A 57,040-nucleotide genomic window follows, 5' to 3' on the forward strand; every position below is an offset into this window, starting at 1 on the left:
TCCATTATAGAGTAGTTGATTGCTCAAATACTTGCTGGCGTACCGCCGTCCGAAGACGCACGGTTCGCTTTGATCTGTTTGCACTGATCAGTAAGTTTTGCGCGGGCCGTTTTGCGCGGCCGTTGCTGTATGTTGACGTTTTGCTGTTCAGTTTTCAAGGTTCAAGTTGTTCGCCCTGTAAAAGCGACTTCTATAATTTAACATTGTTCTCCGCAAGAGTCAAGCTTTTTTATTATTGTAAAAAACTTAATTTCCCTTAGCGACGTGTATTATCATAATACATTTCACTCGAAGATGTCAACGGTTAAAGCGAAAAAAGTTTAAAAAACTTAAATCTTCTTTTTAGAACGCCTTTAAATCATTATCCTTCCGCCATCCTCAATATGCAAACTCAATAAGAAAAGCTGCCTCCGAAAGACTAGACACCGCCTTTCAGCTGCAGCTCCTATTGGATTTTGCCCCTGCCCGCTCACCAGCCAAAACAATGAACTGCACAACCGCTCTTCTTCCACTTACAACTTCATATAGAAAAGCCCATTGGAAAAGCGCATTGACCTCCGCCGCTTCAGAAAGAAACTTCTGGGTTTTAAAAGCCACAACTACAACCGATTAGTTTTTAACGTAATAATATCTATGGAAGATCCCTTCACTCTTGGTCGTCACTCCATTAATAAAAATCAGCTCTTTGTCTACAAGATATTCGATGAATACCTCGAGATTGGATGAGTAGTTTTTCAATTCTTCCTGCTCATGCAATTCCTGGATTGTCCAGCTGCTTTGTTTTTCCATGACTTCTCTTATATGAAGGGCTCCGTCCTGTGTCCGCGAATGAATGTAAAATTCACTGGCCAGAAATAATAGTTCAAGCCGCTTATCGATTGGCTCATCACTCGATATCAATTCTTCATATAGTTTATAGATGGCTGGCTCCATTTGTTTCACTTGCGACCAGACCGTCACTTCTGGAGGCAAACCGTTTTCCAAAACCGCCAAACGCGCCAGATGGTGAAGCGACTCTACCATGTGGTGATAAGCATCCATGTAATTTTTTTCTTCGAAGAACGTCTTTCCTTCCATATAACGGCGAATCAGTTTGGCAAATTCTATTCCCATTTTAATTTTGCGCCCGTAGAATGGATAATCCTTCAGTTCGGTTTTCAATTTTTCCATATACTCATTGCGGTCATATACTACACGGCCATAAAAAAGCCAGTCAACGATTTTCCTGTTTGTGCCAAGCAGCAGCCATTTATGTAATTGCTTCTCGGTAACGATGTGCATTGCAGCTTTCTTATCCAAATACGTGTAATGCTTTGTGAAGACAGGGGTATCATTTTCTTTGGTGATGATCAGCAGAATCGAATCAAATGTATCCGTAATCTGGCTGTCTTTCTCTCTTTTTTCGACTAAGATCACACCCAGCGTACTTTCCTGACTGGCGCGTTCCTGATAAATAGGTCGTAGTATTTGTTCCATCAATTTTCACTCCTTGCTGTCTCTATCACATTCCGCCATCAAGTTGAACGGAGTGGCCCATAATGAACTGCAACTTGTTTCATTCCCTTAAATGTCTGCCGGGGTCTCCCAGCTCTCTTTATCTCAAACTTTGAAACCGGGTGCTCTGGTTTCTGTTATTCTCTATTTCGACATATTTATTGTCAATTCCTTCATTTCAAAATCGATATCACTTTTTAAGGGCAATTATGATATAGTATGATGGATGCAAGGAGGAAATAAACCATGAAACCTTATAAAAATAAAATCAACCGCATTCGGACGTTTGCGTTGGCTCTGATCTTTATCGGAATCGTTATTATGTACGTCGGTATTTATTTTAGAAATCACCCTGTTGTAATGGTGATCTTTATGCTGCTTGGTGTCATTGCGATTATCGGAAGTACCGGTGTCTATGCTTGGATCGGTTTGCTTTCCATGAAAACCATTCCTGTTGAATGCCCAAATTGCGGTAGACATACAAAAATGCTCGGCCGTGTAGATATCTGCATGCATTGCAACGAACCTTTAACAATGGATCGTTCACTTGAAGGCAAGGAGTTTGACCAGGATTACAACAAGAAAAGCTCACAACAATAAAAAAGAAGCATGACGCGCAACAGCGGCATGCTTCTTTTTTTACTATAAAATTCTTTATTGGGCTTTTGCTGTTTTGCTTAAACAGCCCTGACAAGTACCGTAGATTTCAAGACGGTGATAATCCACTTGGAATCCTGTAACGTGAGAAGCCAAATGCTCGACTTCATCCAGCCCTGGATAATGGAAATCAACGATTTTGCCACAATCATTACAGATAATATGATAATGATCATGCGTTACAAAATCAAATCGGCTTGAAGAATCTCCGTAAGTCAACTCTTTTACCAATCCTGCTTTTCTGAACACACGTAAATTATTATAAACAGTTGCAACACTCATATTAGGAAACGTTTTTTCAAGAGCGCGATAAATGTCATCCGCTGTTGGGTGTGTTGTTGAGTGAATCATATACTCCAAAATCGCGTGGCGTTGGGGTGTGATTCTTACACCTGTAGACTTCAAAGCATCAAGCGCGTCTTTTAATTGTACTTCAGACATCGCCGTGCACCTCACTTCATAGATATTCTTACATTGTAATCGTTATAAACAGTGTACCTAATAAGAGTGAGGGATGTCAAGAAATCACTATACTGCCGCCGTTTGCCACGCGTTTTCCCTATTGTTTTTCGTGAAGGCCCTTCTCTTTTCTTCCGAGGCGCTGATTGACCAGACGCGCTGCGACGAATAAAAAGTCTGATAGGCGATTCAAATAAGCCAGGACATTCGGCGAAACATCTTCCCCGATTGATAACGTTGAGCGTTCGGCCCGTCTGACGACAGTGCGCGCTACATGAAGGGCAGCTCCCGCTGGATGGCCACCCGGCAAAATGAAATTGCTGAGCGGCGGAACTTCAGCATCGTATAGATCGATCCACTGCTCGAGTTTAAAAACATCCTCTTCAGCCAATTTCCACTTTACTTCTTTGCCTTTCGGCGTCGCCAATTCCGCTCCCACGTGAAATAAAGTTGTTTGAATCTCATGAAAAACCTCTAAAAGCGCTTCTTTCTCGTCAAAGAATTCGGTATTCATGTGACCGACTGCAAAGCCGATCAATGAATTTGCTTCATCGCATGTTCCGTAGGCTTCTACTACCGCATCATTTTTGGCGACACGTGTTCCGTAAACCAAAGAAGTTGTGCCTTTATCACCGGTTTTCGTGTATATTTTCATTTTCAATACCCCTTTTCCATATTCACCAGATTTGCCGGGACGGTTTGGCCAGCCAACCACTCTTTGAGATTTGGAATAAAAACATCCAGGGCACGTTCCACATATTTACCTGAATGACTCGAGACATGAGGTGACACAATTACATTCTCCATTGACCAATAGGGATGGCCTTTTGGAAGAGGTTCCTGTTCAAAAACATCCAGCACTGCAAAAGCAACTTCTTCGTTTCGCAACGCATTCAGCAAAACTTCATCTGAAACCAAGTCGCCTCTTCCCAAATTCATGAACAAAGCCGTTTTTTTCATCGCTCGGAAATGCTCTTCCTTCAATAGATACTTGGTTTCTTGTGTACTGGGTAAAATTGAAATGATGTAATCCGCTTGCGGCAACTTTTCCAGGATGGCTTCAAAGGAAACCATTTCATCCATGTTGTCCGCTTGCGCTCCAGAGCGGTTACAGCCAATGGTGATGACGCCGAACGCCTGCAGCAGACGTCCGATTTCTGATCCGATCGCACCCGGTCCGAGAATCAGCGCCGTGGTACCATGCATTTCAGAAGAATGCGTTCTTCTGTTCCATTCCTTGTTACGCTGGTTCTCATAAATCGTCGGCAAGGAACGCTTCAATGCCAATAGATGGGCCAACGCAGATTCGGCCATCGGTATTTTGTGGATCCCTTTGACATTGGACACCGTAATGCCCCGCTCCGCAATGGCTTGATGCGGAAGCTTTTCAATTCCGGCACTGGCCACCATGATCCATTGCACCTTTTTGGCAGTTGCGATGTCTGCTGCCGTCAAATCTTCTCCGTACGTGACAATGATATCGGCGGAAGGCAAATGTTCTTTGTCTTTATAGAGGAAACGAAAATTAACTTGCGGAAATTCGCTTATCAGCCTTTGTTGTTGATCTTCTTTTGGAATGAACGTGAACAGGATTTCCATGAATATCTCCCTTCTTACTGCTTACTGATTTCTTTCAAGGTTTCCAGGACATCCTGGATGTGATTCGGCACTTTGACTTTGCGCCATTCTTTTACGATCATTCCTGTCGGATCGATCAAGTAAGTCGTACGTTCAATACCCATGAATTTCTTGCCGTACATATTCTTTTCGACCCAAACCCCGTAGTCTTCAGAAACCTTATGATCTTCATCGACCAACAGCGAGAAGGGCAGTCCGTGTTTTTCGATGAACTTATTGTGGCGGTCTTCCGAATCTGCACTGACGCCAAGGATCACTGCATTGAGTGCAGAAAAATCAGCCTGGGCATCGCGGAAATCACAGGCTTGTGTCGTACAGCCGGGTGTCATGTCTTTCGGATAGAAATACAGCACGACGTATTTATTGCCGGCAAAATCCTGTAAAGAAACCATTTCCCCCGCTTCGTTCTTCAATGAAAAATCCGGTGCTTGTCTTCCTTCCAATACAGTCATTTTCAACACTCCTTTTCTTCTCTCTATCGTACCGAACCCCAGGTCCAGTTTCAATTTCTTTGGCGTTTAGGACTAAATTTGTCTACAATAAGGAATAGATTAATCATAGGAGGCAATTATTCAATGAATCATTCAGCATCAGAAAAGCTTCATGAAGAAGCATTAAAACACATTGTAGGTGGCGTCAACAGCCCATCCCGATCTTTTAAAGCCGTGGGCGGCGGTTCGCCAGTCGCTATGGAACGTGGAAAAGGCGCGTATTTTTGGGATGTCGATGGCAATAAATACATAGATTATTTAGCTGCTTACGGTCCAATCATCACCGGCCATGCACATCCGCATATCACGCAAGCCATCACACACGCTGCAGAAACCGGACTGCTGTACGGCACGCCAACACGGCATGAAGTCACTTTCGCTGAAATGCTGAAAGAAGCTATGCCTAATATGGACAAAGTACGTTTCGTCAATAGCGGAACAGAGGCGGTCATGACGACGATCCGCGTATCCCGTGCTTACACTGGACGGACAAAAATCATGAAATTCGCTGGCTGCTACCATGGCCACTCCGATCTGGTTCTTGTAGCTGCCGGATCTGGTCCTGCTACACTTGGAACTCCTGATTCAGCAGGTGTCCCAAAATCCATCGCTGAAGAAGTCATCACCATTCCATTCAATGATCCGCAAGCATTTGCTGAAGCCATGGAGCGTTGGGGCGAAGAAATTGCCTGCATCCTGGTTGAACCGATTGTCGGTAACTTCGGAATCGTCGAGCCGAAAAAAGGCTATTTAGAAGAAGTGCACCGTATCGCCCACGAAAAAGGCGCGTTGATTGTTTATGACGAAGTCATTACGGCTTTCCGTTTCCATTACGGCGGTGCACAGGATATGCTTGGCTTAACACCAGATTTAACGGCTCTCGGAAAAATCATCGGCGGCGGATTGCCGATAGGCGCATACGGCGGTAAAAAAGAAATCATGGATACAGTCGCTCCTTTGGGACCCGCTTATCAAGCCGGAACGATGGCTGGAAATCCTGCTTCAATTCAAGCCGGGATCGCCTGCTTGGAAGTGCTTCGCGAAGATGGCGTGTACGAGAAAATGGATAAACTCGGCGCACAACTCGAAAAAGGCATTTTGGCAGCAGCTGAAGAATTCGGTGTGACGATTACCCTTAATCGCCTAAAAGGCGCATTGACCATTTACTTTACGGATGTGAAGGTCGAAAACTACGAACAAGCAGAAGCTACTGATGGCGAAATTTTTGGCCGTTTCTTCAAATTGATGTTGCAGCAAGGCATCAACTTGGCTCCTTCAAAATACGAAGCCTGGTTCTTAACCACCGAGCATACCGAAGAGGATGTAGAAGTTTCCATTCAAGCGGTACGCGAGGCATTTAAACAGTTATAATTAGAATAAAACACATTGTGGGGAAGGAGTCCTTAAGTAAATGAAATTAGGTGCACGTATTTTAAAAACCGGCGTGGCCATTTCTATGGCCCTGTTCCTGGCCAGCTTACTGGAATTGCCCTCCCCTGTTTTCGCTGGAGTCGCAGCCATTTTCGCCATTCAGCCATCGATCTATCGGTCTTATCTGACTTTACTTGATCAGATTTACGGGAATTTGATTGGTGCCGCCATAGCCATTACTTTTGTGCTGACAATGGGCAGCAATTATCTAACCATCGGAGCAGCAGCCATTTTAGCCATCGTCCTGTTGCTGAAATTGAAACTGGAAAATACGGTATCTTTGACGTTGGTGACCATCATCATCATTATGGATTCCCACTCCGCCGACTTCATGACCTTCGCTTCATTGAGATTCGGTACTGTTCTGCTCGGGATTTTGTCAGCATTCTTCGTGAACCTTATTTTCTTGCCTCCTAAGTATGAAACACGGCTATTTACATCCATCCATGAAGTGAGCGAAGAAGTGATTCGGTGGATTCGCGTTTCCATCCGCCATGCGTCCGATCATGTTTCAGTGAAAGAAGACATTGATAAATTGACGGAAAAGCTCGTAAAAGTGGATCAATGGTATTCGTTTTACAAAGAAGAACGCAGTTATACAAAAAAACAGCAATACGTAAAAGCACGCAAATTAGTGTTGTACCGCCAGATGATTGCCACATCCAAGAAAAGCCTAGAAGTATTAAAGCGATTAAATCGTTTTGAGAACGAAATGATGGAGCTTCCTGAGCATTTCCATATGATGGTACAAGAACGTTTAGAGAGCCTGGCCAGCTACCATGAGCAACTTTATATGAAATATGTAGGCAAAATGCGCCCCGAACACAGTGAGGGCTCAGGCGCAGATGCCATCATGAAACGCAATGAAGTGATGACGATTTTTGTAAAAGAAATAAACTTGGCACATGAAGAAAATGAAGATGAATTTTCGGTCTACCATTTAATGCATGTACTATCAGCCATATTGGATTATGAAGAACAATTAGAGCATTTGGATTTGCTGATTATCGCTTACTTGAATTACCATTCCGAAGAAGTGGACAGCGACCTTGAAAATGCCATTTAAAAAAACGTGCGGGGCAAATTGCCCTGCACGTTTTTTTAAGATTTCATCCGCGGATCCAATGCATCGCGCAAACCGTCACCCATCAAGTTAAAGCCTAAAACTGTCAACATGATGGCTACACCTGGAAAAATCATGGTCCATGGGGCATTCGTCAAATACGAACGTGAATCAGCAAGCATCTTTCCCCATTCCGGTGATGGAGCCTGCGCTCCCAAACCGAGGAATCCAAGAGCTGCTGCTTCGATGATAGCAGTCGCAATCGCGAGTGTACCTTGAACGATTACCGGTGCCATGGAATTCGGCAAAATATGTGACACAAGAATCCGATTATCTTTCATGCCGATCGCTTTCGCGGACATGATGTATTCATCTTCTTTGATGCTCAATACCTTCGAGCGGATCAAGCGGCCAAAGTTCGGCACGTTGATGATAGCGATGGCAATGAGTGCATTGCGCAGTGAAGGCCCTAGAACCGACACAACAGCAATCGCCAATAAAATGCTTGGAAATGCCAACATGATATCAAAGATACGTGAAATGATGGTATCCACCCAACGTCCGTAATATCCTGCTAAAATCCCCAAAATACTGCCGACGACAACCGAGCCGATAACCGCTAAAAATCCGACCCACAAGGAAATGCGTGCGCCGTATACCACACGTGATAAGATGTCCCGGCCAAAATCATCCGTCCCCATCCAATTCGAGGAAGAAGGAGGCATAAGCCGTTGAGACAGATCTTGCTCATTGATGCCTTGCGGTGTCAGCAGCGGTCCGAAAATTGCCAGCAGGATGAAGAAAATGACAATCCCCATTCCCACAACCGCGACTTTACTTTTACGGAAACCACGCCAGGCCTCTTTCCAGGGACCGGCGACTTTCTGCATTTCCGCTTGTTCTTGTTTGATTGCTGTTTCAGCCAATGTACGTCTCCTCCTTCCTAGTCATATTTGATGCGTGGATCGACCAAACCGTAAAGCAAATCGACAAACAGGTTGATCATGACAAAAATAAACGCGACAATCAGAATTCCAGACTGGATGACCGGATAATCACGGAAACCAATCGCTTCATAGATATAGCGGCCGATTCCTGGCCAGCCAAAAATGGTTTCGGTCAAAATGGCGCCGCCGAGAAGAAGGCCCATCTGAAGCCCGATAATCGTCAATACTGGAATAATCGCGTTTTTAAGCGCGTGTTTGTAAACGACCCAAAACATCGACAAGCCTTTTGAGCGTGCTGTCCGAACATAATCCGAACGCATGACTTCAAGCATACTCGAGCGCGTCATTCTGGCAATGATGGCCATCGGGATCGTCGCTAATGCCGTACCCGGCAAGACCAGATGCTTCAATACTGTAGATAATTGATTAAAATCACCCGCAATCAAAGTATCGATCACATAAAATCCGGTTATGACATCCACAGGATCTCGGACATTTTCACGGCCTGTGGTTGGGAGGATCCCCAATTCAATCGAGAAAATCCATTGGTTCATCAGCCCCAACCAGAAGATCGGCATTGATACCCCAATCAATGCGATGATCATAGCCAAGTAATCAAACCAAGAATTCTGGAACCATGCAGAAATGATGCCCGCATTGATTCCAATAATAACGGCAATAATGATGGCGAATAAAGAAAGTTCAATGGTTGCAGCCAAATACGGCCATACTTCATCCACTACTGGAGTTCTCGTACGAAGTGACTCTCCCAGATCGCCTGTGACCAGTCCTTTCAAATAATCAAAGTACTGGATATACCAGGGATTGTCCAACCCCAAATTTGTTCGTAATGCTTTTATCGCTTCTTCGGATGCTTGTTGACCCAGGATGACTTGTGCAGGATCACCAGGAATTGCGCGGATGATCATAAATACGATAAATGTCATGCCGAGTAAAACCGGGATTAACTGTAGAAGCCGCCTTCCGATATAGTGAAGCATCTTCTTCACCTCTCCATCTCTTGCAATATGTATAACAGGAAGAAAAAAAGGGAGGAAATCATCTGACTTCCTCCCTTGAATAACCTACTCTAAATCTACTGAAGCCAATTTATCAGAACCAGTTGGATGCGCTTTGAAATTGATGACGTTTTTCCCACCAGCTAATAGCGGTGTAGAGTGTGCAAGCGGTACCCAAGGTGCATCTTCATGGATGATTTCCTGGGCTTGCATGTACAAGTCGTTTCTTACGTCTTCATCAACTTCTGATTGCGCCTGGATCAGAACATCGTGCAATTCCTGGCTTTCGTAATACGTGTAGTTATTTGTCCCAACATTGTCTTGGTCAAGCAAGGCATATAGGAAGTTATCTGCATCGCCGTTATCGCCAGTCCATCCCAAAAGGAATGCATCAGCTTCTCCGTTTGCAGCTTTTTCAAGATACGTAGCCCATTCAAATGACACGATTTCAGCAGTTACGCCGACATCAGCCAAGTTCTTTTGAATCGCTTCTGCTACTTTTTGGCCATCCGGCATATATGGACGTGGAACCGGCATTGCATACAGTTCCATTTCAAAACCATCTGCCAATCCTGCTTCAGCCAATAATTCTTTTGCACGTTCAGGATTATAATCATATCCTTCAATACTGTCGTTATATCCGCTGATTACCGGCGGAATCGGGTTTTTCGCTACTTCTGCACGCCCTTCAAAAAACGCATCTACAATCGCTTGTTTGTCAATCGCGTGGTTGACTGCCTGGCGTACTTTTGGATCGTCAAATGGCTCACGTGTTACTGTCATTCCCAGGTAACCAACGTTCATGGATGGACGTTCAAACAATTGAAGATTTTCGTCTCCTTCGATTGTTGCGCCATCAGAAGGCGTGATGCCGTCTGCCAAGTCAATTTCACCTGACAATAAAGCATTTAAACGAGCAGAGTTATCTGGAATCGCGCGGAATACTACTTGATCCAATTTCGGCTCGCCATCTACCCAATAATCATCGAATTTCTCGATTGTGATGGTGTCATTGCGTTTCCATTCAACAAATTTGAATGGTCCTGTTCCGACTGGGTTATCCCCGAATGCATCTCCTGCTTCTTCAAACGCAGTTGGTGAGGCAATACCGAACGGGCTCATCGCCAAGTTTTTAAGGAATGGTGCCTGCGGGCGTTTCAGTGTGAAGACCACTTCATAATCACCCGTTGCTTCAACAGATTCAATTACATTGCCTTCTTCATCACCGTATCCACCAAACATAGAACCATAGTAAGGGAATTTTTCTCCATCACCGGCTGCCCAGCGTTCGAAGTTCTTAACTACTGCTTCTGCGTTGAAATCAGTGCCATCGTGGAACTTAACCCCTTCTTCCAATGTGAAAGTATACGTTAATCCGTCTTCAGAAGGTGTCCATTCAGAAGCCAAAGCTGGTTCGATTTCTGTATCCTGTTCACCAAAATTCACTAATGTATCAAAAACGTTTTTTGTTACTTTAAAAGATTCACCGTCTGTGACAGTAATCGGATCAAGAGAAACCGAGTCGCCTCCGCGCCCAAAGATCAATGTTTTCTCTTCAGTGGATCCGCCTTCGCTTCCACCTTCGCCTTCGCCGCCTTCTGACCCGTTATCAGAACTACAGCCATAAAGAGCTGTGGATACTAATAAAAGCAGCAGAAATGCCCACGATAAGAACTTTTTCTTTCCCAAATTAACCCCTCCGTTTTTTCTATTTATTATCATTGCGGCCTGCATTCTTCGTAAAGATGACAGGCAACAGAATGACCTTTTTCAACCTCTGCAAATATTGGTACAGCCTGGGAGCAGATATCCATTTTAAAAGGACAGCGTGTATGGAACCTGCAGCCGCTCGGTGGATTTGCAGGGCTTGGCACATCTCCAGAAATGACAACTTCTTCACGGACAAACTCCGGATCAGGCACCGGCACCGCAGCCAATAAGGCTTGTGTATAAGGATGCAGCGGTTTTTCGTAAAGATCCTCTGTATCGGCGAGCTCCGCCATCTGCCCGAGATACATAACGCCTACGCGGTCACTTATATGGCGAACCACCCCTAGATCATGGGCAATGAATATATAAGTCAGTTTCAGCTCTTTCTGAAGATCCTGCATCAAGTTCAATACCTGTGCCTGAATCGATACATCAAGTGCTGATACGGGTTCATCTGCAATGATCAACTTCGGATTCGTCATCAACGCACGCGCAATTCCGATGCGCTGGCGTTGACCTCCGCTGAATTGGTGCGGATAACGTTTGGCATGGTAGCTGCTCAAACCGACAATCTCCAGAAATTCATGGACTTTCTTTTTGCGTTCTTTCGGATCGCCTATATTATGGACGTTAAGCGGTTCCATTAAAATCTTTTCGATGGTGTGGCGCGGATTCAATGATGCATAAGGGTCTTGGAAAACCATCTGGATATCACGGCGCGCTTTACGCATATCGTTGTTCGACAAACTGGTCAATTCCTGCCCGTCAAATGTCACGGTGCCTTCTGTCGGTTCCAAAAGGCGCATCAGCATCCGGCCAGTCGTCGATTTTCCACAGCCCGATTCACCCACAATCCCCAGCGTTTCACCTTCCTGGACAGTAAATGACACATCATCCACCGCTTTTACATGGTTGCTGACTCTGCCTAAAACCCCTGATTTAATGGGGAAATATTTTTTCAGCCCTTCAACTTTTAACAACGGTTCTGTCATGAGACTGTACCTCCTTCGGATCAAATAGGAAACAACGGGTTTGATGATTATCCGCTGTTTGGTACAGTTCCGGTGTTTCTCCGATGCAGCGGTCAAAAGCGAATTCGCAACGCGCTGCGAATTTGCATCCTGTTTTGATGGTTCCGGGCTTCGGTACGTTTCCGGGAATCGAATACAGACGCTCTTTTTTGAAGCGCATATCTGGAACCGATTCCAGCAATCCTCTTGTATAAGGATGCTGCGGATCATTGAAAATTGTGTGGACCGGCCCTTCTTCGACTACTTTCCCGGCATACATGACCACGACCCGTTCGCAGGTTTCAGCGACAACACCTAAATCGTGGGTGATCAGCAAGACAGCTGTATTCAACCGCTCATTTAGGTTTTTGATCAATTTCAGGATCTGTGCCTGGATGGTCACATCAAGTGCCGTTGTAGGCTCATCTGCAATTAAGACTTTCGGATCACACAGAAGTGCCATAGCGATCATGACGCGTTGGCGCATCCCACCTGACAATTGGTGAGGATATTCCTTCATCAAACCTTCTGGACGAGGCAATCCTACCAGTTTCATCATTTCGATGGCGCGTTCCTGAATTTGTTTTTTCGACCAATTCTTCTTATGGATTTTAATTGCTTCCCGAAGCTGGTCACCGATGGTAAACAACGGGTTCAGTGAAGTCATCGGTTCTTGGAAGATCATGGCAATGTCATTGCCTCGGATGCCCCTCATTTGTTTTTCGGAAAATTTTGTTAAATCTTTATCCTGAAATAAAATTTCGCCTCCGGTGATTTTCCCTGGCGGACTTGGTACCAGCCCCATAATAGATAGTGAAGTGACACTTTTTCCGCATCCAGATTCTCCTACAATGCCAAGCACTTCCCCTTCTCGTATGTGAAAATCTACATTATCTACTGCCGGTATCTCTCCATCATCAGTGAAAAAAGTTGTTTTCAACCCTTTAACATCCAAGATGGTTTTGCGTTCATTCATGATGCTCCCCCTTTGGCACAAAAAAATGATTCAGACTATTCTTCTTCTTTCAATTATACGTAATATTACTATTAATGCAATATTTCTTTTTTGGAGTTTTTGGAAGTCCAGCATATAGAAAAAGCCTCCAATAAATTGGAGGCTTCTGTATTTTTCAATTGAAATGCTGTACTTGGAAGAGATTATAGTAGACGCCCTGCTGTTCCATCAGTTCAGTATGTGTGCCGCTTTCTGAAAGCTTGCCATGGTCGATGACCAGAATCTGATCTGCATGGGTGATGGTTGAAAGACGGTGTGCCACGATAAGAGTTGTGCGGTCATGAGCCAGACGTTCCAAGGAATCTTGGATCAGCGCCTCACTTTCTAGATCAAGTGCTGAAGTCGCTTCATCAAGAATGAGGATCGGTGGATTTTTCAGGAACACTCGTGCAATTGCCACGCGCTGCTTCTGTCCGCCTGATAATTTGACTCCACGCTCTCCGACTTTCGTATCATATCCTTCCGGCAGTTCAGAAATGAAATCATGGGCATTCGCAGCTTTCGCTGCCGCAATCACTTCTTCATCCGTTGCTCCCGGTTTCCCCATTAAGATATTTGCTTTCACTGAATCACTGAAAAGGATGGAATCCTGAAGAACCAATCCGATCTGGTCACGCAATGTATGGGTCGTCACATCGCGCAGATCATGGTCATCCATATAGATGCCCCCGCTTGTCACGTCATAGAAACGTGGGATAAGGGAAACAATTGTTGATTTCCCTCCGCCGCTCATTCCAACAAACGCAACCGTCTCTCCTGGTTTCACCGTAAAGTTCAAGTCAGACAATACTTCCGTTCCGCCATCATTATAGTGGAAAGACACGTCGCGGAATTCCAGTTTGCCATCAACTACAGCCAAATCATGGGCTTTTTCCTTATCGGTTACATCATAGTCTTCATCCATCAATTCAAAGACACGGTCCATGGAAGCAAGCGATTGTACCAACGTCGTCGAAGAATTGACCAACCGGCGAAGCGGATTGTACAAGCGCTCGATATACGCAATAAATGCCACCATCGTCCCAAGCGTTAAATTGCCTTGGATGACCTGGTAACCGGCATACCCGATCACCAGCAGCGGTGCGACATCCGTAATAGTGTTTACGACCGCAAACGCTTTGGCATTCCATTTAGTATGGTCAATTGCCTTTTCCAGAAATTGATCGTTGGTATCGTTGAAAATTTTCTGTTCATGCTTTTCAAGTGCAAAGCTTTTGATGATGCTCATTCCCTGCACTCGTTCATGAAGGTAACTCTGCACATTGGCCAGAGCCTGTGAGCGTTCCCGTGTCAAATCGCGCAAGCGGCCAAAAAAATACTTGACGCTGAACGCATAGAACGGAAACGCCAGCAATGCAACAATCGTTAAGGAAACATCCATCGTCAGCATGATGACAATAGCAATGAGTATCGTCGCTAAATCGAGCCAGACATTCATTAAACCGATCATAACGAAGTTTTTGGTCTGCTCGACGTCATTGATGACGCGTGAAATGATTTCGCCTGCCCGCGTATTGGCATAATAGCGCAAGCTCAATCGTTGCAGATGGCTGTAAAGATACCCCCGGATATCATAAAGGATTTTATTGCTGACGTATTGTGCGTAATACTGCCGGTAATATTCAATCGGCGGACGCAGCAGGAAAAAGACAATCGCCGTTCCGCCGAGCCATAGATACAGCTGCTCCAACTTCTCGGCATTCGATAAGGCATCCGCTCCGATAATATCATCAATGACGATTTTGATCAGCAATGGAATAAACAACGGGATCGCAAACTTAAATATCCCGATAAAGATTGTCAACGCAATCTGCCAATAATACGGTTTGACAAATTGCATATAGCGTTTCATACTGCTCAAAACATTCACTCCATTCTATTCAAAACGAAAAACCTGTCGGCAAGCAACAGGTTTTCATCTTAATCACGAATCCGGTTCAGTCTATGAAATTCATAGCGGTTCGTCCATACTTCGATAAAGTCCTGGGCAAATGGCCCTCTGCGCTGTTTAATCCAGCTGATCAGCTTCTCCACATTCCTGTGAAGAATCTGATCGATCACTTCAGGATAACCCATTTGCCGCTTATGGTCTTCATATTCGTCTTCATCCAACAGCGTGTACGACATGTCTGGAAACACTTTTACATCCAAGTCATAATCGATGTATTTCAACGAGCCATTATTATAGACGAATGGAGAACTGACATTGCAATAATAATAAACACCGTCGTCTCGGAGCATGCAGATGATGTTGAACCAATGTTCTGCGTGAAAATAACAAATTGAAGGTTCACGTGTCAACCAGGTTCGGCCATCGGATTCTGTTACAAGCGTCCGTTCATTTGCACCAATTACAATATTATTCGTACCTTTCAGTACAGTAGTTTCCTGCCAGACACGGTGGATTCGGCCGTTGTGCTTGTAACTGTGGATTTGGATTGTTTCACCCTCCGCAGGAATCGCCATGTAAAATCCCACCTTCTTGTCTAAGCCTTTGTTTATCTGCTATTTCAGTATTATATCAATCAATTCTGAAAACATACAGCAATAAGGCGGAAGGTCCTAAGGATTACATGACGACCGAGCGGCCTCCATCAACGATAATCGTCTGGCCACGGATCATATCCGAATCGGAAGAAATGAGGAACATAGCCGCTTTGACCATGTCTTCAATTTCAACCATCCGGCCTGCCGGCGTGTTGACCCGGGCATCATTCAACAGATCATCACGGTTCGGGAAGTGCTTCAACGCCTCTGTATCAAGCGCTCCGCCAGACACAGTATTGACGGCAATTCCAAGCGGCGCCAGTTCAACCGCTAAATAGCGTGTGATTGACTCTACTGCTGCTTTTGAAACTCCTATCGTCGTATAATTTTCTAAATAACGAATAGACCCCAATGAACTGACACCGACAATTTTGCCGCCTTTATCCATCAATTTCGCTGCTTCCTGTGCACCGAAAAGCATTGCTTTGGCGTTGATGTTCATGGTCCAATCCCAATGTGATTCTTCCAGTTCCATGATGGGACGCAAGACGCCTGAAGCCGCATTGGAAACGAAAACATCCAAACGCCCAAATTCTTCTTTGATTGTTTCAAACATGCCGCGAAGTTTTTCGACATCACCAACATTGGCGCGCACCAATAAGGCTTTTTGCCCTCGTGCTTCAATTTCCTTCACCGTATCAAGTGCAGCCGTTTTGCTGCGTGCATAATTGACGACGATATCGTATCCCTGTTCCGCTAATGCGATTGCCATTGCTTTGCCGAGGCCTCGGCTGCTGCCTGTCACCAACGCTACTTTTTGTTCTGCCATGGTTAAACATCTCCTCTTTGCTGTAATGCTGTTTTCATTTTTTGGACCGGTCCTGCGATCGGCAATAAATCCAATTCTTCCGCCGTCACCCATTTCATATGGGCAGGGGCAACTATATTTTCACTGTTGGCTATGAAGCCATCCACGTTCCATGTTAAATGAGAAAAGACATGTTTGAAAGAAGTAATTTTTTCAGCATTGTCCACAGCGCCTTTTAAACTTTCTGATAGCTGCTCTTCGATTTCGAGCGGCAGCACATCTGCTGAGGTTTCCAACACAGGGAATTGCCACATATTCGCCAATAGCCCCGTCGCCGGCCGCTGTTCCATCAGCAATTTACTGCCCTGGCGGATTGCCACCATTGCATATTGCAATGACTTTGTTTTTTTCGCTTTTGATTTAATGGGCAGTTCCTGTTGTTTGCCTTCATCAAATGCGGCACAATGCTCACGTACCGGACATAGCAAACACTTTGGTGAAGTGGGTGTACAGATCAAGGCTCCCAATTCCATCAAGCCCTGATTGAATGAGGAAGGATCTTCATGGCTGATGATTTCCGTTACAGCTTCTTCGAATATTTTCCGTGTCTTCGGTTTTGCGATATCTTCTTCAATCAACAAAATGCGGGACAAGACACGCATTACGTTGCCGTCTACTGCATGCTCAGGAATTCCATAAGCTATGCTCAAGACTGCTCCTGCTGTATAGGGGCCGACTCCTTTCAATGAAGACATATCCTTGCGGTTATCAGGAACGATGCCGCCGTAATTCTCGGCTACTTCTTTGACACCAGCCTGCAGGTTGCGGGCACGGGAGTAATAGCCGAGCCCTTCCCATTGTTTCAGAAGGACTTGCTCGTCGGCTTCCGCCAGATCGTTCAAAGTCGGAAATTTTTCAATAAAGCGTTTATAATAAGGAATGACTGTATCTACACGAGTTTGCTGCAGCATGATTTCTGAAATCCAGATTTGGTAAGGATCTGCCGTGCGTCTCCAGGGCAAATCTCTTTTTTCTGCTGCAAACCAGCTGATCAAGTCATTTTGAAATTGCATTTTTTCTAGTTTAATGGCGATTGCCTCCGTTCAGCTTGATTATTCACGCACCGATTCGGGTATATATGGATGAGAGAATCAGTTTCTCTTTATTTTAACAAAACTTTGCAGTTCCCGTTAAATTTAACTTCTTTAGAGAGGGGATGAGGCAATGGATACAGGAACTCACATTGTCATGGGCATTGCCCTTGGCGGCCTCGCAATGGCCGATCCGGTCGTCGCCAGCCACCCCGTCACCACGACCGCAGTGATATCCGGTGTCATCATTGGATCGCTCGCTCCTGACATCGACACTGTCTTAAAGCTTCGTGATAACGCAGTCTATATTCGCCATCACCGCGGCGCAACTCATTCCATTCCCGCAGTGCTGCTATGGCCGCTGCTGATTGCAGGTGCATTATCTCTCATTTTTCCAGAAGCTAATTTGCTTCATTTATGGCTCTGGTCTTTCCTGGCTGTCTTTATGCATGTATTTGTCGATATCTTCAATTCATACGGTACGCAAGCATTGAGGCCGATTTCCAATCGCTGGGTTGCTCTTGGTGTCATCAATACCTTCGATCCCATCATCTTCGGAGCACACATAGTGGCCTTGATGATTTGGGCATTCGGAGCCAATCCGGTCTGGACGATCAGCATTTTGTACGTTGCTATGTTCTTCTATTACCTTGCAAGGTTTGCAGTTCAAAGAGCTATCAAGCATGCTGTGCGGAACACCATTCCAGGTGCAACCGATGTTTTTGTTGCACCAACCATGCGATTTTTCCATTGGCGCATTGCGGCAAACACAGAACGGCATCATTACGTTGGCCGTGCCTACGGCAGGACCATCAATATCTATGACAAGTTTATGAAAAAAGAAATGCCTGAAAATAACTTGATCCAAGCTGCATTGAAAGATAAAAACATGGCCGCCTTTATTTCGTTTTCTCCATTGTACCGTTGGGAAATTAACCAATACGGAGAGATTTATGAAGTACGGCTGATTGACCTGCGTTACCGCAGCAATGATTACTACCCATTTGTGGCCGTTGCCCATTTGGATAAGGAATGCAAGATCATCAATTCCTATACTGGTTGGATTTTCAGTGAAGACAAGTTACGAAAAAAATTGGACTTCAGCCATAACTAGAAAACGGGGCTGTCCCATAAGTCTCTAAAATAAAACAGCCGGAGAGAAAGAAAGCCTTTTTCCCCGGCTGTTTTTTGATGGGGGAATACGTTTTCTGAGAACAGCTGGCTGATGGGAATGGAGGCGGCGACTCCAGCGCTTGCTGGAGCCACTGGACTGAGCGCAGCGAGGGAAGCGGCAGAAGCCGTGCCCGCGGAACGCGTCCGCCGCAATGGACATCTGCCGGGTCTTTCGGGAACAACAAAAGGGCTGTCACCAAAAGTCATTTTTCATGACCTTTTGGGACAGCTCTTTTTTGTTTAAGACAAGCTGTTGTTCTTCCTTAAACAAGAAGAACAAGCTGCTGAATAAAGGTGCTTATGTTTTATTGGACATCCAATAGATGGGCATATTTTGGATTTGTGCTGGCGAATTCATGAATTTTATCGCCATAGCTCTCAATCCACTGGTGCATTACTTTCTCGACCACTGCAGTACCTTGGTAATCATATCCCGCTTTGGCATAGGAAGATTCAAAATCAGAAGCCAGCAATTCAATCCAGGTACGCGCTTTTTCTTCTGACAAATTCGGGTTTTTCTCCATCAGCTCGATCGTCAATTGTTCGATAATTTCTTTCATCTGTTTACTTCCCTTCTTTTAACGGGCGCAGCATGGAAATCGGCAGCGCTTCCGTGTGTTTTTTTCCACCCATCCGGTGGCCCCAGGCGAATAACCCTTTTAAATAGTCAACCTGAAAATAAACATTCGGGTCGCCTTCTATACGGTACACTTCCCCTTTTTTGAAATCGGCAGGATCGAGCATGTAAGCCGCCGCCATGATGGCTTTTCGTTCCAATACTGCAAATTCATTGACCATGCCCAGTTGTTCAGCTTTTCTAGCTTTTTCTTTTAATCGGGCAATTTCCCCACGGAGTTCATGTTCAGTCATATCGCTATAGCGTTTTTCTTCAGTCATTTTCAAGCTCCTTCTTATCTAAATACTCATTGATCACTTCACCCGGAAATCCTTTTTGGTACAAACCTTGTTTGACTTTCGATTTTAAATCGTAGCCTGTCAGTTTATTGCTGTGCTTGCGCCATAATTTATCTCCTTGTTCGGTGACGATTTCTGTCCATTGATCTTCATCTTTTTCAAGGTCCAGCTCTTCGATCGCCAATTTGATCAGCGAATAGTTATAGCCTTTTCTAAGTAAAGTATCACTGATTTTCTGATGGATTTGGCTAGGCGTCTTCATCTTTTCCTTGAGGGCGATTTTCTCAGCAAGGCCTTTGGCAATTTCCAATTGCTCTTCTTCGGAATAGGAATCTAAAACGTCTTTTTGCATTTGTTTATCAATTCCTCTCTTTTGCATATCCTGCTGAATAGCACGAGGACCCTTTTTGCCGGAATTAATCTGTGTCCGCATCAGCGCCTCTGAAAATTGCTGATCATCTAAAAAGTTATGGGTATACAACTTTTTGATGGCTTCATCTATAACGGCTTCGCCATATTCTTTTTCTTTCAGCTTCTGGCGCACTTCCCCTTCACTACGCATACGGAATCCAAGGTAATACAGAGCTTTATTATAGGCTTTCCGGATTTCATCTTCGAAGTTGATTTCTTCGATGGTCCATTGATCCAGCTCTTTCCCTTTTGTGAGCTGATACCTGACAAGCACCGCTTCATCCACGCTAAAAGCATACTTATCTTCAAAAAAGATATTATACCTTTCAGGGTTCTTTTTTCCCTGTGTGATTTTTGAAATAATCGGCATTTACTGGCACCCCTCTTCTTTACACATTATACACCTTTCAACTAAGTAATGGCATAGCCTTACGCTTTAAAGGGTATGCTAATAAAAAACGGAGGCGATGGAAATGAAAATAGCAATCACCGGTGGCACTGGATTTGTTGGCGAAGAGCTGACTCGCCAATTACTTGACCGAGGCGATGAGGTCTACATCTTAACAAGAAAACCGAAAACAGCTGCAGATAAAATTACATACGTGAAATGGCTGTCGGAAGACGCCGTTCCAGAGAGGCAGCTGGAAGGCATTGATGCCTTCGTCAATCTAGCTGGCGCGTCTATAAACGATGGGCGTTGGAGCGATGAACAGAAGCAATTGATCTATACAAGCCGTATGGACGCCACCAATGAACTGCTGCGGATTATCCGTAAGCTGGAGAAAAAGCCGAAAGTCTTGGTCAATGCCAGTGCAGTCGGTATTTATCCGCCTTCTCAAACCGCAACTTATACCGAGTCTTCCACTGATCTCGGATCGGACTTTCTAGCACAGACAGTGCGGGATTGGGAGATTCTAGCTACCCGTGCCGAATCGGAAGGCGTCCGTGTAGCTTGTGGCCGCTTTGGCATCATTCTTGGAAGAAAAGAAGGCGCTTTGCCGTTGATGGCTTTGCCATACAAACTGTTTGTGGGCGGCACGGTCGGCTCCGGCAAACAATGGCTGTCTTGGATCCATGTTAGGGATGTGGCACGGGCACTTATGTTTGCGCTCGATAACGACAAACTGAGTGGACCATTCAACGTCACTGCTCCCCGACCGAAGCGAATGAAAGAATTCGGCAAAGAAATTGCACATGCACTTGGCCGTCCACATTGGATACCTGTTCCTTCTATTGCCTTAAAAGCAGTGTTGGGAGACAAGAGCCAATTGGTTTTGAAAGGCCAACAGGTCTTGCCGACTGTTCTCGAAGAACATGGTTTCCAATTCAAATTCCCCAATTTGCGATCGGCACTGGCTGATATCTATAAATAAGGCTATAATGGGGGGATGATTAACTGAAGGACGTGATATCCATGAATGATAAACCCATTATTGAAGAAGGCCAAAAATTCCCGTTGACCATTAAACGCCTCGGTATCAATGGCGAAGGCATTGGCTATTTCAAACGCAATGTGATATTTGTTCCGGGAGCTTTGCCAGGCGAAGAAATCACCGCACAAGTGACGGTCGTCAAACGCAATTTTGCCGAAGCGCGTGTCGTGAAATTACGTACTGCATCTCCACATCGCCAAACACCGCCTTGCCCGATTTATGAAGCTTGCGGCGGCTGCCAACTGCAGCACATGACTTATGACCAGCAACTGGTCGAAAAACGCGATCTTGTCATACAGGCATTGGAACGTTACCTGAAAGGCACGAAAGTCCATGTGGAAAAAACCATCGGCATGGAAGATCCTTGGCATTACCGCAACAAAAGCCAGTTTCAAACACGCTTGAAGGGTTCGAAGGTCATTGCTGGATTGTTTGCGGAAGGCTCCCATCAATTATTGGATATCGAACAATGTATCGTTCAGCACCCCGATACAACTGTCATTACCAATGCAGTCAAGCGGATTCTGGAAGAACTGAAAATGCCGATTTATGACGGCAAGACCATGAAAGGCATCATCCGCACTATCGTTGTCCGTACCGGTGTAAAAACTGGAGAGATCCAATTGGTGCTGGTAACGACACGCTCGAAAATTCCACAAAAAGAATTATTGCTGGAACGCTTGAAAAAAATCGATACAAACCTGGTATCCATTGTCCAGAATATCAATAAAGAAAAAACATCCCTTATTTTCGGAGATGAGACGATTACTTTATTCGGTAAAGACACCATTCACGAAGAGCTCGGCGAATTGGCATTCGATTTATCAGCACGTGCCTTTTTCCAACTGAATCCAACACAAACCGTCAAATTATACAATGAAATCAAACGCGCTGCTGAACTGACTGGCCAGGAAAAAGTCGTTGATGCCTATTGTGGCGTCGGCACCATCGGGCTATGGCTGGCTGACGGTGCCAAGGAAATCCGCGGCATGGATGTCATCCATGAAAGTGTGGTTGATGCGAAAGCCAATGCCAAAAAGCAAGGCTACGCAGCAAAATACGTTACCGGTACGGCTGAAAAATGGTTGGAGCTATGGAGCACTGAGGGATTTGTTCCCGATGTGTTGACCGTGGATCCACCTCGAACCGGTCTCGCAGATTCGCTTTTGAAAACCATCTTGAAAGTAAAGCCGAAGCGCTTTATCTACACGTCCTGCAATCCTTCCACGTTGGCAAAAGATCTGCAGCAATTGACGAAGATCTACCGAATCGAATACATTCAACCAGTCGACATGTTCCCGCAAACCGCGCAAGTGGAATCGGTAACGAAATTGGTATTGAAATAAGAAAAGCGAAAGCAGCCAACAGCAGAAGCTAACCTAGTAACGCGACTTCCTGTCGCAACGGTTAGCTGATCCGCACATCCTGCGGACCTCCGAAAAGCGCTGGAAGACTTACCGGTAATGGCGTTCTTCAGCCATTGCTGGAAAGGCTGAAGCGACTCGAGGGGCTGGCTGCTGGAACCTGGACAATAAAGAAAAGCAAAGGCAGCCGTTTAGATTTGACGGGCATAAAACGCGCTGGTAAAGCGGCATCTTTTCAGCCGCAAAGCCAGAGTGGCTTATGACCCTAGAATCTGGCTGCTGGAGCCTGGACAAAGAAAAGCGCAAGCGCCCGAACAACAGAAAAAGCTGGACCGAAGAGTAAGCACTCTTCGGTCCAGCTTTTTGTATGGAATGGATTAAACAGCCAATGGTTTTTTTGTATCACTTTTCAATGCAATGAGCACTGAAATCAACAACAAGATACCGGCAATCAGCAGCAGAAAGCTGAGGCCACCGGAAAATTCAATGAACAATCCACCCATGGACGGCCCTGCCAAGCTTCCGATGCTGAACGCAATTCCGCATAGCAAATTGCCGGTCGGCAAGAGGTCTTTCGGCATCAGATCGGCCATATAAGAGATTCCCAGTGAAAATGTAGATCCTACAAACATGCCTGCCAACGCAAAAAGTCCGACGGTCAGCCAGGCATTGGATTCATAAAAGCTGGCTATCGTAAACACGGCAGCTCCACCAACCAGAGCCAACAATAGAACTTTCCTTCTGCCGATCCGGTCACTGAGGTTTCCTAACGGCAATTGTGTGGCAATGGCTCCGGCAGAGAAAGCGGCAAGCATAATCGAAACCATCCCTACTTCAATCGACTGCCTTAATGCATAAACCGGATAAATAGCATTCAGAGAGGCTTCCAAAAATCCATAGCCTAACGGAGGCAGAAAAGCCACCCAGGCAATAAGAATCGCCGCTTTGAATCGTCCAGCTGTCCCTTTGGCTGTCATGCTTCCACTTGAGGTTTCCGGAAAATCATTCCTCAATGAGAACACCAAAGACCAAGCCAATAAACACAGCAATCCTGAGACGATGAACGGCAAGGCTTCAAAAATATTCACCAGCGGCACAAAAAGAGGTCCTGCGCCAAACCCAATGCTGAATGACATGCCATAAATAGCAATATTCCGGCCCAGTCGGTGCTGAGGCGACGTACTGGTGATCCAGGTTTGAGTAGAGAAATGCAATGCCTGATCTCCTACACCAATCAAAATGCGCAGAACAAACCAGAACAGCACCGATTTCCATAGCGGAAACAGCAACAGCGATAGAATGACCAGTCCCCCACCGACTAAAATCAGAGGCTTATAACCAAACTTCCGCAATTGGGGTTCCATAAAAGGCGCAATTATAAGCGTTCCGACATATAATCCGGTAGCACTTAAACCATTCAAGGCGGATGAGACACCATCTTGTTCAAAAATAACCGCAATTAGCGGCAACAACATTCCTTGTGAAAAACCGGAAATGGAAACAATCGCAACCAAGATCCAAAACCGGCCACGCTCACTTTTCAAAAATTCTTTCATGATGCCTCCCCGAACAAGCACGTTCTTTTGTTTTTAATAAGAATTCAGATACAATTCTAACATAGGAGGCGTTTATAGATGAATTATTCAATGAACAAAAATGGGTTTACCGGACATCTGCCTTTTGGTGAACTCGAAATTTCAAGTAATGAAGAATACGGCTTCCGCCCGTATCAATTGTTGGTGTCTTCACTGGCTGTCTGCAGCGGTGGGGTTATGAGAAAAGTGCTTGATAAAATGCGGATGCCTGCAGAAGATATTCAAATCGAGGTTAAAGAAATTATACGCAATGAAGCAGAGGCAGATCGAGTTGAGAAAGTCCATCTTCATTTTATCGTCACCGGAGACATCAACGAAGAGAAAATGCCTCGTGTGATGGAATTGACACGCAAAAACTGCTCAATGGTCCAGTCTGTAAAAGACTCAATCGAAATTGTTGAAACCTTCGAAACGCGCTAAACAGCATAAAAGGCTCATTCCGCATCTGATGTCAGATTTTGGATGAGCCTTTTATGTTTTATATACAGTTGATTTATCTTTCATAATATCATTTCCGGCTAAGGTGCCGATGAAATGTGCGAACCCCCTCCTTCGATATTCCTGATGTTGTGGTCTGGTTTCGCTGATTCCCTTCGGCCTCCCCTCTCGTTTGATTAACCCTAATTTAACACAAACTTTATATTAAGTAAATATTCAAAATAGAATAACTAGTAAAATAATTAGTTTTACCTATAGTTTATCTTTCTTTAACGGTCAGTAAGACTCTTAATTCCGCCAGCGTGAGACCCATGCCGTAGAAGTCCGATTGGATGTCGGTTACACAGGCATTGACGGAGGATGCGGCGTTTTTAGTCTAATTCTGTCTTTTTTCACTTGGGATGCCCCAACTGATTGAAATTTCTCTGTATTGAAATCTTGTCCAATTTCCGTTACGATTAACATGCGAAATGAGGTGTATCGAATGGGAAAATCCATTACAAACAAAGAGCAGCAAGTTTCTTATATGAAACAGCGCTTGAACATGTTTTTGGAAGTATTAGACGCTATTGAACCTGAAAACACGGAGCTTGAAGATATTGATCGCTTAATCGCGATGGTTGATGATTTAGATGACAAAATGAAACAGTTTCAAGGCCGTCCAACTGAAGACCAGTAAGCCTTAATCCGTTGCCTATCGGGCAGCGGATTTTTCTTTTGTTTTCTTTCTGTTGATTGTATATGCATTTGTTTACAGAAAATATGATAACATTTAAAAAAGAGTTCCGAAAATTCATTCTTCAATTTACACGTTCTCCAAAAAAGCTTTTTTAAAGGATTCAGTAAATATGTTATGGAGGAAAGTAGGTAGTGCAGATGGCATTTTTCAAGACTCACATTGAATTGATAGCAGCAATTTTTTCAGGGATCTTAATTGTTATCGCGTTCACACTTGAACATCAAAACCTGTATGCATACTCAGTCATCATCTATCTGATGGCCTTTGGAATTGGCGGTTACGCCAAAGCCAAATATGGCATCCTGAAAACATTTGAAGACAAGCAGCTCAACGTTGAAATCTTAATGATTTTAGCCGCAGTCGGCTCTTCCATAATCGGTTACTGGACTGAAGGAGCCATTCTGATTTTCATCTTTTCATTAAGCGGTGCATTGGAAACATATACAATGAACAAAAGCCGGAAAGAGATTACTTCCTTGATGAAAATCCAACCTGAAGCTGCATGGCTTGTTAAAGAAGAGAAAACTGTACGTGTTTCCCTCAAAGATTTGCATACTGGCGACATGATCTTGGTGAAACCGGGAGAACGGATACCCGTTGATGGCGTCCTGCAAAACGGCCAAACTGCAGTTGATGAATCGACCATCAGCGGTGAAGCACTCCCTGTATCCAAATACAAAGAAGATGAACTGTTTGCTGGCACCGTCAATCTATCGGGAGCCATCACAATGGAAATGACTAAACCGAGCACTGAAACCATGTTTCAAAAAATCATTGATCTGGTCCAATCAGCACAAAGCGAAAAATCCCCTTCCCAACAATTTATCGAACGTTTTGAAGGACGTTATGTTAAAGTGGTGCTCTTCGCTTTTGTTCTTATGCTTTTTTTGCCCCATTATCTTTTTGCTTGGGATTGGAACACAACATTTTACCGGGCAATGGTTTTGCTGGTTGTGGCTTCTCCTTGTGCACTTGTCGCTTCAATTATGCCTGCCACACTGGCAGCCATTTCTAATGGCGCTAAGAGCGGCATCATATTCAAAGGCGGCATGCACCTTGAGAATTTGAGCGTGGTGCGGGCCATCGCTTTTGATAAAACCGGCACCTTGACCCGTGGACAGCCTGAAGTCACAGATTTTGTCATCCGACAAGGAATGGATAAGAAAATTGCTATGGCTAAAATTGCCGGAATCGAATCCCAGTCCAATCATCCTTTAGCTAAAGCCATCAGCGATTTTATCGTTTTACAAGGCATTACTCCCACACCCAATCTGACAATTGAAGATGTCCCGGGAAATGGGTTAAGAGCAACTATTAACTCTGAAGAATTTCTCGTCGGCAAACCAAAATTCGTCGGTGAGGAGTTGGCGGAGACTTTTGAGGATGGCCTTTTGGAGAAATTGGCCAATCAAGGGAAAACCGTGACCTTTGTTCGGGACAATGAAGGAATTCTTGCCGCTATGGCTTTGAAGGATACAGTCCGTGACATCACCAAATCGACAATTGAGGAATTGAAAAAAGCAGGTATTTATTGCATCATGCTGACAGGAGATAACCGAAAGACAGCAGCAGTCGTCGCAAAAGAAACCGGAGTCGACGACTACATCGCCGAATGCCTCCCAGGCGATAAAGTGAAAGAACTGAAAAAACTCCTGAAAAAATATGAGTATGTAGCAATGACAGGTGATGGCATAAATGATGCTCCAGCTTTGGCCACAGCAACAACAGGCATCGCTATGGGTGCCGGAACAGATATCGCTTTGGAGACCGCTGATATCATTTTAATGAAAAATGATTTGTCGCGCATCGCATACGCCATCAGGCTTTCAAAAAAAATGCAGCGCATCGTTAAACAAAACATCTTCTTTTCAGTTTCTGTAATCATTCTCTTGATCATCTCGAACTTTTTCCAAACCATTACCTTGCCGATTGGTGTTATCGGACATGAAGGCAGCACAATACTAGTCATTCTAAATGGGCTGCGCATGCTCAACCGCAATGTATAAAAAGGCATCCTGAATGTTTCATTCAGGATGCCTTTTGCTTAATATAGTGCCGGCGTTCTTTCATCACCGCATTGATCTGTCCGCCAACAATCAAGATCATAGCTGATATATAGAGCCACAGCATCAGGATGATTACGCCACCGATGCTGCCGTATGTCGCTGAGAAGTTTCCGAAATTACTGATGTAGATGGAGAACAGATAAGAAGTCGCCAACCAGCCGGTTGCAGCAAACGCTGCGCCTCCCAGTGCACTCAAAATGTTCATCTTTACATTCGGGGCCAACCAATAGATGATCGCGCAGGCAACGAATGTAATAATCCCGGGTATTGTAAAGCGGATAGAATTCCATAATGCGAGAAACCCTTCCTCCAGCCCCAGAAATGAAAAGATCAACAATCCAAGCTGTTCACCAAAAACAGGCAATGCCAAAGCGACAATCAAAATAAAAATCAATAAAATTGTCATCAAGATCGACATCCCCCGCGCTATTAGAAGCGGACGGTTTTCTGTTACTTTATAGGACAGGTTCAATGACTTGATCAAAGCATCCATTCCTAGACTGGCAGACCAAATCGTCGCTAAAATACCAAAAGACAATAATCCGGTATTCTGGTTCGTCAGAATTTCTTCCAACGTGCTTTCGATCAGGACATACACTTCTGAGGGGACGACTTCTTCCAGGTAGCTGAAAATTTCATCCCGAGACAACGCTAAATACGGCAATAAAGTAACCAGGAAAATCAGCAAGGGAAAAATTGATAATAGGAAAAAAAACGCCAATTGTGCTCCAAGTCCTGGCACATCGACGTCTTTGATCCGTTGAAACAATTCTTTTAAAAAACCTTTTCCAGTCGTTACATCGAAAGTAACTGAGTGGGTACGGTCTTTTTTATTGTCCGCTTGCTGTCCTGAAGATGTATTCGGGCCGATCGGATTATGACCGATTCCCAGTGTTTGAGTTCGATCCAGACTGATAGCCTGTCCCGGAACTTTTATTTGATGATGAGTTATTTCCAGAACCTGTTGAAGAGTTCGAACTATCCGTTAACGAAGATGTCGGAGATGGGTTGTCTTCTTTAACTGCTGAAATCACATCATCTTTTGTCTCAATTACTGCATCTTTTGTATCCATGAACGCTTCTTTTGTTTCAAGCGCCATTTCTTTCACTTGTGGAGTCATTTCTTTCAATTCATTCACCTTGCTTCCAACATATGAAGCATCTTCAGAAATGCGTGAATACAGATTTTGCGCTCTTTCAGCTTGTTGCTGGAAAGCCTGTACCAATTCATCTCTATTTGAAGCATAGTATTTTGCATTGTTTGTTGCTTTTTTCGATTTCTGTATAACGTCATCTCTTGTATTGCGGTCCAATAGTGAGACAATAATCCCCACTGCCGCGCCTACTAGTAAACCTGTCATCAATTTGTTTTGGCTCATCCTAAATTCCTCCCAATAAAATATGTTTTTCACATCTGTTAGGAATTTTCCCTAAACTTTGAAAACCTAAACACTTATACAGCATATATTTTTTAAAAATAACTTGACTATATCGAAAAACTTTCGGAATATTATGTTTACAGGAGGTTTAATAGACAGAAAAGGATATTGAAAAAGGGGGAAAAATAATGGCGCAGTTCGAAGAACTATTGGGCACTATCAGCGGTTACGTATGGGGACCACCTTTATTGATTTTATTAGTAGGTACAGGAATTTTCTTAACAGTTCGTCTTGGTGTTCTCCAAGTCCGATTATTGCCTTATGCTTTGAAATTGGTTTTCACCAAAAATTCGGATACGACCTCTAAAGGGGATATCAGCCATTTCCAAGCATTATCAACCGCCATGGCTGCAACCGTAGGTACCGGTAATATCGTCGGTGTTGCAACAGCGGTCATCCTCGGTGGACCGGGTGCTGTCTTCTGGATGTGGTTTTCTGCATTTTTCGGAATGGCCACCAAATACGGAGAGGCTGTATTGGCAGTCAAATACCGTGTTGTCGACGCTAAAGGCCAGATGGCTGGCGGACCGATGTATTACCTTGAGCACGGCTTGAAACAAAAGTGGTTGGCTGTTTTATTCGCCATCTTTGGTGCCATTGCGGCTTTCGGAATCGGCAACGGGACACAATCGAACTCAGTCGCTTCAGTCGTCCGCGATACATTCAGTGTTCCAACATGGATTACCGGAATCATTTTAACAATTTTCACCGCCTTGGTTCTGCTTGGCGGAATTAAGAGCATCGGCCGCGTCACTTCGTTCTTCGTTCCTTTTATGGCGTTATTCTACATAATCGCAGGAATAATTATTATGATTTTAAACATGGAACTGATTCCAGGTGCTTTTGCTACGATCTTCAGTGCGGCATTCACCGGTGAAGCTGCTGTTGGCGGTGCCATTGGTGCGGCTATCCGATATGGTGTAGCACGAGGCGTATTCTCCAACGAAGCGGGACTTGGGTCGGCGCCGATTGCTGCTGCTGCTGCAATCACGGATCTTCCAGGACGCCAGGCATTGGTTTCCATGACACAAGTACTCTTTGATACCATCATCATCTGTTCGATTACCGGTGTCACAATTGTCATGTCCGGCCTTTATACAGATAAATCTCTTGAAGGTGCAGCTCTGACAACTGCAGCTTTTGAACAGTTCCTTGGAGGAGCTGGCCCAATTGTAGTAGCCATCGGATTGATTTTCTTTGCTTCTTCTACCATCATCGGCTGGTCTTACTATGGAGAGAAATGTTTCCAGTATTTATTCAAGAACCCGGCATTGCTGATCGTTTACCGCATCGCTTTCGTTTTGATGGTTTTCGTTGGCGCAACCGTTTCACTTGATGTCGTTTGGACTTTCTCTGATGTGATGAACGGCTTAATGGCCTTCCCTAACTTGATCGGACTTCTTGGCCTATCAGGCGTTATCGTCTATGAAACCAAGCGCATCATTGCTAAAATCAAGGAAGAAAAAGCCGCTGGACAAACTGGCAATTGACATTGCTTTTGAATAATGAAATGATTAAGCATAACCACCCGAAAGGCAGGAGCTTATCATGGACTTATCAAAACCGTCACCAGAAAACGTCAGCTTTATGATTGAAGAAATAAAATCAAAATTGCGTATGGTCAATGTGGATGCAATGAAAGCCGAACACTTCAACGCTTCCCAATACGAAGATTTGCATGAACTTTACGAAATGGTCGCGAACCGCGAAAAGTTCAGCACGAGTGAAATGCAGGCAATTGCAACCGAACTTGGTTCTTTACGCAAATAAGCAAGCACAAAAAGACCCTGAAGGAAAAAATCCTTCAGGGCCTTTTTTTATGTTGCTGTAATTGCCTATGGGAGCAATACGATCATTTCATTTTTTATTGTCCAGCTTCGGAAGCCAGGTTCTCGGGACATAAGCCAAACCGGCTGTGCGACATAAACACGTCGCTTCGCCGGTCTGTCTTATGCCTGTCGAACCTTTACGGCTTCCTCAGCTTTTCTTTTTTGTCCAGCTTCGGCGACCTGCTCCTCGGATCATAAGCTGCCCTTCCTGTGCGGCAAAAAACGCCGCTTCGGAAGGACAGCTTATGTCAGTCGGAGCATAACGGTCGCCTCAGCTTTTCTTTTCATACTGCACAATGTACCAGCCGCCTTCTTTTATGACGGTTTGGATGCTAAGCAACTCGAGTCCTGCCTGCTCGCCCCATTCTGCCATTTCTTCGCGCGTCGGCAACCGGTAGAGGTTGTCGAAAGATGAGAAAAAACTATTGAAAACATTGGCAAATGGTGGGCTGTCGCTGTCTCCAGCGATAGGTGTCACAACTGACAGAATACCTTGGTCTTTGATCCAGCTGGCCAGTTCAGTAAAAAGGTCCTGGCGCTTTCCGAGGTCGATATAGTGGATGACATTGTTCATCATAACCATGCCTTGCTGCTCTGATGGTTTGTAATCCCATAGATCGGCATTTTCAATAGAAATATTATTATTTTCTTTCGTCAAGGCTTTCGCTACTTCCGTTACAGATGGACTGATTTCAATTCCAGTGAAGTGGGTGTCGGGGAAACGTTCTGCAAGCTTTTTGATGTATCCGCCTTCTCCACAGCCAATATCCAGCACCGAGTCGATATTTTGGCCTTTCAGGCGTCTGGACATTTTCGGCAGAGCTAATACTTCCAGCAACCTGCTTGTTTCAGCTACAGTCGGAGCGTGTTTTTCTTCATCAAAATGAAGGCGTTCCTGCTTGCGCATCATCTCTGGGTAATTCAGCAAGGTCGGGATATGCAACTCCATCATTTCCTTTAGCAGAACACCCGAGGAATTGTTGCCCTTCGGTTTCGGCAGCTTCCATGCATTCCAGGTTTTATATCGGTTTCTACCGGCTTCTTTGAGATGGCCGATCGAGACGCCAACATTCACCCACTGGTTCAATAAATCTTCGTCCAATTGCAGCGCATCGGCTACATCATATTGAGACATAGGGCGATCGAAGGCTTTAAACAAATCAAGCTCATATCCGACGTATGCATGCCAACTATATAAAAAAGGTTCATTTCGTTTCATGTACATTCTTGCTTTAAACATCTTCATGACATCGATCATCTGAGTCCCTCCGCTTTCCATGGGTAATCTTCTTCTGGTGTATAATACTTTAATTCTTTTGTGTCTTTTGTTAAATCTTTTATGCGGACGGGCATGATGCCTCCTTGTATGAAACGATCTCGAACGTTTTCTTTCCACATCCCAAGGCCCGAAACATTCAACATTTGCTTAAAATGAAGAATTGGGTCTTCTTCCATGCGCTCGAAAGTCCGTTGGCGGATGTAGCTGACCGGTTTAAATGGAAAAGAATAGGCCAAAGCTGCCAAGTGGCTGAGTTGTATCACATGGTCTGCACGCTTATAGCGGACGGTTTCGTACCACTTTAAATTGCTTTCGTCTTTTTTTTCTTCTTTGAACATATCTGCGGTTAATTCGCCTAGTATATCCGCATCTTGTATAGCCATATTCATGCCTTCTCCGGCCATTGGATGGACAGCGTGGCTAGCGTCACCGATGATAGCTTTATTGCCTTTCACATATGAATCCGCATGATACATTACCGGAATCATCAACTGGATTTTCTTCCAATCCGTCAATTGCTGGACATAACCATCTACCGCAGGCGCTAAATCCGTGTACAGTTTATGGAAATGGCTGATTGGCTTTTCCTTGAGTTCTTTATAATCGCCTGGCGGTATCAAGTAAACACTTCGCACCTGACTATCAGGCAGCGGGAAAAGCCCCAGAAAACGGTTGTATGTAGAAATGATTTGACCGTCTGTAAAATTTTCAGCACGCGGAAACGTCACCGTCAGAAAATGATGATTGTAGGTGGTCTGTTTTACTTCAATTTCCATGGCTTTCCTAGTGACTGACGAACGCCCTTCAGCACCGAAGAAAAATTCCGCCTCCACTTCAAACTTTTCGGTTCCTTTTTGAAGCAACGCTGTATTTTCTCCGTATCCTTTGCAGGCCGTTCCTTTGAGATAATGAAAGTTTTCATATTCACAGGCAGCTTTTAAAATAACAGACTTCAATTCCTCATGATGCATCATATAAGCTGCACTGTACTTGCCGGGCAACACGCTATAATCCATAAATGCCTGGTCCTTTACTTGGAGAGAACTTGAAAGTTCCAGCATGTCCAAAACTTTAATTTCATTAGAGCGATCACATATTTTCTTATATACTCCAAGGCTGTCGAATATCTGCATACTTTTCGGCTGCAGCAGTTCCCCTTTATAGGTAGGTGCTTTTACAGCCATCCGTTCGGCGAGAACCACATCGATTCCACGCTGCACCAATTTCAGTGCAAGTGTCAATCCACCGATTCCACCCCCGCCGATGAATACATCAGTTTTCATGTGCTTCATCCCCTTCTTTCTCCTTACCCTACCTTTAGGATAGTGAAAACCCAATAAACCTCCCCAATAAAAAAAGAAGTCCACGAATGGACTTCTTTTCACAATTTATTCTTAAAGTTTATTGTAAGCGACCGCAAGTTCGGCTCCGACTTTTGCATTATGCTTGACCAGTTCGATATTCGCGACCAAACTCTTGCCTTCCGTCAATTCCTTGACTTTCCCTAATAGGAAAGGCGTGACTTCTTTTCCGGAAATGCCATTTTCATTCGCTTCAGTCATGGCTTGAGTGATGATGCCATTGATGAATGAGTCTTCCAGTGCATGTTCAGCTGGAATCGGGTTGGCGATTACCGCTCCGCCTGTAATGCCCAGATCCCATTTTGCTTTCAGCACTTCAGCCAGTTCAGCAGCATCATCACTGCGGAATGTCAGATCAAAGCCGCTTGAGCGTGTGTAGAATGCCGGCATATCGTCTGTTTGATAGCCGATGACTGGAACCCCTTTTGTTTCCAGGTATTCCAACGTCAAGCCGATATCCAAAATGGATTTTGCGCCTGCACAAACAACAGCCACTCCTGTGTTCGAAAGTTCTTCCAAGTCAGCTGAGATGTCCATGGTCGTCTCAGCGCCCCTGTGCACCCCGCCTATGCCGCCTGTTGCGAAAACACGGATGCCTGCAAGTTCTGCACAAATCATCGTTGCAGCGACAGTTGTAGCACCGATTTTTTTCGTGGCGATCAATTGGCCGATATCTCTTCTTGATACTTTTGAAACGCCTGGGCTATTGCCAAGCACTTCCAGTTCTTCATCAGACAAACCGATTTTGATTTTGCCGTCCATAATGGCGATTGTTGCAGGAACTGCACCATTATCACGGATAATCTGTTCTACCACGCGTGCCGTTTCCACGTTCTGGGGATAAGGCATACCGTGTGAAATGATCGTCGATTCGAGTGCCACGATCGGCTTTTTGTCCTCCATTGCTTGTTGTACTTCAGTTGAATAAGAAATCATTGATGTCATTGTAATTCCTCCAGTTCTTTTTGTAGTTGTACTGCTGTCAATTCTCGTCTTACAGTCGCATTGCTTTCGAGCGTTTTTGCCGCATTCACCATTCCTGAATGGATAACGGATTCAAATTCCTTCCCACTCATTACACTGTGGACAATGGCGCTGGAAAATGCATCTCCTGCACCGGTCACATCAATGACCTGGTCGACTTGCATCGCCTGGTAATGTGTGATGCCGTCTGCATTTCCGGCTACGGCTCCTTCTTTTCCACCGGTGATGACAACTGCTTCCGCACCTTGGCTCAGCAGCTGTTCAACAGCCTGATGCCAATCCTCCATGGAATTGATGGGCATCTGCAAATGCCTGCTTGCTTCATCGCGGTTAAGAATCAGCCAGCTGATGCCGGCCAAATCTGTTCCGAGCCTGTCCATTTTTGGAGCAGAAACCGGAATGACTGCCAGTGGAATGTTATTGATGAAGGCCAACTGACGAACATATTCCACCGTTTCCACTGGACAATTCAAATCGATCACCAGAAAGGCAGATGATAATAAAACACTGTCATTTTTAGCAATATAGCTTGGCGTCAGAGAGTCATAGATTTTCATGTCCGCCATTGCCAGCAGCATTTCGCCGTCCGGTTCCAAAATCGCTGTATAGGTTCCAGTTGACAATCCGTCGACTGCTTTTGTCATTTCAGTCGACATGAATTGGCTGGAAGCGGTTTCGATTAAGTTCCATTCCGGATCATTTCCCACAATCGACAATAGCTTGACTGAATGGCCGAGGCGCCCCAAATTTTCCGCGACGTTTCTGGCTACTCCACCGACGCTGCCGGAAACGGAAGCCGGATTGGATGTTCCCATCTGCGCGGGACGTTCCATCAGGAATTTTCTGTCGACATTTGCCCCGCCGATGCAAATGACCGTCTGTTCTTCGGGCAGTACGTAAGCGCGGCCTAAGATTTTCCCTTGACGCATGAGATTGGAAATGAAATTGGCCAGTGATGGCCTGGACATGTTTAGGCGTTCTGCCATTTCCTGTTGAGATAGATACGGGTTGCGCCGGATCAATTCAAGCACTTCCACTTCTTTCTGATTCATAATCACACCTCCACTCAAACATTTGTTTAAATCATAAACTTTTATAACAGAAAATGCAAGCGAAATATATTTCGTATATCGTTATAAATCATTGCAGGCAGTTACAGAAAATTGCTACTATAGAAAGAGATGAGAGGAGAGATTTATTTGACATCTTTTAATGAAAAATTATCCCGCTATGCTGAACTGGCGGTAAAAGTAGGAGTAAATATTCAACCCGGACAGCCGCTTTATATCGCCGCTTCCATTGATGCAGCACCTTTGGTCCGTTTAATTACCCAAAAGGCCTATGAAACCGGAGCGAAACAAGTTTTTGTAGACTGGAACGACGATACGATCTCTCGCCTGCGCTTTGAATTAGCGCCGGAAGATTCGTTCTCTGATTTCCCAGCATGGAAAGTACAGGAACGCGAGCAATTGGCAGAGCAAGGCGCTGCTTTCATCAGCGTGGTGTCTCAAAGCCCTGACCTATTGACTGGCATTGACTCAAAGCGCATTGCTGCTTCACAAAAAGCAACTGGACAGGCTTTGAGCAAATACCGCCAATATGTTCAATCTGATAAAATCAGCTGGACCGTTATCGCAGCCCCTTCTGAAAAATGGGCAGCTAAAGTGTTTCCAGATGTACCGGCTGACCAACAAATCGACAAACTTTGGGATGCTATTTTCAAAGCTGTACGTGCTGATCTTGATCAACCGATTGAGGCTTGGACAGAACATGACCGCTTGCTGCACACCAAAGTCGATTATCTGAACGGCAAAAAATATGCAAAACTTCACTATACGTCACCTAAAACTGACTTGGAAGTTGCTCTTCCAGAAGGCCATCTATGGTGTGGAGCCGGCTCAATCAACGAAAAAGGCGATTCTTTCATGGCGAATATGCCAACCGAAGAAGTCTTTACTGTACCGCATAAAACAGGCGTAAATGGCTATGTTTCCAGTACAAAGCCCCTAAGCTATGGCGGCAATATTATTGATGACTTTAAAGTAACATTCGAAAATGGAAAAATCGTTGATGTAACAGCTGCACATGGCGAAGATGTCCTGAAGCAATTGGTTGCTACTGATGAAGGTTCTCATTTCCTTGGTGAAGTTGCATTAGTTCCACATCAATCGCCAATTTCCGATTCAAATATTTTATTCTACAACACGTTGTTCGACGAAAATGCCTCCAACCATTTTGCTATCGGCAGCGCTTATGCTTTCTGTATCGAAGGCGGCAAAACCATGTCTCAGGAAGAACTATTGAAAAACGGCCTAAACCAAAGTATTACCCATGTCGATTTCATGGTAGGCTCGTCTGAAATGGACATTGATGGTATCCTGGAAGATGGCAGCCGCGAACCGATTTTCCGCGGTGGCAACTGGGCTTTCTAAGTCTCGATAATTCGACACTTATTTTTTAGACCAGAATCATGTATACTTAATATTGATAATTACAGTTTAGAGAGGAGTTATCATTATGTTTTATGACATTACTGTCGTACTCGGCTTCATGGCCGTAATTTTCATGTTTTTCTTTACACTTCTCCATTTCCTTGGAAAAGAGCTTCACACGCACGATGCAGAGCACGTAGATCCAACGCCTGAAAAAAAATACTGAGCGATAAAAACCGGCTTCTTCTCTGAAGCCGGTTTTTATGTTACTCACACTAAAAGCACTATCAAATGTACGTGTTCTATCTAATTTCCATGCTCTTTAGGTCCCTTCTGCTCTTCCACTCCACAGCTCGTAATGGTAAAATCCGAACTAGTTAGCGTCTTTATTCATAGGAGGAATTCACGTATGTTTTCTGCAATAGATATTGGTATCGATTTAGGAACTGCAAATATACTCGTTTACACAAAAACAAAAGGCATTATCGTCAATGAACCTTCTGTTGTCGCCTTGGATGCAAGGACTCGTGCGGTGCTGGCGATCGGCACTGAAGCGAAAGCTATGCTTGGCAAAGCACCTGATTCCATCCTGGTGATCCGCCCATTGAAAGACGGCGTCATCGCCGACTCTGATGCCACTCTTGATCTGCTGAAAGCGGTCATGCAAAGAGCGGCCAAACAACTTGGAAGTGCTTATCGCAAACCCAATGTGATGGTCTGTACCCCTTCCGGTGCCACTAAAGTTGAGCGCCGCGCTATCCACGACGCAGTGAAACAGAGCGGCGCCAAAACCGTTCACTTAATTGAAGAAACTGTAGCTGCTGCAATAGGCGCGGAACTTCCAATCAGCGAACCGGTAGCGAGCGTTATTGTAGATATTGGCGGCGGTACTACAGAAGTGGGAATCATTTCATTTGGCGGGGTGGTTTCTTCCAACACCGTTAAAGTTGCGGGCGACCGCATGGATGAAGATATTATCCAGTATGTCCGCAAACAGTACAACGTATTGATCGGTGAACGCACTGCTGAAAATATAAAAATGGAAATCGGCTATGCTCCTGTTCCCCATGAAACAGAGAACATGGAAATCCGCGGCCGTGACATCATGACCGGCTTGCCGAAAACCATTACACTCAGCTCTCTTGAAACACAAGAAGCGCTGAAAGAATCTTTATCCGCCATTTTGGAATGCATCCGCGCAACACTGGAGAATTGTCCAGCTGAACTGTCGGGTGACATGGTTGACCAAGGCGTTGTCATTTCAGGCGGTGGTGCTTTATTGAAAGGCATGCAGGAATGGCTTTCAAAAGAAATCTCAGTGCCCGTCCATATTGCACCACAACCACTGGAATCAGTCGCCATCGGAACAGGACTGTCGCTGAACATGATTAAGCAGTTAGAGAAAATGTCGCGTTAATATAGAAAAGCGGAAGCAGCCGTTTTGCCACGACAAGCGCTGGAAGCCTTACCGGTAATGGCGGTCTTTGCCATTGCTGGTAAGGCTGAAGCGACTCGAGGGGCTGGCTGCTGGAGCTGGACACTAAGAAAAGCGAAAGCGCCCGTGCAGGTTTGAAGGGCATAAGACGAGCTGGCGAAGCGGCGTCCTTTGCCGCACAGCCGGATTGGCTTATGTCCCTAGAACCTGGGCGCTGGAGCTGGATATAGAAAAACGGAAAACACTCCGAAGCACTCGGAACTGCTTTCCGTTTTTTTTTATTCTTGATTCCCCTGAAAAACACTGTTCTAATTTACCTACGTACAGTTTTATAAAAGGCAAGGTCTTATTAAATCCGAAACGATGCGCAATGACTTTTTTCCTTATTTCTCCCGAAACGGCAAATTCGATTCGTATTTTTCAGAAATTTGGATTAAACTTAAAAAGTAGTAGTCGACAAGGAGGAAGTATAATGGCTTTATTAGATGAAATTTTGGAGTACAACGAAGAATTTGTGAAAGAAAAGCGATATGAAGAGTACATGACCACCAAGTTTCCTGACAAGAAAGTCGTTATTTTGACATGCATGGACACGCGTCTTTTTGAAATGCTGCCAAAAGCGATGAACTTTAAAAATGGTGACGTCAAAATTGTTAAAAGTGCCGGCGCTGTCATCAATCACCCGTTCGGCGGCATCATGCGCAGTTTACTGGTCGCTGTCTATGAATTGAATGCAGACGAAATTTATATTATTGGCCACCACGATTGCGGCATGTCCAACATTAAACCACATGAAATGCTCGAGAAGATTAAAAAACGGGGCGTGGACCAAAAGACCATCGATATGATGGAGTATTCCGGAGTTGATCTGGAAGGCTGGCTCCGCGGCTTCGATAATGTTGAAGAAAGTGTCACCCACAGTGTCAACATGGTTCGCCACCATCCGTTGTTGGATCCGAATGTTCCGGTCCACGGTTTGGTGATCGATCCGACGACTGGAAAACTGGATGTCGTCATCAATGGAAACGAAAACCGCTGAGAATTTCTCAGCGGTTTTGTTTTTGGAAATAAATATAATCGAGCGGAATTCCTTCTTTACCGAATTGACGGAGGAAAGATGTGATTTGCCCTCGATGGTAACTGGCATGATTAACAACCGTAAAGAGCATATCTTCGCGTGAAGTAGCCAGATTGTCGCCACGCATGTTCTGATAATAGAGTGTCTCCTGCCACTGCTCTTCGGATAATGAAGCGAAAAACAATTCCATTTCTGCATGGAGCAGCATAAACGCTTCTATCGCTTTGTCAGTCGTCTCCACATCATAATGTTCAAATACCGGCTTTTCTACACCATTCATCCGCATCAGCCATAGTTTTTCCACCCCAATGACATGGGCAACCGTCGCCTGAATCGAAGAAAATGAATTCGCTCCTTCTTTTTGATAAAGCTCTTCGTCAAACCCTTGAACGTGCTCCAAACAGGCCTGTGTCGCCCATTTATGATAAGAGAATAATTTATCTTTATTCATCTTCTGCACACCTTCCTCCGCTTTTATTCACGTTTCAAACCAGCGTTGCATCTCTTTCCACCATTTTTTATAGGTGGCCTTGCCCTTTCAAAACTCGTCTTCAATCATGGCATAGTAATAATGGTCTTTCCATTCGCCATTGATGTAAAGGAACTCCTTCAGCAAGCCTTCCTGACGAAATCCGGTTTTCTCCAATACACGGATGGAACCGATATTCTCAGGAGATACATATGCTTCAATCCGGTGAAGACGAAGCTGTTCGAAGCCGAAAGCAGTCATCAGCTTTACCGCTTCCGTGGCAATGCCTTTGCCGATATAAGCTTCATCGATTGAATAGCCGACCAAAGCGCTTAGAAAAGGCATTCGCTTTACGCTGTATACAGAAATATGACCAATCAACTTATTCGTATCATGCTCAAAAATCCCCACACTGTATTCCCGATTTTCCCTTGCTTGATAAATCGACTCACGAATTTTTTCCCGCTGAACAGCTGCAGAAAAATAACTGTCCCGGTGGCGCGGTTCGTAGATAGACCAGTAATCCCGGTTTCGCAACAGCAATTGCACCATTTCTTCTGCGTCTTCAATCGCCAAGCTGCGCAAATAACAGGTCTTCCCCTCGAAAAGCAAATTCATATTAAACCTCAGCAGATGTCAGCGAAATAAATTCCTCAGCATCCTGGACACATAAAGCGATTCCTTTTTCCCAGAACGCCTGTTGTGTAATATCTTCGCCCAGATGCTTCATTGCCAAGTCTTCGGCTGACATCACTGCTGTATCACGAAGCAAAGCCATATACTTTTCTTCAAAGCCGGTTCCTTCCTCAATTGCTTTCGCATAAACGCTTAATGAGAAAAGATAGCCGAAAGTATACGGGAAATTATAAAATGGCACATAAGTAATATAGAAATGCAGCTTGGATGCCCAGAAATGAGGATGTGTTGACGCCAATCCGCCTGCAAACCCTTCCTTCTGCGCCTGTTCCATCAATTCGTTCAATCGAGAAGCCGGAACGACGCCATTTTTGCGTTCTTCATAGAAACGGGTTTCAAACAGGAAGCGCGAATGGATATTCATAAAGAAAGCGACACTGCGCTGTACTTTATCTTCCAGCAACGCAATTTTCTCTTCTTTGGACTGCGCATTTTTTACAGCTGCATCCGCAACGATCATTTCAGCGAATGTGGATGCTGTTTCTGCAACATTCATCGCATAAGAGCGGTTCAATGAATGCACAGGGCGCAGTGCATAAGTGTGGAATGCATGCCCAAGTTCATGTGCCAGAGTTGCCACATTGGACATCGAGCCGCTATAGGTCATGAAGATACGGGATTCTTCACTTAATGGCAGCCCCGTACAAAATCCGCCAGGGCGTTTGTTCGGACGGTCTTCCGCTTCAATCCAGCCCTTTTCAAATGCCTGCTGTGCAAACTGCTCCAATTCCGGCCCGAATTTCCCGAATTGCTTAAGGATGAATTCTGCACCTTCCTGATAAGAAAACTGCTGTGTGCTTTCCGTTACCGGTGCATCTACGTCGTACCAATCCAGTCCGTCTTTTCCAAGTAATTTTCCTTTCTGGTTTAAATACGCGACAAAAGGTTGCTTGTTCTTGCTGATTGCCCCCCACATGGCGTCCAATGTTTCTTCTTTCATGCGATTGATATGTAACGGTTCCTGGAGCGGATTATCCCAACCGCGCTTTTTATACGTTTCTAAACGGAAACCAGCGATGGAGTTTAATGTTTTCGCAAAGAATTCTTCTTTATCTATCCAAGCTTCCTCTAATTTTTCATAAGATTCTTTACGGACTGCAGCATCTTTATGGGAACTTAGATTGTTGGCTTGCCCAACCGATAAGGTTTTTGGTTCGCCGTCGACTGTAACAGTAACGTTGATCTCTCCGACCAACATATCGTACAACTGGCTCCAGCCATGATAGCCATCTACACTCAATGCCGTAATCAAGCTTTCTTCTTTTTCAGACAGCAACATCTTTGCTTCTTCACGCCATTCATTCAAAACGAAAGTGAAGTCGCGCAAAGGTTCTTCATTCAACAGTTCTGCCCAAACGCTTTCTTCTGTCTTCGCCAAATCCTGCTGAATTTTTTGGAAGGAATTTTGGAAGCAAGCTGATAAAGAAGAAGATTCACTATCCAGAATCGCCGCTTTTTTATCCTGTGTATTTTGGGCCATCAAACAGCCGATAAATGCACCGGATTGGCTTAGGTGCTTCATCATTAAGCTCATCTGTTCCAGCAGATCAGCTACCTTTTGTGCATCTTCTTTTGCAGAAGGAACTTCGAACTGTTGGACCGATTCTTCGAACCCAGAAAGCTTTGTGGCCGCGTCATCCATATGCTGACGCAATTCCTGTGATTCGCTGCCTCCTGGAAATAATGTATCCAAATCCCATACTTCCGGATAATTGACTGTCATAATTTTTCCCCCTGGTAAACTAAATTTTCTAAAAACACTTATTAGTATAACATTTTTTATTCTGAAACCGGAACAATATTCCACTCCCTCCCATAAACTCTTCACCTTATCGCCATTTTTAGGGAATCTTTTGGAAATGGTTAATTGTTGATTGAAACGGCTACAGGTATACTGAAAAGAAGGAGGGATTTCGCATGATTCGTATTTTGCTTATGACAATCGCTTTTCTCGCCGTGATTGTTACAAACGCTTTAGCAAACATTTTGCCGCTGAATGGCCAAACAACCGGCGAAATTTCAAACCGGATTCTAGTTCTGTTTACGCCAGCCGGTTATGTATTTTCAATTTGGTCTATTATTTATCTATTGCTGGCCATCTGGATCATCGCTTTTTGGGTGAATTTAAGAAAGGGACAAATCCCTTCATCTAAGATTGCCTTGTTTTTTATTTTAAGTTGCATCTTTAATATCAGCTGGCTGCTGCTTTGGCATTATGAATTTTTCATCTGGTCCATCGCCGCGATGCTCGGCTATTTGGTGGCATTGATCGCCCTTTACCTGCAATACAGCAACTCGGAAAGAAAGTTCACCGAACGGCTGCCGATTTCAGTTAACATGGGATGGATCAGTGTGGCAACCATCGCCAACATCAGCTTTGTGTTGACCTACCACAATTGGGGCGGCTGGGGGCTCAGTGACCAGCTGTGGACCGTCATCATGTTGACTGTTGCAACTGCGCTGGCACTGCATATCCGTTTCCATCATTTCGATATTCCCTTTGCTCTGGTCTTTATCTGGGCGTTTATTGGAATCGCCGTTAAACACGGTACAGGTGAAATGCTGGTGACAACTGCTGCCTTGTTCTTGAGCGGCGTCATTTTAACCGGTATTCTATTAATTAAAAAAAGAACTGCCGAGGCAGTTCAATGATTCTGTGGACAGACTCCGTTTGACGAGTTTGTCCACAGTTTTTTATTGCTTTGAAATCGGCAAAAGGGATCCGGATAATCATCCGGATCCCTTTTTCTATAAATGCAAATACTATTTATCCAGTTTAGTCAAAAGAATCGGTTCGCCTTTTGTCACAAGCACCGTATGCTCGATTTGCGCAACCAATGACTGATCCGGTGTGATGAATGTCCAGCCGTCTCCTGATTCCACGATATGTTCAGCTTTCTGTGAGATAAACGGTTCTACTGCAAGTACCATGCCTTCTTTCAGGATGGTCGTTTCCCATGCATCATAATAGTTCAAAATGTGCTGAGGAGCTTCATGCAGTGATTTCCCGATGCCATGGCCAGTCAGGTTTTTAATGACAAACAAGCCTTGTTCTTTTGCTTCACGTTCCACTGCCTTGCCGATTTGGTTGAGTTTAGCGCCGGCTTTGACTTTTGTCATCGCACGGTCGAACGCAGATGCGGCTGCTTCACATATTTTTTCTTTATCCGGATGCCCTTCGCCTACAACAAAGGAAATTCCCGTATCAGAGAAATATCCTTCATATGAACCAGAAACATCGATATTTACGATGTCACCATCCTGGATAACGCGATTGCCTGGAATGCCGTGCGCCACTTCTTCATTAACGCTGATGCATGTATATCCTGGGAAATCATATTCTGATTTCGGACCGGAAACTCCGCCCAGCTCCTCGAATAATTTACCGCCCAAGTCGTCAATTTCCTTGGTAGTGACTCCAGCTTTGGTTGCTGCTTTCATCGCCTCGCGAATTTCAGCCACCATTTGGCCGGCTTTTTTCAGCATTTCAATTTCTTTATCAGTAGTTGCTATCATCAATGACCCTTCTTTCAAGCTTTTCTATTCAAGAATTATACCACAAAATTAAACTGGAGGCTTCTTGACGAGTTTGGAAAACAAACATGCAATCTTTAACTTCTAAACAGAAAAAGAACTTTCCGGAATAAATTCCCGGAAAGTCCTTTGCTTGTGTTAATTCGTATTAGCGGCTTCAGCATCCACTAATCTTGGTGCCGCTGCAAAAAGTGCGGCACAGACAAAAGCGGCAAGCAAGAATACAGGTATCATGTAGGTAGCATTATAGATCGCTGAATAGATGACCACATTGCCTTCAGCAAACATACCGAAAAACAGGATTCCCGTAATGACATGAACTAAATAACGCAACACTGATGCAATCAACACCCCTGCGACAATAGCGGCCAACATCTTGCCGGTTTGCTTGGCATGCGCATGCTGCAGATACTTGGTGCGCATGACACCAGCCAGTCCTACGACACCGTAAGCCAGAAGATAATCCAATAAAACCTGCATGACAACAAATCCGAATGATAAAGGCGCGACAGAAATAAAGCCCGAAACAATCTGCAGCAACCCCACCAATATTCCCGTCAGTACACCGGCAGCGACCCCTCGCCTAAATGCAATTAAAATAATCGGGATCATCACCAGACTGACCGAACCTCCCTGCGGCATCCGGAAAGAAACAAAATCCAATACAAATCCAAGAGCTGCAAAAATGGCAATCTCCATCATCAACAATACTTTTTTATTTCTCATGACTTCCTCCTTAATGTGTTGTGCACATCACCAGAAGGGCCGTGAATAAAACCATATTAAAAACGGCGTCAGGACAGAGCCTGGCGCCGTTGTAAGAGCCGGTTTCCATCCACATCCCTGCGCAAGTGTTAACTTACAGGTTCAAAGGGTAAGAACAGATTGTTCACTCTCAGCTAAAGCTCCCCTTGTGGTGTATACAAATATTTATTCAGTCACCTGTATTGTACACAAGGCCTCTTTCTAATGCAAGGCTGTTTTAAGTAGCTCTGACAGGGTAAAGTGATGGTAGTGAAAAAATCCGAAAGGTGGTGGAGGCAGCCGGGATTCTGGGTTGCCGAATGAATGATTGAATTATTGAAGGAATTGATTAAAATTCAAAGTGATACAAAAGAAGCAGCAAATGAAGCTCTCCTTTTTTGTGCCGACTGGCTGAAACAAAAAGGAGAAATGGTTACTGTCCACGACAATAAAGGCTACTTGATGCTCACTGCTGAGAAAGGACAAGGCAATGAGACCATTGTTTGGAATGGCCATGTCGATGTAGTTCCTGGCCATAAAGAACAGTTTGTGCCAGTCGAAGAACAAGACCGCATTTACGGACGCGGCGCAGCTGATATGAAAGCGGGTGTTGCAGCAATGATGCAAGCTTTTATTGAACTGGAGCCTAGCGGTTTGAACCGAAAAGTTCAATTACATATTGTCACCGACGAAGAGATCGGTGGCCGCAATACATCTAAGTGGTTGGTCGAGCAAGGCTTCCATGGTGATTTTGTTATTTGCGGAGAACCGACAGGCTTAAAAGTCGGATTGCAGTCGAAAGGGATTTTACGAATGGATATGGTTTTCAAAGGCAAGCCCGCACACGGCAGCCGCCCTTGGGAAGGCATCAATGCCATCGAATCCGCTATGAAATTCCATATGGCTGCAACAGAGCTGCCATTCCGGAAAGAATCTACTGAGTATTATGAGCAGCCATCGGTGAACCTGCCGATCATTAAAGCAGGAGACCGTTATAACGTGGTGCCTGAAACGTGCGAAATGTCTTATGACATCCGTTTTATGCCTGGACAGGATAAAGAGGAAATCGTTCGGCAATTAGCAGAATTAGCTGAGACCTTGAACATCGACATGGACTATAAAGCTTCAGGTTCAACACCTGCGCTGACAACAACAAAAGAAAACCCATTTATCCAGACTCTGCAAAAAGCGATTCTCGAAACGACTGATAAAGAAGCCGTATTATTCGGCCAGCACGGTGCAGCCGATACACGGTATTATGCAGCCGTCACCGGCGGCGAAGGTGCCATTGAATTTGGACCAAGTGGAGATGACTGGCATGGCAACGCCGAGTATGTCTTGATTTCCAGCGTCCATGAATACAAAGACATTCTGCTGGCACATGCGCAATCAGCGTAAAAATGTTTGCACACTGCCCGATTCGGGAAAATACTAATTACTAACCCTATGATTGGAGAGATTTATATGGCAATTGGACGACTAGTGAAATCCGCGATAAAATATGGCCCCATCGCTTATCCGATTATCCGTAAAGTATTAAATAAAAGAAAACAAGGAAAAGCTGGGCAACCGGCTTCTACACAGCAAACTCCGACGCGTGGAAAAAAACGCTAAAACAAAAAGTTCCGGCATGAAATTCATGCCGGAACTTTTTTTAGGCTATAAGTTGCTTTTGATGTTCTAAATAAAAGGCATTGCTTCCCGCAAAGCCAGGTAACCGGTCGGACTATGATTGGATGGCCGCTGAGCTGTCTCTTCAGTCTCACTGCCCTCTTCTTCCTGCCCTCCATCACCATCCTGCTCCTCCGCTTCCATTATCTGTTCGAATGTCAATGGATTCGGTGGCGGCAATTCAAAATCTTCAACTGTCCACGTTGCCTGATATTCATCAAAAAACGCATTGGCCATTGCCTGATAGCCAGCCGCATTCGGATGGACGTCAGCTGCATTCGGAATTTTTTCTACAGCCTCATCGCCGAATGATTGGTCTACGGAAACAAATGTCGCTCCTGCTTTTTCAGCGGAACGTTCCAGAATTTCATTCAGCCGGTCCAGTTGTTTGGCTGTTCCGGATTTTTGGCTGTCACGGACATGCGGATAAGCGAAATAATAGCCCATCACATAAACATCCGCATTCGGAGAGAGCTCAGTCAGCTCAGCCAAAATCAACTCCATATTCTTTCTTGCTTCATTGAGTGCAAAATCTGCCTGGATCTGCTGGAAAGTCAGCGATCCCTGTGCCGGATCGTCTTGGACCAGGCGCAGCAAATCATTCGCTCCAGCTGAAACGGTAATGAGGTTGGCCGATGCCAACACGCTCTTCGCTTCATCCGACTGGATGCTGTCTAATACGTCAGCTGTTGTAAATCCCGGAAACGCCAAATTTTTCGAGTAGAAAGCCATAGGCTGATTGCGTGACAATTCCTGTGCAATCATGTCGGCGTACCCAGCATCTATCTCGCGTTCAGGTGTTTGCCCTGCCGCCAGCGAATCACCGATAGCGATGTAAGCTGCCGGAATCTTGAGTTCTGCTTGTGCCGAAGCAGTTCCGCTGAAAAGCAGAAGGCCAGCCACTGCCGCGATCCAATACTTTTTCATGTCATTCACCTCTTAGAATGCCCAATTTCCGTTCCGGAAGATAGGCTCTTTTGAACCATCGGCGGTGATTCCATCAATATCCATGTTATCGCTGCCAATCATGAAATCTTCATGGACGATTGATGTGTTCAAACCGATGGCTTCCAGTTGATTACGTTCCAGATCGCGTGCCCCTTCATAGCAAGTCGGATAAGAGTCGCCGATTGCCAAATGGTTCGAAGCATTTTCATCAAACAAGGTATTGTAGAACAGAATATCGGAATCGGAAATTGGCGAATGATGCGGCACCAACGCCACTTCCCCTAAATAAGCCGCTCCTTCATCTGCAGTGATCATTTCATTGAGAAGTTCCTGCCCCGTCTCCGCTTTAGCTTCAACAATTTTGCCTTTTTCAAAGGTCAGCGTAAACCCATCAATGACATTGCCTTGATAAACCAATGGCTTCGTATTACGGACTTTGCCGTCGACTCCATGTTTTAACGGCACCGTATAAACTTCTTCTGTCGGCATATTGGCGATAAACGGATTGCCTTGAGGCGTTTTTGAAGCGCCGGACATCCAAATATGTTTGTCGGGAAGTTCAATGGTCAATTCTGTGCCAGGTGCAGTGTACTGCAACTTCACATAGCGTTTATCGTTTAATTGAGCAGCGCGCTGTTCCAGCAAAGCGATATGGTTTTTCCAAGCTTCGACCGCATCACCTTCGCCGATACGCACTGTTTTGAAGATGGCTTGCCATAAGGCGTCCATCTGTTTTTCAGCCGGCAAATCCGGAAAGACTTTTTGTGCCCATTTCGGTGAAGGAATAGCGACGATCGACCAAGCCACTTTATCTGTACCGACCGCTTGGCGATAACGCTCCAATGCTTTGCCGGCAGATTTTTGTGAATCAGCCAGGCGCTTAGTCGGGATGCCTGTCAGCAAATCCGGATCTTCAGCGTCAATCCACAGGAAGGCCCCGCCTGTATTGATCACTTCATCGCGTTGAACGACAGACCATTCCGGATATTCCTGAAATGCCTCATCTGGCGCCAATTCGAAATGCGTCCGTGTCAAAACAGGATCTTCATAATTGACTTGGACCCGCTTGGCCCCTGCCTCATATGCTTTCTTGACAACCAGGCGTGTGAATTCAAGCGTGTCAGTCGTCGTATTGATTACGATTAATTGTCCTTTTTGGACATTCAATCCTACATAAACCGTCAAATCAGCATATTGCTCAAGCTTCTCTTGAAAATTCATCGTTTATTCCCCTTTGCAGCAATGGTTTTGCTGGAACCTTCAATCAGTTTCCCGCCATGAATCACTTTTTGGACAGGCTTGGAAGGCAATTCCTTCGTGAATTTCTTGTAATGGCGTTCATCGGAATAAGCCAGCAAAGTCAATACTTCGCCATCTGCTCCCGCTCTTCCGGTTCTGCCTGAACGATGCAGGTATTGCTCAACTGTTTGCGGTACATCGACATGGATGACATGCGTCACTTTATCGATATCCAAACCGCGCGCTGCTACTTCTGTCGCAATCAATACAGCAACTTCACCTTTGCGGAAAGCATCCAAGGCTTTTTTGCGTTCATCTTTTTTCATTTCAGAATGCAAGGTCACGATTTTCGCATCGCGGAATTTCAGTTTATTTTCCTTCATCAGCAATTGGTCCAGGTTATTGACGAATGCCAAGCCTTTCATGCCGGGAATATGCGACAGGCTGCGCAGCATTTCTGTCTTATCACGCTCATCCACTTTGATGAATGAATGCATCACTTTTCCAAGCATCGGCAAATCTTCAGCCGTTACCTGCAGACGTGTAGGATGCTGCATCAACCGTTCCGCCACCAATTCTATTTCTTCGGTGATTGTAGCAGATACCAGCACCAATTGGCGTTCATGCTGAGTTTTTTCAATCAGATCTTTCATGATGCCCCGGTGTTCGCGCGCCATCAACTGATCTCCTTCATCCAGCACCAATATCCGGATTTCATGCATTTTCAGTTTTTTGGATTTCACCAATTCATTCAAACGTCCAGGCGTCCCTACGACAATCGTCGGTTTTTTCTTCAACTTCTCCAATTGGCGCTGCATATTTGCCCCGCCAATCAATTGCGTAACGGTGACATCCGTACCTTCTGTCCACTCACGCAATACGTTGACGATCTGCATGGACAATTCCTGCGACGGTGCGACGATCATTGCCTGGATTGCCTGTTTTTCAGGGTTGACGCGCTCCAGGATCGGCAATACATAAGCCAATGTTTTACCCGATCCGGTCGGTGATTCAGCAACGATATCATTGCCTGCCAACATTTCCGGAATCATCTGTTCCTGGATCGGCATAGCCGTTTCAAATCCAGCTTTTTCCCATTTTTCTTGCCACATCGGGCTTAATTCATTTACAAAAGTCATCTGCGATTCCACCTTCTTTTCAATGCTTTTAGTGTACCATATTTGGTGTTCTGTCGCCTTTTTCACGCAAGAAAAACCAGTCCGCAAAAGGACTGGCTCAGTTGATTATTCAGTTACTTCTTTTTGTCGGTAGACGATCTCTTTTTCCGTCTCAGTGACAGGACGTACCGGCTTCTTAATGAAGAAAGACAGCACTAATGCCACTAACGCGATAAAAGTGGAAACGAAAAATGAGAAGTTGATGCCATCCAGCATAGCCAAGTTCATGATGCTTTCAGGAGCTGTTCCGGCCGCCGCCAGCTCTTTCGCTGTCGACTCCGTTCGTGTGTTCATCACGGTAATAAGGAAAGCTGAACCGACCGCACCCGCAACTTGCTGCAAGGTATTGTTGATGGCCGTTCCATGCGGATAAGCTTTCATCGGCAACGTATTCAACCCATTTGTCATGACCGGCATCATGACCATAGAAATACCGAGCATGCGCAACGTGTAAATCATCATGATGCTAAGGTAGCTGGAATCCAGGCTCAACTGGCTGAACATGAACGTCGTCAGCACAACAATCGCCAAGCCGGGAATGGCCAACACTTTTGCGCCGAATCGGTCAAATAACCGGCCGGTGACTGGAGACATGAAGCCCATAACCAGTGCACCTGGCAGCATCAGCAAGCCTGAATCGATCGGCGAAATGCCTTTGATGGTCTGAATGTAAATTGGCATCAGGATCATCGCTGAAAACATGGACATGGAAATGGCCACTGAAATCGCTGATGACAATGCGAACATTGGGTATTTATAAATCCGGATTTCCAATAGAGGCTTATCCAGTTTCAATTGGCGGAAACCGAAAATAACGAGTGAAATAACACCAACAGCAATGGTCACCATAACAACCGGATCGGTCCAGCCCATCGTACCCGCTGAACTAAATCCGTACAATACCCCGCCAAACCCTAAACTGGAAAGAGCCAACGACGCTTTATCAAGCGATATCTCTCTGTCTTGGAATGTCAGGTTCTTTAATTTGAAGATCCCTAATGTTAATGGAATCAATGCCACTGGCAGGACGATCCAGAAAAGCACACGCCATGAGTAATGTTCGACAATAAATCCGGAAAGGGTCGGCCCGATTGCAGGCGCAACGACCATAACAAGTCCGAATACGCCCATTGCGGATCCACGTTTTTCAACCGGAAATGCTGCAAGCATGACGTTCATCAATAACGGCATCATTAAAGCAGATCCGGCAGCTTGAATCATGCGCCCTGCCAGCAATACGCTGAATACAGGAGCCACTGCGGCCAATAGCGTTCCGAGTGCAAACAAGGACATCGCTACGATGAAAATTGAGCGGTTGGAATACCGCTGGATCAAATAGGCACTGGCTGGAATCAGAATTCCGTTGACCAGCATATAGCCCGTAACTAGCCACTGCGCTGTCGATGCATCGATCCCCAGATCAAGCATAATTTCAGGCAATGCTATATTCAATAAAGTTTGGTTAAAAATTGCTACGAACGCTCCCGTAAAGAGAATGGCTATAATGCCATAAGGCGTTTTTTTCTGTTCTTTCATCTTTGTGTTTCCTCCGTAAATGGTGCTCTTTATTTTTTTCTCTTTCTCCATTGCATTATTCTATACCGCCTGTATATTTTTTTCAAGCATTTTATCCGATAAAGTTAAAAACATTGATATATAAGTGTTTTGAAGTTATCATAACAGTAGACTATCGGTATAAAGGTGAGGTATATGAATCCTAAAAAACAGCAAATCCTAAATGCAGCGTATGAACTTTTCATCAATAAAGGCTATAATTCTTCTTCTATCCAAGACATATTGGATGAAGCGAATGTATCGAAAGGGACTTTTTACAATTACTTCGGATCCAAAGCAGAGTGCCTTATGGCCATCATGGATTCGATTGGCAGTGAAATCAGGCAGCGGCGAATGGCAGCTGCTGTCGGCAAGCAAGCCAATGATCCGGAAGTATTGGCGGAGCAATTGTTCATCCGCATCAAACTCAACCTTGAAAAAAATCTCTTTTCTCTCTATGAAAGCATCTTCTATTCACAAGAACCGGAATTGAAATCCTTTTCTATTAAACAGTACTCTTTGGAAATGGAATGGATTTCTTCACGTATCATCGATGTTTTCGGCAAAGAAGCGGCTCCCTATGCACTGGAAAATGCAGCATTTGTACACGGTTATGTCCAGCAGCTGATTCATATCTGGCGTCTTGTATCCGAAGATGCACTGCCGGCAGACAAGCTTTCTTCTTTCGTCATCCGGAGGCTGCAGGCGACCATCGCACTCCAAATAGCGGCTAAAGATACATTTATCGGCAACTTGAAATTGCCGCTTGCTAAATCTGCCGACAACATCGAATTAGAGGAACTGTCTCCAATGTTGGCAACATACGCCGAGAAATTGAAAAAACAGAAGAACACGCAACAGCTCGTGCAATTTTTGGCAACTGAGCTGGCTGCGGAAACTCCAAGAAAAGCACTGATCGAAAGTGTCCTTACCACGTTGGCTAATGATGACCGGACTGAAGCTGAATTGTCGATTATGATTGAACAGGTGTGGAAACATTTAGATGAAATTGCATAAAAAAGCAGCGCCTGTTAAGGACGCTGCTTTTTTCTATGGTTTTCGCCGTCCTTTGACGGCTTGTTCAAATGCATATGCGTATTCAATCAGTGTCGGTTCGCTGAATGCTTGGCCAGCAAACGTAATACCAAAAGGCTCACCCGATGGACTAAAGCCAAAAGGCACTGTAATTGATGGGAAGCCTGCAGCCGCACCTATGTTGCAGCCAAAATCCTGCGGCAATACCAACGCATCCACACCGATATTCTCCAGGACATTCTTCATTCCACGCTCTGCCGCCAAAAAGCGGTTGCGTTCCAATGCTTCGACGTATTCTCTTTCCGTTAGCATGCCGCTCATCCCATTAGCCTGCTCCAGTAAATTCTGTCCAAACTTCAGCATTTTCTCTGCATGCTCATTATTGAAAGCGATGACATCATCCAAGGAACGAATTCGTTGGTCCGGATTGGACTTCGCCAAATACGCATTCAAGTTCGCCTTGAATTCATGCAGCAACACCGCAAATCCAAGGTCTTCCTGCTCGACGCCCAGATCAACTTCGTCTACGATTTCCGCACCGCATTCACGAAGCGCATCCAACGCCTGTTCAAAAAGCTCAGCCTGTTCATCATTGATTTCTTTAAACAGCCCTCTCGCTACACCCAATGCAACACCTTGAAGCCCGTCTTTCCTCATATGGCTGCGCCAGTCATAATCCTCAAACTGAGCCGCAAATGCTGTAATCTTGTCTTCCGGATCGATGCCAATGATGACTTCCAAAAGCGCTACAGCATCTGCTACAGTCCGCCCTAAAGGACCTGGAACATCCTGTGTATGAGACAACGGGATGACGCCGCTGCGGCTCACCAACCCGACGGTGGGCTTGATTCCGACCAAACTGTTTTGTGCAGCGGGATTAATGATCGATCCCGACGTTTCTGTTCCGATTGCGCCCGCCGCCAAATTCGAAGCGACAGCTGCGGCGGACCCTGAACTTGAACCGCCCACGTCAAATTCACCATATGGATTTTTCACTTGTCCGCCTCTCGAGCTATAGCCATTGGTCATTTTATCGGACATAAAATTCGCCCATTCCGTCATATTGGTTTTGCCGAGAATCACGGCACCCGCCTGGCGCAATTTTTCCACCACTTTGGCATCTTTTAGAGCATAATGATCCTTCAATGCTAAAGACCCTGCACTGGTATGCATCTTATCACAGGTGTCCATATTGTCTTTCACCAAGACCGGAATGCCGTGCAGAGCGGAACGCGGACCGGTTTGCCGGCGCTCAAAGTCAAGCGCTTGCGCAGTCAGCAAAGCATCCGGATTCATCTCCAGTACAGCGTCTGTATTTTTGTCTCGTAACGAAATATTTTCTTTATACATGAGAACAAGTTCTTCGGAAGTGAGCTTCCCTTTGTCCATCGCCTCCTGCATTTCCTCGATTGTCATTTCATCAAGCCGTTCCTGGCGGTAGCTTTCCAATTCTTTATTGTGCATGGATTCTTCCTCCCATTTATATAAGGCATTGAAAAAAGCCGGAATCAGCCGGCTTGGTCAGTCTCTGTATAGGTTTTCATTAATTCATAGAGTGAGGTTTCATACAGCTGGCGTCCGTTGATCTTGAACACGTTCTTTTCGACCAGTCCCTGAATGATGGTTTCACGTTTATCCGTGAATTTTGACTCGGGTATCTGCACCATTTTCATCGTTCTCTCCTTCTTGATGTATTCTCTTGTCTTTACCCTCCGCTCTATACGGTTAAAACCTGTTAACATCAAATTAGCCTATTTTAACCAAAAAGTTGAAAAGAGCCCGATCAGCTTTAATAGCTGATCGGGCTCACTCCATTTATTCTGCCAACTCCAGCCACGCCACTGCTTCGCAATGAGTGGACTGAGGGAACATATCGACGGGCTGCACTTCTTTTGTGCGGTAGCCGCCGTCTTCCAATATGCGCAGATCACGTGCCAATGTTGCCGGATTGCAGGATACATAAACCACACGTGTCGGGCGCTGCTTAAGGATCGTCCGCAGCAGCTGCTCATCACAGCCTTTGCGCGGAGGGTCAACAACCAAGACATCCGCTTTCTTGCCTTCTTTGTACCAGCGCGGAATGACTTGTTCGGCTGGTCCGGCTTCAAACAAAGTGTTAGACAAACCGTTTAATTCCGCATTGCGTTTGGCATCTTCTATCGCTTGGGGCACAATTTCAACCCCCATCACGAATTCAGCCTGTTGCGCAAGGAACAAGGAAATGGTCCCGATTCCGCAATATGCGTCGATTACCGTTTCTTTTCCGGTTAATTGAGCGTATTCCAAAGCTTGGCCATAGAGAACTTCTGTTTGTTCAGGATTGATCTGGTAGAATGAACGCGCAGAAATCTCAAAACGCACATCGCCGATTTGGTCTTCTATTACATCTTTGCCCCAAAGCGTCAGGGTTTCAGCGCCAAAAATGACATTGGTTTTTTCGCTATTGATGTTTTGGACAATTGATGTCACTTCCGGAACAGTCGCCTGAATCAATTCAATGGCATGTGCCGCTTGAGGGAATTTCTTTTTCTTGGTTACCAGAACCACCATGATTTCCCCAGTAGCACGCGCTTTTCGGACCACTACATGGCGAAGCATGCCGCGGTGCGTTGCTTCCTCATAAGGCTCAATGCCCATTTCAGCCAAACTCTTTTTGAGTGACACCATTATAGCGTCGGCTTCCGGTGTCTGGATCAGGCAGATATCCGTGTCGGCAATGTCATGCGAACGCGGCTGATAAAATCCAGCAACTACTTTGCCATCTTGTGTGCCAAATGGAATCTGGGACTTATTGCGGTAGCGCCATGGATGTTCCATCCCTTTTACAGGATGTACCGGCACGTCCGGCAATTTGCCGATCCGTGTGATGGCATCGCGCACCAATTTTTGTTTGAAGGTCATTTGCCCTTCATAGGACAGATGCTGAATCTGGCAGCCTCCGCACGTGTCGAAGACCGGGCAAGGAGCTGTAACACGAAAAGGCGATGACTGTTTTATTTCAATAAGCTTTGCAAAGCCATAGGATTTCAACGTCTTCAAAACGTGCACAACTACGTCTTCCCCCGGCAACGCGCCTGGGACGAACAACGGGTAGCCTTCTACTTTCGCTACGCCTGCACCGTCATGCGTCAAATCTTCTACATGGACCGTTATCCGGTCATTTTTATTTACTGGTTTCAAAAAGTTCACTCCATTTCACATTTACTTATCATACAACAAGAAAAGAAAAAGTGCCCGTCTTAAATTCGACAGGCATAAGACATTCTAGCGAAGCGGTGTTTTTCAGCCACACTGCTGAAGTGGCTTATAACCTTAGAATTTAGGCATTAAAGTCCAGACAGGAATCAAGAACTAAAACTCTATTTAAACAGAAAAAACGCGGCAGGCAAAGGCCTGCGCGCGTCTCTATTTTTTATCTTTTGTAGCGGGGCCATCCTTCAGTGAGAACCAGAATCCGAAAATGATGGATCCGAACAAAACCAGGAATGGTGCATAAAATATCATGAAATCCTGCATGGATAATGCCTCCTTTATGCGTGGTAATCCGATTTGCCTTCGACATAATCCTTATCGAACAAGAATAAGCGGAACAATAAGTAAAGCGATGGCAGCAACAGGCATAAGCCTGCGATGAACGCGATGATCAGCGCAATGGCCATCGCTTCATTTGTAAAGCTGTCGTAAATCGTCAAATACGGATACAGCAGATATGGGTAATGCGATGCCCCATACGCAAAGAATGCGGTAAAGAATTGCCCCATCAATAAAATGAAGGCCCAGCCGTAATGGCGTTTTTTCCAAATCAAGTAGACTGTTCCCGCAAACAGCAGGAACGATACGGCGAATACCCACCATAAATCGAGGATGCGTGCAAAATGCTCCGGATTATGGCCGCGCAGTTCGTAGATGATTCCGGTTGCTGTAATGATGGCAGGACCTGCCCAGATCAATGCATATTTGCGCATCAGTTCGTTGGCTTTCAAATCGCCTGCTTTGGAAGAATACCAAGTCAGGAACACAGCTGAAATGTAAAGTACGGCCGTTAAACTCAAAACTACGATACTCCACATCAATGGGCTGGTAAATAGGGTCCAGTAATCCAGGTAAGGCTGGCCATTATCCATTTTGATGAACCCGCCTTCGGACATGGCCAATACCGGCGACAAAGCTGCCGGCAGCAATAGCCCGGACAAACCGTACATGTAGATGTATCCTCTATGGTTGATTTTTGCCCCGTAAGTCGCGAATGCGTAATAGGAACCGCGGATTGCCAGCAATATCAATGCAAGGCTCGCCGGAACCAGCAGCGTTGTGCCGTAATAAAACGCAGTCTGCGGGAAAAATCCGATAATCCCGACAAAGAAGAACACAAAGAATACGTTGGTGACTTCCCATACAGGTGACAGGTAACGTTGAATGATGCCTGTCAATATATGCTGTTTGCCGATAAATGAGCTATAGGCATTAAAGAAGCCGGCACCGAAATCAATCGATGCGACGATGACGTACAGGAACAAAAACAGCCAGAGAACGGAGATGCCGATAATTTCCAATGTCATTGTTCTTCACCGCCTTTAGCATTTTCACGTGCCGCCAATTCTTTTTCAACCGGATTGCGTCTATACATTCTGGACAAGACGACAACCGTTCCGATCCCGAGGATGATGTACAAACCAGCAAA

At 45.1% G+C, this 57,040-nt stretch carries 59 protein-coding genes and 1 riboswitch (1 of these 60 cut by a window edge); of the genes, 20 read left to right on the top strand and 39 right to left on the bottom strand.

All coding sequences use genetic code 11. From position 1 onward, the window contains the following. Positions 1-609 precede the first annotated feature (609 nt). On the bottom strand, positions 610-1,476 hold the full coding sequence (locus H9630_RS17380) for a nucleotidyltransferase-like protein (RefSeq protein ID WP_191716758.1): 867 nt from the start codon (positions 1,474-1,476) through the stop codon (positions 610-612). Between the two features lie 264 nt (positions 1,477-1,740). Here H9630_RS17380 and H9630_RS17385 point away from each other — a divergent pair, with 264 nt between their 5' ends. Further along, complete coding sequence (locus H9630_RS17385) at positions 1,741-2,094, top strand: YgzB family protein (protein ID WP_191716759.1); 354 nt, start codon at positions 1,741-1,743, stop codon at positions 2,092-2,094. Between the two features lie 54 nt (positions 2,095-2,148). On the opposite strand, the gene perR is transcribed toward H9630_RS17385, so the two are convergent. From perR to bcp, 4 genes are all read right to left on the bottom strand, one after another. Further along, positions 2,149-2,592, bottom strand: a complete 444-nt coding sequence (perR, locus tag H9630_RS17390) for a peroxide-responsive transcriptional repressor PerR (RefSeq protein WP_191716760.1) — start codon at positions 2,590-2,592, stop codon at positions 2,149-2,151. Positions 2,593-2,710: 118 nt separating this feature from the next. After that, complete coding sequence (locus H9630_RS17395) at positions 2,711-3,265, bottom strand: cob(I)yrinic acid a,c-diamide adenosyltransferase (RefSeq protein WP_191716761.1); 555 nt, start codon at positions 3,263-3,265, stop codon at positions 2,711-2,713. A 2-nt stretch (positions 3,266-3,267) separates the two neighbouring features. Next, on the bottom strand, positions 3,268-4,209 hold the full coding sequence (locus tag H9630_RS17400; protein ID WP_191716762.1) for a D-2-hydroxyacid dehydrogenase: 942 nt from the start codon (positions 4,207-4,209) through the stop codon (positions 3,268-3,270). A 14-nt stretch (positions 4,210-4,223) separates the two neighbouring features. Then, positions 4,224-4,700 (bottom strand): thioredoxin-dependent thiol peroxidase, encoded by a 477-nt coding sequence (gene bcp / locus H9630_RS17405; RefSeq protein ID WP_191716763.1) that lies wholly within the window; start codon positions 4,698-4,700, stop codon positions 4,224-4,226. A 123-nt stretch (positions 4,701-4,823) separates the two neighbouring features. Between bcp and H9630_RS17410 the strand changes: the two genes are divergently transcribed. Beyond that, positions 4,824-6,110, top strand: a complete 1,287-nt coding sequence (locus tag H9630_RS17410) for a glutamate-1-semialdehyde 2,1-aminomutase (RefSeq protein ID WP_191716764.1) — start codon at positions 4,824-4,826, stop codon at positions 6,108-6,110. A 40-nt stretch (positions 6,111-6,150) separates the two neighbouring features. Then, complete coding sequence (locus tag H9630_RS17415) at positions 6,151-7,236, top strand: FUSC family protein (RefSeq protein WP_191716765.1); 1,086 nt, start codon at positions 6,151-6,153, stop codon at positions 7,234-7,236. 35 nt (positions 7,237-7,271) lie between these two features. Here H9630_RS17415 and H9630_RS17420 read toward each other — a convergent pair whose 3' ends face one another. From H9630_RS17420 to mutY, 9 genes are all read right to left on the bottom strand, one after another. Beyond that, entirely contained in the window at positions 7,272-8,123 is an 852-nt protein-coding gene (locus H9630_RS17420) for an ABC transporter permease (protein ID WP_191716838.1), read from the bottom strand. Positions 8,124-8,176: 53 nt separating this feature from the next. After that, positions 8,177-9,181 carry an ABC transporter permease gene (locus tag H9630_RS17425; protein ID WP_191716839.1) on the bottom strand — a complete coding sequence of 335 codons (1,005 nt, stop codon included), beginning with the start codon at positions 9,179-9,181 and terminating at the stop codon, positions 8,177-8,179. 84 nt (positions 9,182-9,265) lie between these two features. Then, positions 9,266-10,888, bottom strand: a complete 1,623-nt coding sequence (locus H9630_RS17430) for an ABC transporter substrate-binding protein (RefSeq protein ID WP_191716766.1) — start codon at positions 10,886-10,888, stop codon at positions 9,266-9,268. Positions 10,889-10,917: 29 nt separating this feature from the next. Beyond that, a complete protein-coding gene (locus tag H9630_RS17435; RefSeq protein WP_191716767.1) occupies positions 10,918-11,901 on the bottom strand; it encodes an ABC transporter ATP-binding protein in 984 nt (327 codons plus the stop codon). Continuing rightward, entirely contained in the window at positions 11,876-12,895 is a 1,020-nt protein-coding gene (locus H9630_RS17440) for an ABC transporter ATP-binding protein (RefSeq protein WP_191716768.1), read from the bottom strand. The genes H9630_RS17435 and H9630_RS17440 overlap by 26 nt, the downstream gene beginning before the upstream one ends. 154 nt (positions 12,896-13,049) lie before the next feature. Then, on the bottom strand, positions 13,050-14,795 hold the full coding sequence (locus H9630_RS17445) for an ABC transporter ATP-binding protein (protein ID WP_284700320.1): 1,746 nt from the start codon (positions 14,793-14,795) through the stop codon (positions 13,050-13,052). A gap of 59 nt (positions 14,796-14,854) precedes the next feature. Then, complete coding sequence (gene ntdP, locus H9630_RS17450; protein ID WP_191716769.1) at positions 14,855-15,400, bottom strand: nucleoside tri-diphosphate phosphatase; 546 nt, start codon at positions 15,398-15,400, stop codon at positions 14,855-14,857. Positions 15,401-15,503: 103 nt separating this feature from the next. Continuing rightward, the gene (gene fabL / locus H9630_RS17455) at positions 15,504-16,250 is read right to left on the bottom strand and encodes an enoyl-[acyl-carrier-protein] reductase FabL (protein WP_191716770.1); all 747 of its coding nucleotides are present in this window, start codon (positions 16,248-16,250) and stop codon (positions 15,504-15,506) included. 2 nt (positions 16,251-16,252) lie between these two features. Continuing rightward, positions 16,253-17,302, bottom strand: coding sequence for an A/G-specific adenine glycosylase (gene mutY / locus H9630_RS17460; protein ID WP_191716771.1), 1,050 nt, complete (start codon positions 17,300-17,302; stop codon positions 16,253-16,255). Positions 17,303-17,453: 151 nt separating this feature from the next. Here mutY and H9630_RS17465 point away from each other — a divergent pair, with 151 nt between their 5' ends. Beyond that, positions 17,454-18,434 carry a metal-dependent hydrolase gene (locus tag H9630_RS17465; RefSeq protein WP_191716772.1) on the top strand — a complete coding sequence of 327 codons (981 nt, stop codon included), beginning with the start codon at positions 17,454-17,456 and terminating at the stop codon, positions 18,432-18,434. A gap of 111 nt (positions 18,435-18,545) precedes the next feature. After that, on the top strand, positions 18,546-18,737 hold the full coding sequence (locus H9630_RS17470; RefSeq protein WP_225218639.1) for a hypothetical protein: 192 nt from the start codon (positions 18,546-18,548) through the stop codon (positions 18,735-18,737). Positions 18,738-18,798: 61 nt separating this feature from the next. Here H9630_RS17470 and H9630_RS17475 read toward each other — a convergent pair whose 3' ends face one another. The 3 genes from H9630_RS17475 to recX are packed head-to-tail and all read right to left on the bottom strand — an operon-like array spanning position 18,799 to position 20,189. Further along, positions 18,799-19,053: a YfhJ family protein gene (locus H9630_RS17475; RefSeq protein ID WP_191716774.1), complete on the bottom strand. Its 255-nt coding sequence runs from the start codon at positions 19,051-19,053 to the stop codon at positions 18,799-18,801. A 4-nt stretch (positions 19,054-19,057) separates the two neighbouring features. Then, entirely contained in the window at positions 19,058-19,390 is a 333-nt protein-coding gene (locus H9630_RS17480) for a YfhH family protein (protein WP_191716775.1), read from the bottom strand. Beyond that, positions 19,383-20,189 (bottom strand): recombination regulator RecX, encoded by an 807-nt coding sequence (gene recX, locus H9630_RS17485; protein ID WP_191716776.1) that lies wholly within the window; start codon positions 20,187-20,189, stop codon positions 19,383-19,385. The genes H9630_RS17480 and recX overlap by 8 nt, the downstream gene beginning before the upstream one ends. 103 nt (positions 20,190-20,292) lie before the next feature. On the opposite strand from recX, the gene H9630_RS17490 reads away from it, so the two are divergent. Both H9630_RS17490 and rlmD (H9630_RS17495) read left to right on the top strand, forming a co-directional pair. Further along, complete coding sequence (locus tag H9630_RS17490) at positions 20,293-21,192, top strand: TIGR01777 family oxidoreductase (RefSeq protein ID WP_191716777.1); 900 nt, start codon at positions 20,293-20,295, stop codon at positions 21,190-21,192. Between the two features lie 41 nt (positions 21,193-21,233). Beyond that, a complete protein-coding gene (gene rlmD / locus H9630_RS17495; protein WP_191716778.1) occupies positions 21,234-22,598 on the top strand; it encodes a 23S rRNA (uracil(1939)-C(5))-methyltransferase RlmD in 1,365 nt (454 codons plus the stop codon). A gap of 395 nt (positions 22,599-22,993) precedes the next feature. On the opposite strand, the gene H9630_RS17500 is transcribed toward rlmD (H9630_RS17495), so the two are convergent. Continuing rightward, on the bottom strand, positions 22,994-24,172 hold the full coding sequence (locus tag H9630_RS17500) for an MFS transporter (RefSeq protein ID WP_191716779.1): 1,179 nt from the start codon (positions 24,170-24,172) through the stop codon (positions 22,994-22,996). A gap of 78 nt (positions 24,173-24,250) precedes the next feature. Between H9630_RS17500 and H9630_RS17505 the strand changes: the two genes are divergently transcribed. The 3 genes from H9630_RS17505 (at position 24,251) to H9630_RS17515 (ending at position 27,394) form a co-directional block, all read left to right on the top strand. Continuing rightward, positions 24,251-24,631 (top strand): OsmC family protein, encoded by a 381-nt coding sequence (locus H9630_RS17505; RefSeq protein WP_191716780.1) that lies wholly within the window; start codon positions 24,251-24,253, stop codon positions 24,629-24,631. A 502-nt stretch (positions 24,632-25,133) separates the two neighbouring features. Beyond that, complete coding sequence (locus H9630_RS17510) at positions 25,134-25,328, top strand: SE1561 family protein (protein WP_191716781.1); 195 nt, start codon at positions 25,134-25,136, stop codon at positions 25,326-25,328. A 197-nt stretch (positions 25,329-25,525) separates the two neighbouring features. Continuing rightward, the gene (locus H9630_RS17515; RefSeq protein ID WP_191716782.1) at positions 25,526-27,394 is read left to right on the top strand and encodes a heavy metal translocating P-type ATPase; all 1,869 of its coding nucleotides are present in this window, start codon (positions 25,526-25,528) and stop codon (positions 27,392-27,394) included. Positions 27,395-27,416: 22 nt separating this feature from the next. Here H9630_RS17515 and H9630_RS17520 read toward each other — a convergent pair whose 3' ends face one another. Further along, the gene (locus tag H9630_RS17520) at positions 27,417-28,223 is read right to left on the bottom strand and encodes a YihY/virulence factor BrkB family protein (RefSeq protein ID WP_225218640.1); all 807 of its coding nucleotides are present in this window, start codon (positions 28,221-28,223) and stop codon (positions 27,417-27,419) included. Positions 28,224-28,329: 106 nt separating this feature from the next. Then, complete coding sequence (locus H9630_RS17525; protein ID WP_191716783.1) at positions 28,330-28,833, bottom strand: YtxH domain-containing protein; 504 nt, start codon at positions 28,831-28,833, stop codon at positions 28,330-28,332. A gap of 188 nt (positions 28,834-29,021) precedes the next feature. Between H9630_RS17525 and H9630_RS17530 the strand changes: the two genes are divergently transcribed. Then, positions 29,022-30,383: an alanine/glycine:cation symporter family protein gene (locus H9630_RS17530; protein ID WP_191716784.1), complete on the top strand. Its 1,362-nt coding sequence runs from the start codon at positions 29,022-29,024 to the stop codon at positions 30,381-30,383. A gap of 58 nt (positions 30,384-30,441) precedes the next feature. Next, positions 30,442-30,663 carry a DUF1128 domain-containing protein gene (locus H9630_RS17535; RefSeq protein WP_191716785.1) on the top strand — a complete coding sequence of 74 codons (222 nt, stop codon included), beginning with the start codon at positions 30,442-30,444 and terminating at the stop codon, positions 30,661-30,663. Positions 30,664-30,993: 330 nt separating this feature from the next. Here H9630_RS17535 and H9630_RS17540 read toward each other — a convergent pair whose 3' ends face one another. From H9630_RS17540 to H9630_RS17555, 4 genes are all read right to left on the bottom strand, one after another. Continuing rightward, entirely contained in the window at positions 30,994-31,980 is a 987-nt protein-coding gene (locus H9630_RS17540; protein WP_191716786.1) for a class I SAM-dependent methyltransferase, read from the bottom strand. Next, positions 31,977-33,284, bottom strand: a complete 1,308-nt coding sequence (locus H9630_RS17545) for an FAD-dependent oxidoreductase (RefSeq protein ID WP_191716787.1) — start codon at positions 33,282-33,284, stop codon at positions 31,977-31,979. Before H9630_RS17545 ends, H9630_RS17540 begins: the two co-directional genes overlap by 4 nt. Positions 33,285-33,395: 111 nt before the next feature. Next, on the bottom strand, positions 33,396-34,307 hold the full coding sequence (locus H9630_RS17550; RefSeq protein WP_191716788.1) for a pseudouridine-5'-phosphate glycosidase: 912 nt from the start codon (positions 34,305-34,307) through the stop codon (positions 33,396-33,398). Continuing rightward, on the bottom strand, positions 34,304-35,398 hold the full coding sequence (locus tag H9630_RS17555; RefSeq protein WP_191716789.1) for a carbohydrate kinase: 1,095 nt from the start codon (positions 35,396-35,398) through the stop codon (positions 34,304-34,306). The genes H9630_RS17550 and H9630_RS17555 overlap by 4 nt, the downstream gene beginning before the upstream one ends. Positions 35,399-35,545: 147 nt before the next feature. On the opposite strand from H9630_RS17555, the gene H9630_RS17560 reads away from it, so the two are divergent. From H9630_RS17560 to H9630_RS17575, 4 genes are all read left to right on the top strand, one after another. Continuing rightward, positions 35,546-36,778 carry an aminopeptidase gene (locus H9630_RS17560; protein WP_191716790.1) on the top strand — a complete coding sequence of 411 codons (1,233 nt, stop codon included), beginning with the start codon at positions 35,546-35,548 and terminating at the stop codon, positions 36,776-36,778. 85 nt (positions 36,779-36,863) lie between these two features. Next, the gene (locus H9630_RS17565) at positions 36,864-37,004 is read left to right on the top strand and encodes a hypothetical protein (protein WP_191716791.1); all 141 of its coding nucleotides are present in this window, start codon (positions 36,864-36,866) and stop codon (positions 37,002-37,004) included. Between the two features lie 183 nt (positions 37,005-37,187). Continuing rightward, positions 37,188-38,195: a rod-share determining protein MreBH gene (gene mreBH / locus H9630_RS17570; protein ID WP_191716792.1), complete on the top strand. Its 1,008-nt coding sequence runs from the start codon at positions 37,188-37,190 to the stop codon at positions 38,193-38,195. A gap of 490 nt (positions 38,196-38,685) precedes the next feature. Beyond that, on the top strand, positions 38,686-39,252 hold the full coding sequence (locus H9630_RS17575) for a beta-class carbonic anhydrase (RefSeq protein WP_191716793.1): 567 nt from the start codon (positions 38,686-38,688) through the stop codon (positions 39,250-39,252). A gap of 7 nt (positions 39,253-39,259) precedes the next feature. Here the strand turns inward: H9630_RS17575 and H9630_RS17580 are convergent, their stop codons facing one another. From H9630_RS17580 to H9630_RS17590, 3 genes are all read right to left on the bottom strand, one after another. Beyond that, on the bottom strand, positions 39,260-39,742 hold the full coding sequence (locus tag H9630_RS17580; protein ID WP_191716794.1) for a DinB family protein: 483 nt from the start codon (positions 39,740-39,742) through the stop codon (positions 39,260-39,262). A gap of 87 nt (positions 39,743-39,829) precedes the next feature. Continuing rightward, the gene (locus tag H9630_RS17585) at positions 39,830-40,378 is read right to left on the bottom strand and encodes a GNAT family N-acetyltransferase (protein WP_191716795.1); all 549 of its coding nucleotides are present in this window, start codon (positions 40,376-40,378) and stop codon (positions 39,830-39,832) included. A gap of 1 nt (position 40,379) precedes the next feature. Then, on the bottom strand, positions 40,380-42,179 hold the full coding sequence (locus tag H9630_RS17590) for a M3 family oligoendopeptidase (protein WP_191716796.1): 1,800 nt from the start codon (positions 42,177-42,179) through the stop codon (positions 40,380-40,382). Positions 42,180-42,373: 194 nt separating this feature from the next. Between H9630_RS17590 and H9630_RS17595 the strand changes: the two genes are divergently transcribed. Then, complete coding sequence (locus H9630_RS17595) at positions 42,374-43,108, top strand: tryptophan-rich sensory protein (RefSeq protein ID WP_191716797.1); 735 nt, start codon at positions 42,374-42,376, stop codon at positions 43,106-43,108. A gap of 111 nt (positions 43,109-43,219) precedes the next feature. Here H9630_RS17595 and map read toward each other — a convergent pair whose 3' ends face one another. Both map and thiT read right to left on the bottom strand, forming a co-directional pair. Next, the gene (gene map / locus H9630_RS17600) at positions 43,220-43,972 is read right to left on the bottom strand and encodes a type I methionyl aminopeptidase (RefSeq protein WP_191716798.1); all 753 of its coding nucleotides are present in this window, start codon (positions 43,970-43,972) and stop codon (positions 43,220-43,222) included. A gap of 156 nt (positions 43,973-44,128) precedes the next feature. After that, positions 44,129-44,716 carry an energy-coupled thiamine transporter ThiT gene (gene thiT, locus H9630_RS17605; RefSeq protein ID WP_191716799.1) on the bottom strand — a complete coding sequence of 196 codons (588 nt, stop codon included), beginning with the start codon at positions 44,714-44,716 and terminating at the stop codon, positions 44,129-44,131. 97 nt (positions 44,717-44,813) lie between these two features. Then, a riboswitch (TPP riboswitch) is annotated at positions 44,814-44,912 on the bottom strand. Positions 44,913-45,058: 146 nt separating this feature from the next. On the opposite strand from thiT, the gene H9630_RS17610 reads away from it, so the two are divergent. Then, positions 45,059-46,132 carry a M20 family metallopeptidase gene (locus H9630_RS17610; protein ID WP_191716800.1) on the top strand — a complete coding sequence of 358 codons (1,074 nt, stop codon included), beginning with the start codon at positions 45,059-45,061 and terminating at the stop codon, positions 46,130-46,132. Between the two features lie 66 nt (positions 46,133-46,198). Continuing rightward, a complete protein-coding gene (locus H9630_RS17615; RefSeq protein WP_191716801.1) occupies positions 46,199-46,348 on the top strand; it encodes a hypothetical protein in 150 nt (49 codons plus the stop codon). A 66-nt stretch (positions 46,349-46,414) separates the two neighbouring features. On the opposite strand, the gene H9630_RS17620 is transcribed toward H9630_RS17615, so the two are convergent. The 4 genes from H9630_RS17620 to H9630_RS17635 all read right to left on the bottom strand — a co-directional run bounded on the left by H9630_RS17620 (position 46,415) and on the right by H9630_RS17635 (position 51,306). Further along, positions 46,415-47,332, bottom strand: coding sequence for an SGNH/GDSL hydrolase family protein (locus H9630_RS17620; RefSeq protein WP_191716802.1), 918 nt, complete (start codon positions 47,330-47,332; stop codon positions 46,415-46,417). 12 nt (positions 47,333-47,344) lie between these two features. Beyond that, complete coding sequence (locus tag H9630_RS17625; protein ID WP_191716803.1) at positions 47,345-48,574, bottom strand: aminopeptidase; 1,230 nt, start codon at positions 48,572-48,574, stop codon at positions 47,345-47,347. Next, positions 48,571-49,731, bottom strand: coding sequence for a DEAD/DEAH box helicase (locus H9630_RS17630; RefSeq protein ID WP_191716804.1), 1,161 nt, complete (start codon positions 49,729-49,731; stop codon positions 48,571-48,573). The genes H9630_RS17625 and H9630_RS17630 overlap by 4 nt, the downstream gene beginning before the upstream one ends. A gap of 105 nt (positions 49,732-49,836) precedes the next feature. Continuing rightward, entirely contained in the window at positions 49,837-51,306 is a 1,470-nt protein-coding gene (locus H9630_RS17635) for an MDR family MFS transporter (protein ID WP_191716805.1), read from the bottom strand. A gap of 174 nt (positions 51,307-51,480) precedes the next feature. Between H9630_RS17635 and H9630_RS17640 the strand changes: the two genes are divergently transcribed. Then, a complete protein-coding gene (locus H9630_RS17640; protein WP_191716806.1) occupies positions 51,481-52,341 on the top strand; it encodes a TetR/AcrR family transcriptional regulator in 861 nt (286 codons plus the stop codon). 33 nt (positions 52,342-52,374) lie between these two features. On the opposite strand, the gene H9630_RS17645 is transcribed toward H9630_RS17640, so the two are convergent. The 6 genes from H9630_RS17645 to H9630_RS17665 form a co-directional block, all read right to left on the bottom strand. Next, complete coding sequence (locus H9630_RS17645; protein WP_191716807.1) at positions 52,375-53,823, bottom strand: amidase family protein; 1,449 nt, start codon at positions 53,821-53,823, stop codon at positions 52,375-52,377. A 44-nt stretch (positions 53,824-53,867) separates the two neighbouring features. Next, on the bottom strand, positions 53,868-54,032 hold the full coding sequence (locus H9630_RS17650; protein WP_191716808.1) for a Fur-regulated basic protein FbpA: 165 nt from the start codon (positions 54,030-54,032) through the stop codon (positions 53,868-53,870). A 142-nt stretch (positions 54,033-54,174) separates the two neighbouring features. Next, complete coding sequence (gene rlmD / locus H9630_RS17655) at positions 54,175-55,539, bottom strand: 23S rRNA (uracil(1939)-C(5))-methyltransferase RlmD (protein ID WP_191716809.1); 1,365 nt, start codon at positions 55,537-55,539, stop codon at positions 54,175-54,177. Positions 55,540-55,764: 225 nt separating this feature from the next. Then, positions 55,765-55,875: a cytochrome bd oxidase small subunit CydS gene (gene cydS, locus H9630_RS18965; RefSeq protein ID WP_404825543.1), complete on the bottom strand. Its 111-nt coding sequence runs from the start codon at positions 55,873-55,875 to the stop codon at positions 55,765-55,767. Positions 55,876-55,889: 14 nt separating this feature from the next. Beyond that, positions 55,890-56,918 (bottom strand): cytochrome d ubiquinol oxidase subunit II, encoded by a 1,029-nt coding sequence (locus tag H9630_RS17660; protein ID WP_191716810.1) that lies wholly within the window; start codon positions 56,916-56,918, stop codon positions 55,890-55,892. After that, on the bottom strand, positions 56,915-57,040 hold the 3' end of the coding sequence (locus H9630_RS17665; RefSeq protein ID WP_191716811.1) for a cytochrome ubiquinol oxidase subunit I. 1,221 nt of this gene lie beyond the right edge of the window; 126 of the gene's 1,347 nt are visible here — the last part of the coding sequence; the start codon falls outside the window, past its right edge; its stop codon occupies positions 56,915-56,917. The genes H9630_RS17660 and H9630_RS17665 overlap by 4 nt, the downstream gene beginning before the upstream one ends.

It is taken from the genome of Planococcus wigleyi (genome assembly GCF_014836985.1).
Lineage (GTDB): Bacteria > Bacillota > Bacilli > Bacillales_A > Planococcaceae > Planococcus > Planococcus notacanthi.

What these genes read in the sequence shown, in the direction of transcription:
- H9630_RS17435 (WP_191716767.1), bottom strand. Translation starts at nt 11,901, where the DNA reads ATGACAGAACCGTTGTTAAAAGTTGAAGGGCTGAAAAAATATTTCCCC.
- H9630_RS17565 (WP_191716791.1), top strand. Translation starts at nt 36,864, where the DNA reads ATGTTTTATGACATTACTGTCGTACTCGGCTTCATGGCCGTAATTTTC.
- H9630_RS17580 (WP_191716794.1), bottom strand. Translation starts at nt 39,742, where the DNA reads ATGAATAAAGATAAATTATTCTCTTATCATAAATGGGCGACACAGGCC.
- H9630_RS17630 (WP_191716804.1), bottom strand. Translation starts at nt 49,731, where the DNA reads ATGACTTTTGTAAATGAATTAAGCCCGATGTGGCAAGAAAAATGGGAA.
- H9630_RS17545 (WP_191716787.1), bottom strand. Translation starts at nt 33,284, where the DNA reads ATGAAAACTGATGTATTCATCGGCGGGGGTGGAATCGGTGGATTGACA.
- H9630_RS17395 (WP_191716761.1), bottom strand. Translation starts at nt 3,265, where the DNA reads ATGAAAATATACACGAAAACCGGTGATAAAGGCACAACTTCTTTGGTT.
- H9630_RS17635 (WP_191716805.1), bottom strand. Translation starts at nt 51,306, where the DNA reads ATGAAAGAACAGAAAAAAACGCCTTATGGCATTATAGCCATTCTCTTT.
- perR (WP_191716760.1), bottom strand. Translation starts at nt 2,592, where the DNA reads ATGTCTGAAGTACAATTAAAAGACGCGCTTGATGCTTTGAAGTCTACA.
- H9630_RS17510 (WP_191716781.1), top strand. Translation starts at nt 25,134, where the DNA reads ATGGGAAAATCCATTACAAACAAAGAGCAGCAAGTTTCTTATATGAAA.
- H9630_RS17500 (WP_191716779.1), bottom strand. Translation starts at nt 24,172, where the DNA reads ATGAAAGAATTTTTGAAAAGTGAGCGTGGCCGGTTTTGGATCTTGGTT.
- H9630_RS17505 (WP_191716780.1), top strand. Translation starts at nt 24,251, where the DNA reads ATGAATTATTCAATGAACAAAAATGGGTTTACCGGACATCTGCCTTTT.
- bcp (WP_191716763.1), bottom strand. Translation starts at nt 4,700, where the DNA reads ATGACTGTATTGGAAGGAAGACAAGCACCGGATTTTTCATTGAAGAAC.
- H9630_RS17615 (WP_191716801.1), top strand. Translation starts at nt 46,199, where the DNA reads ATGGCAATTGGACGACTAGTGAAATCCGCGATAAAATATGGCCCCATC.
- H9630_RS17515 (WP_191716782.1), top strand. Translation starts at nt 25,526, where the DNA reads ATGGCATTTTTCAAGACTCACATTGAATTGATAGCAGCAATTTTTTCA.
- H9630_RS17610 (WP_191716800.1), top strand. Translation starts at nt 45,059, where the DNA reads ATGATTGAATTATTGAAGGAATTGATTAAAATTCAAAGTGATACAAAA.
- mreBH (WP_191716792.1), top strand. Translation starts at nt 37,188, where the DNA reads ATGTTTTCTGCAATAGATATTGGTATCGATTTAGGAACTGCAAATATA.
- H9630_RS17475 (WP_191716774.1), bottom strand. Translation starts at nt 19,053, where the DNA reads ATGAAAGAAATTATCGAACAATTGACGATCGAGCTGATGGAGAAAAAC.
- H9630_RS17470 (WP_225218639.1), top strand. Translation starts at nt 18,546, where the DNA reads ATGGGAATGGAGGCGGCGACTCCAGCGCTTGCTGGAGCCACTGGACTG.
- thiT (WP_191716799.1), bottom strand. Translation starts at nt 44,716, where the DNA reads ATGAGAAATAAAAAAGTATTGTTGATGATGGAGATTGCCATTTTTGCA.
- H9630_RS17535 (WP_191716785.1), top strand. Translation starts at nt 30,442, where the DNA reads ATGGACTTATCAAAACCGTCACCAGAAAACGTCAGCTTTATGATTGAA.
- cydS (WP_404825543.1), bottom strand. Translation starts at nt 55,875, where the DNA reads ATGCAGGATTTCATGATATTTTATGCACCATTCCTGGTTTTGTTCGGA.
- H9630_RS17440 (WP_191716768.1), bottom strand. Translation starts at nt 12,895, where the DNA reads ATGAATGAACGCAAAACCATCTTGGATGTTAAAGGGTTGAAAACAACT.
- H9630_RS17410 (WP_191716764.1), top strand. Translation starts at nt 4,824, where the DNA reads ATGAATCATTCAGCATCAGAAAAGCTTCATGAAGAAGCATTAAAACAC.
- H9630_RS17555 (WP_191716789.1), bottom strand. Translation starts at nt 35,398, where the DNA reads ATGAATCAGAAAGAAGTGGAAGTGCTTGAATTGATCCGGCGCAACCCG.
- H9630_RS17625 (WP_191716803.1), bottom strand. Translation starts at nt 48,574, where the DNA reads ATGAATTTTCAAGAGAAGCTTGAGCAATATGCTGATTTGACGGTTTAT.
- H9630_RS17640 (WP_191716806.1), top strand. Translation starts at nt 51,481, where the DNA reads ATGAATCCTAAAAAACAGCAAATCCTAAATGCAGCGTATGAACTTTTC.
- H9630_RS17400 (WP_191716762.1), bottom strand. Translation starts at nt 4,209, where the DNA reads ATGGAAATCCTGTTCACGTTCATTCCAAAAGAAGATCAACAACAAAGG.
- H9630_RS17575 (WP_191716793.1), top strand. Translation starts at nt 38,686, where the DNA reads ATGGCTTTATTAGATGAAATTTTGGAGTACAACGAAGAATTTGTGAAA.
- H9630_RS17620 (WP_191716802.1), bottom strand. Translation starts at nt 47,332, where the DNA reads ATGAAAAAGTATTGGATCGCGGCAGTGGCTGGCCTTCTGCTTTTCAGC.
- H9630_RS17420 (WP_191716838.1), bottom strand. Translation starts at nt 8,123, where the DNA reads ATGCAGAAAGTCGCCGGTCCCTGGAAAGAGGCCTGGCGTGGTTTCCGT.
- H9630_RS17530 (WP_191716784.1), top strand. Translation starts at nt 29,022, where the DNA reads ATGGCGCAGTTCGAAGAACTATTGGGCACTATCAGCGGTTACGTATGG.
- map (WP_191716798.1), bottom strand. Translation starts at nt 43,972, where the DNA reads ATGATAGCAACTACTGATAAAGAAATTGAAATGCTGAAAAAAGCCGGC.
- H9630_RS17425 (WP_191716839.1), bottom strand. Translation starts at nt 9,181, where the DNA reads ATGCTTCACTATATCGGAAGGCGGCTTCTACAGTTAATCCCGGTTTTA.
- H9630_RS17550 (WP_191716788.1), bottom strand. Translation starts at nt 34,307, where the DNA reads ATGACATCAATGATTTCTTATTCAACTGAAGTACAACAAGCAATGGAG.
- H9630_RS17465 (WP_191716772.1), top strand. Translation starts at nt 17,454, where the DNA reads ATGGATACAGGAACTCACATTGTCATGGGCATTGCCCTTGGCGGCCTC.
- H9630_RS17490 (WP_191716777.1), top strand. Translation starts at nt 20,293, where the DNA reads ATGAAAATAGCAATCACCGGTGGCACTGGATTTGTTGGCGAAGAGCTG.
- ntdP (WP_191716769.1), bottom strand. Translation starts at nt 15,400, where the DNA reads ATGGCGATTCCTGCGGAGGGTGAAACAATCCAAATCCACAGTTACAAG.
- H9630_RS17645 (WP_191716807.1), bottom strand. Translation starts at nt 53,823, where the DNA reads ATGCACAATAAAGAATTGGAAAGCTACCGCCAGGAACGGCTTGATGAA.
- rlmD (WP_191716778.1), top strand. Translation starts at nt 21,234, where the DNA reads ATGAATGATAAACCCATTATTGAAGAAGGCCAAAAATTCCCGTTGACC.
- H9630_RS17415 (WP_191716765.1), top strand. Translation starts at nt 6,151, where the DNA reads ATGAAATTAGGTGCACGTATTTTAAAAACCGGCGTGGCCATTTCTATG.
- recX (WP_191716776.1), bottom strand. Translation starts at nt 20,189, where the DNA reads ATGCCGATTATTTCAAAAATCACACAGGGAAAAAAGAACCCTGAAAGG.
- H9630_RS17590 (WP_191716796.1), bottom strand. Translation starts at nt 42,179, where the DNA reads ATGACAGTCAATTATCCGGAAGTATGGGATTTGGATACATTATTTCCA.
- H9630_RS17540 (WP_191716786.1), bottom strand. Translation starts at nt 31,980, where the DNA reads ATGATCGATGTCATGAAGATGTTTAAAGCAAGAATGTACATGAAACGA.
- H9630_RS17380 (WP_191716758.1), bottom strand. Translation starts at nt 1,476, where the DNA reads ATGGAACAAATACTACGACCTATTTATCAGGAACGCGCCAGTCAGGAA.
- H9630_RS17595 (WP_191716797.1), top strand. Translation starts at nt 42,374, where the DNA reads ATGATTCGTATTTTGCTTATGACAATCGCTTTTCTCGCCGTGATTGTT.
- H9630_RS17650 (WP_191716808.1), bottom strand. Translation starts at nt 54,032, where the DNA reads ATGAAAATGGTGCAGATACCCGAGTCAAAATTCACGGATAAACGTGAA.
- fabL (WP_191716770.1), bottom strand. Translation starts at nt 16,250, where the DNA reads ATGGCAGAACAAAAAGTAGCGTTGGTGACAGGCAGCAGCCGAGGCCTC.
- H9630_RS17525 (WP_191716783.1), bottom strand. Translation starts at nt 28,833, where the DNA reads ATGAGCCAAAACAAATTGATGACAGGTTTACTAGTAGGCGCGGCAGTG.
- H9630_RS17480 (WP_191716775.1), bottom strand. Translation starts at nt 19,390, where the DNA reads ATGACTGAAGAAAAACGCTATAGCGATATGACTGAACATGAACTCCGT.
- mutY (WP_191716771.1), bottom strand. Translation starts at nt 17,302, where the DNA reads ATGCAATTTCAAAATGACTTGATCAGCTGGTTTGCAGCAGAAAAAAGA.
- H9630_RS17585 (WP_191716795.1), bottom strand. Translation starts at nt 40,378, where the DNA reads ATGAATTTGCTTTTCGAGGGGAAGACCTGTTATTTGCGCAGCTTGGCG.
- H9630_RS17660 (WP_191716810.1), bottom strand. Translation starts at nt 56,918, where the DNA reads ATGACATTGGAAATTATCGGCATCTCCGTTCTCTGGCTGTTTTTGTTC.
- H9630_RS17385 (WP_191716759.1), top strand. Translation starts at nt 1,741, where the DNA reads ATGAAACCTTATAAAAATAAAATCAACCGCATTCGGACGTTTGCGTTG.